Here is a 49,148-nt window from a genome sequence, read left to right as displayed (position 1 = left end):
CCGGCAACGTCTGGGACAATGCCGCGATGGAGAGCTTCTTCTCCTCGCTCAAGACCGAACGGATCGCGCGGAAAACATACCGTTCCCGCAATCAGGCACGCGCGGATGTATTCGATTATATCGAGCGCTTCTACAATCCGACACGCAGGCACTCGACCCTGGGCTATCTCAGCCCCATGGACTTCGAGAAGCAGGCTAAGGTAGCCTAACCTGGTGTCCGTGGAACCGGGGGCAGCTCATTTCTCAACATGGCGCTGCTAGCGACCGCGGAAGGTAACCGAAACGAAGCTGCATTCGTTCTGCATCAAGCGGCCGAGCGGCTCTACCACTGCACGCTCTTGGTACTCACCCTTTACAGCCCCAAATCCCACCGACTTAAGTTCCTTCGCTCCCAATGTGAACAAATCGCGCCAAGCCTGGTCAGCGCTTGGCCACGTGACGATAAATTCAGCCGACGATGCTTTGAGCTGCTGCGCGAAGCCTACGTTAATGCCCGTTACTCACCACACTACGAGATTCGTCCAGAGGAGCTGTCCTGGCTCGGCGAGCACGTCGCCGAGTTGCGTTTGTTGGTTGAGAGGGTCTGCATCGAACGGCTTGCCGCGACATAACTTTCCCCGCCTGACATCATCTCCGTCAGCTGTTTGTGATTTCGCTTCGAGCTAAGCCCTCAATGAGGTGGGCGGGCCGTGACTTCGACTCGATCAAGGGCACTCAGCGCTCCCCTCGCACTTCCCAACTCCGGACACTCATTCATACGGGTGAACCGTCCTTACCTGGCACGTCGCACTGGGCRCCGCCTAGGGGCTTAGGTCGATTCGGCAGCCGGGCATCCGATAGCGCCGCCAATAGCTGTCCCACCTCGTAGCAGCGCCGGCTGCGAGGATGGCGCACGACAAGTCGCGACCATCGGCAAACCGGCAGCGCGCGACCACACGCGAATAGCTTTGCCCAACCGGCTGGCAGGTTAGCGCCTGGCGCAGCACCATGCGGCTGACGATCGCGCGCGAGCGATCAGCGAGCCGATCACTGCAGACGTAGCCGACGCGTCGAGTGCGGCAGGGCTCGGCGTTCTCGTAATCTGGCGCCTGGATGCCGGCGACACGGATCTTCGTACCATCGGCGCAGTGGATCGGCCCGTCACCATCGTGAACCGCGACGACCTGGCAGACGAACATGATTGGTGCGGCGATCATATTGCCGGGCTCAGTAGGCCAGCCAATCCACTTCGGCATCATCTACGGCAGCGAACACGTCACCGTCGGCCTGCCGTTGGCGCAGGTGCGAGCGCACGGTCTCCGGATCGCCGTCCTTCGGGAAATTTCGATCAGCGCGAGCGGCAGCGGCCAGGTCATCGACCCAATCGCCTCTATCGCGTTGAGCGAGCAGCCACCGCCCAAGGGCCTCGCGCTTGGCTTCGTAACGCTCTGCTTGGTCAACCACGTTCGCTTCCTCCGAGTCGAACCCCGGGTATCGCACCTCACATTTGTTCACGCAATGTTCTTGCCGAATCGGCATGGCTCAGTCCAAACCCCTGCAATGACCGACGCACAGCGAAACTGGATAGAAGGGAACAACTGGCTCGCGCATCGCTGGTCGATCGAGCTAAAGGCCTCGCCCTATGGACAGTGGGTGATCCATGCCGGCACGGTCGAAGGCCATCGCATCGGGCAAGCGGCGAGCCGGGAAGACTACGACCTCTGGCACGCGCGTCAGCGTCCGACGTGCCTAGCTCGGTTCATCGCCGGTCGCCCCTCAGTCCACCCCGCTGCCGTCCTCGTCGTTGCTGGCGAATATCGGCTGGGCAAGATACCTGCCGAATTGTGGTGCGGATACGACGTCACGCATCTCTTGGACCTGCCGCCGCTGACGCTGATTTCAGCGAAGGCCCGGGCGGTTTTTCCGGATTGGCCCATGGCGATGCTTCGCGTCGTGCGTCAGGATGACGTAAAGGGGTTGAGGCTTAAGCCGGCGCCGGCCGCCCGCGGCCCGAGGCTTCGCGCCGTCGCATAGGATGGCGCGCTACGACAGCGACGGCGAGAAGATCGCAACCTGCCTATTCGAGGTGGCCGCCTATCAGCGCACGCTCAAGGCAAGTTGCCCGAGCTGCGGTCATGAAGGCGTCTTCAGCGGGCACGCCCTGTGGTGGCTATTCCAACGCAAGCGGTGGGCGGACCACCTCAGCTATGTTCGCGAACGACTCAAATGCACGATGTGCGCTCAACGCGGCGTCAGGATCACAATCGGGCGGGAGCCGCCGACGATCACATCGCTTCCCATGCCGGACGAGGGCGCGTGGAAGCGCGCGGTGCAGAAGTATCGAAGCTAGATGGTCCGTCGCTCAAAGGAGCGTGGGCGCTTCCGCCGGCGGCGTCTTCTTCTTTATCCAGGGGTCTCTGGTGCGCTCCATCACGATAAGGCTGTCAGGGAAACATCGCTCCTGAAAAGCTATAAGGTCGTCGAACCCGCCGCGTAGCCATTGCTCGTATTCGTCCCGGTGAAGAAGCACCGGCATGCGGTCGTGAACCGGCCTGATCGCTTCGTTGCAGTCGGTCATGACGCCCGAATAGACCGGACCCCACTCACCGCTGTCGCGCCACAGTCCTGCCCAGGCGAAAATCGGCTCATCCTTCACGGAGAACCAGGTCCGCGTCTTTGAACCCTTCTCGCCTTCAGCTTCGGCAAAACCGGTAAGCGGTATCAGGCACCGCCATTCCGGCTTGCGCGCCAAGCCGACCCACATTCCCTTGCGAAGGTCGGCGATATTGTTGACTGGCTTCGGCTTTGCCGTCGGGCTCATGGTCTTCAGTCGCAGGGGAAAGCCCCACGTCATCGACTGCATCACGCGCTGGCCGTCCGCCTCGCGTACGACCAAGCCCGGCGCTCCGGGATAGACCTCCTCGCCCGCATTCGAAAACACCGGGGTATCGACCCGGAAATGCGCGGCCACTTCAGCCGCCGATTTGCGGTTCGCGTAGAGATTGCACATCCCGACAGCTTAGTCCGACGATGCCAGTTCGCAATAGCGCCGAGGCCGCATCACAAAAGGTCGATCTGAACGCCGGACCGCGGCGGTACGCCACTTCTCCATGGATCTTCCGTTCGATCGACAAGCATCCGGTCAGCGGCGATTGGTGCCCGATACTGCAATCGGATCACATCTTGGATCGATCCCCGCAGCCACAGTTCGTGCTCACCGGGCTCGAGCAACACAGGCATGCGGTCATTCGTCGGAGGGATGGCTTCGTTCGCTTCCATGGTCATGCCAGCATACACCGGCCCGACGTCGGGTATATTCCGGCAGAAGCCGGCCCAGGCCATGATCGGCTGGCCTGCGAGCGAGAACCAAGTACGGGTCTTCTCCCCGGGCTCGCCATCAGGATTGGCGAAATGCGTAATCGGAATAATACACCGGTAGCGTGGATCGACGACCAGGTGTTCCCACATCGGGTTTGTCAGGTCGGCGACTAGGCCAATGATGCCCGGCTCGTCCCCATTCAGCAGCATCTCGCGCGTTAGGCGCGGGAAGCCCCATCGCATCAGGCGGAGCCGCCGCCGCCCGCCAGCTGAAAACATAACAACGCCATCATGCCCCTCAGTCGTTTCGGACGGGATAGGCAATCCCTCCGCAGCTTCGGCGCCGAGGAAAGCAGCGACATCGTCCAGCGGCGCCCTCAGGCTGTGGAGCCGAGACATGTCATGCCGCCACTGCCCGGCCGATAGGGTAGGTCGAGAGCAGAATGTCTAGCGTACTGACGCCGGTCGCGTCGTTGAGCGCGCGGAAGTCCTTGGCTCGCTGCTCGATCACCTTTGCTGCAGCCTCCGACGCTTTCCGTAGATCGCGAGGCGATTTGAAATTCGTGTCGTTGTCGATCACGGCCGCAATGCCCATCGCGAAAAACTCCACGAGGTCATCGGCAGTCAGGTCATTGCCGTCTGCCATCGTACCGAGCTGCTCCATGATCTGTCCGACATGGGCCTGTAAGACACTCAGTTTATCTTCGGTGCTGACATTCTGCTGCATGGCTAGTTCCGACTCGATTGAGCGCGGAACATATCAGGAACTTATAGAAGGCGGAAGCCGTAGAGGCGTCAGGTGTCCAACCTGCGTCGCTCGATCTCGTACAAGATCAGATCGGCGTTATCGTCAGCCGGCTCGCCCGTGGTGCGTTGATAAAGTGCAAGCAGCTCGCGGTCGGTCAGAAGCAAAATCCGCATCCGGTCGCATTGCTGGTCGAGCTCGGCTGCCTCGCCGTACTTGCCTTCCGCGCAAAGGGCTTTGGCCACACCGCAGATAGTGTCGATATGGCTCGGGCCATATTCGTCGAGCAACGCTCGGTCCTGATCCCAGAGCTGCGCTTCGGTTGGCTCCTCCACCATCATTCCCCTCCCGCGACATATGGGTGCGCTTCCCTCACTATCGCCGCTGCTCGCTCAATCGTCGCGACATCGGTTCTGTTCCCGGTCGGCGTAATATGCCAGTTCGAGCGGACATTCGTGGCAACGGGTAGCTTCTCGATCTGACTGATGCACTTGCGCCAATGGCCTGCTGGTTTCTTCGTCGCACCCGCGAGAATCTCGACGAGGATCTCAACCAACCTTTGTGGCGTGGGGACGCTGTCGCTCACCCCAGTAAGAGCCGACGCGGATTCCGAAGTTGGTCCAGCTTTGAAGCGATCTGCTTCAAACGCTCGACCCCGGCATCGTCGCCTGTCAGGGCCAGAGCCCCGAGACGCTCAGCCAGGAACACTGGCGCCTGGTCACCGTGCTGGCGCTCAATGGCGAGAGCTTCGGCCCATCGTTCATGATCCGGCGACATACTGCATCCCAAACGGCGCGACCTGCACTCCGCGCAAAGTCATGTTCTGATACCATCCGCTAGCGAGTCAACATCCGGTAATTGACGATGACGGATGCAACCGAAGGCGCTGGTGGCTTGCTTTCGGTGAAAGGGCCTCCCCACAACCTCGCTCTGCGACGCCGATTGAGCGCCAAGCCGCCAAACTTGGATTTGCGGCGGTGTCGACCATCCAGTCGCTTTTCGATAAGAGTGCATGATGTTGAGGCGCATGATGGGGTCCGTCGCATTGCTCGGCGCGACCGTTATGCCGCCGCTTGCGCTCCCGGTTGTTCCACCAACCTCGCGCAGCGCGCAGACTGTCGCGCACAACAGGGTGCTGGAGGTTCTCGATCGATTTGCCGATGCCTATCTTCGTGACTCCTGCCGCGCCGGCATCTCGATCGTTGCGCGTATTGATGGAGCTACGTACTTCTCCAACCGGGGCTTTGCCGACCGGTCGCTCCGAACTGCACCTACACCCGACAGCGTCTACGAACTGGCTTCTGTATCCAAGACCTTCGCTGGAGCGATAGCGGCGCGAGCGCTGGTGGAGCGTCGTGTGACCCTCGATGCGGATTTTCGCCTCTATCTGCCCGGAGACTATTCCAATTTGGTGGCGTCGGGGGTGCCGATCACCCTGCGCACTCTGGCTACGCATACAGCGGGGCTTCAGCGCGACCTGCCTGACAGCGACCCATTGCTGGCGAAGATCGATTATGATCGCATCGGTTACCAACTCACGGAATTGAATCGCGGCTACACGCGCAAGCAGTCACTTGCCGACCTTGGCAGGGTGAGACTTCGGACCGTGCCGGGCGCTAGCTTCGCTTACTCGAACCTTGGCATTCGTGTGCTCGGTTACGGGCTCGAGACAGTTTACGGCACGTCATTCGAACGATTGCTGCGGAGGTCGATCCTGAACCCGCTTCGGATGACCTCCACCAGCCTAAAGGTCAGCCCGGCGATGCGCGCTCGGCTTGTCGTACCTTATGGCCGATCCGGCAAAGTCCAGCCGCTCCATGATTCCAGTGCCGGCGCGGCATACGGCCTCTATTCAACCCCGCGCGATATGGGTCGCTATCTTGCCTGGCAACTGAACGAACGCGACCCCTCTATCGCGCGCGCCCACGAGCGCATCCGAGGCACAGTCGACGACGCACAAGGTCTGATCTGGAACATCGGGCGTGCAGATGGTCAGCGGATGCTTTGGCACGGCGGCGGTTCTTTTGGCGAGACCAGCCAGATGGTGATGTTCCCAGACCGCCGCTTGGGCTTCGTACTGCTTGCCAACGATAGCTGCGAAGGAAGCGAGGCAGCGATGAAGGCGTTGGCAATCTCGGTCGGAGGAGGTCTATCTACGAGAAGACCTCGGCCTCTGATCTCCCAGCGGTGATCCAGTTATGAGCTTGGAGGCGATGCTTCGCTCACGATCAAGCAACGCCAATTAGCGCCACTCCGGCGATTTGGTGGCATCGTCTATTTGGCGGACAACTGCAGCTCGCTCGCGAGGCCGAGGTTGGGCCGAGTAGATTAACGGCTTGGGCAGGAACAGGATCAGAGGAGACTTTGGACGCGTCGTTCAGCCTCGAAATGCGCGATTATTCCTGCGGCAGCGAGTTCCTCAGCTGCCCAGACGTTGTAGCCCTATGCGAGTTGAATCCGGGAACGATGACCAGCACGGCACGCGCGCCTTCCGCTGGAGACCAGGAGCGAAGAAACAATGCGGGCGCATTCGCGCGCTCGATCCGCTCTTCGGTGTTCAAGGTCACGATTGCGCCCGTTGCACCGCACCGCCAGCCGGAGCGTCGCGCCAGTAATCATTGGCGGCGGCGATGGTAGCAAATTCGACCGCGATGACATGGCTCGCAGCGATCAGCCCGAAGGGGTCGTGCGCATATTGCGATCGGCCGTTCTGCAAGACCTCCAGTTCGTGCTGCATCGCGTGGACCGAGTGCCTGGCGAGCATCATTGCCAAGGCGCGTCCCTCTTCTGGAGACGGCGTCAGCAAACTGTTGCCGGGGACGAGTGGCGTCGTGGGAACCTCGGTCATCGTGTTTCCTTTGCTGCGAGAGGCGTTCAGGGTACGAGCACCAGCTTTCCCGGCGGGGCGGTGCCCGTCTCGATCATGGCGTGGGCGCGACGCGCGTCGGAAAGTGCAAGCACCTCTCCGATGCGTGCCTGCAGGTCCTCAGTGGAGAACAGGTCGGCGAGCTGGACCAGCTTGTTGGTTGTAACGGCGACGAGCATGAACTGCGCACGCACCTTGTGGCGCCTGGCGAGCTCTTGATCCGGTTCCGCGGCCGAAGAGACGAGCACCCCGCCGGTGCGCAGCCATGCGAACGCTTCCACCAGCGCGACGCCGCCGACCGTGTCGATCACGGCGTCCGCGGCGCCAAGGAAGCGTGCCGGTACCGCCGCGCCTGCATGCACGGCGACGGCACCCATGGCCGCTATGCGATCCAGTTCGTGAGTGCGGCCGGTCGCCACGACCTGCGCGCCGGCAAGAAGCGCAAGCTGGACCGCATAGGCACCCACGTTGCCGGCGCCGCCGATCACCACCACCGTCTGACCAGCGTCGACGCCGGCATGTTCGAACACCATTTGAAGCGCCGTGCACCCGATGACCGGCACCGACGCTGCCTCCACGTCGCTGAGGCCCATAGGGCGCCCGGCGAGCATGCTGGCTTCGGCCACTGCATATTCTGCATAGGCGCCCGTGAAGCGCGCGTTGGTGGCACCATAGACCGGGGAGCCGGCCGCGAAGTCCGTGACGCCGGCTCCGATGGCCTCGACGACACCGGACAGGTCCGCGCCCAGCGTCAGCGGCAATGGCTGGGGCAGCACGCTGCGTCCCGAGCGGACCCACAGGTCCCAAGGCCCTACGCCTGCTGCGGCAACCTTGACGAGAACCTGACCTGCCTCGGGAATGGGCTGCGGCACCTCCTCGTAGATCATGGCATCGAGCCCGCCGAATGCGTTTACCCGGACGGCCTTCACCGCGGTCGTTCCCCGGTGCCGTTCGGGCCGATGTGCGCGTGTCGCGAGATCGTAGTCATTCCAATCTCCTCATGAAGATCGGTTCTAGTCGTTCCCGGTGCACCCTTCTGGGGTCTGAGTGCGGTCCTTTATTCCCAAATTGCGGTAATTTCGCTGGCGATCCAAAGAGCGGGTGCGCGGATCTTGCTTTGGTGTCACGATAACACCGCGATGGATCTCTATGATCATGGTCGGCGCAAATACGGCGCGGGGGTGCTCGACACCGCCCTGGGGTGCGCCTGGTCTGGAGTGGCAGCCGAATTGCGGCATCACCCTGCCGGAGACATTCCTGCGTTCGACTTGGTGCAGACCGAAATCGGCATTGCGATCGACAGCCATCCGGATGCAGTCGTCGCGCGTTGCGGTAACGGACTTAGGCAGAGGACCGAAGTGGTTCGCGGCACCATCTGGACCTGTCCGGCGGGCGTGCGCGAGGAGGAGATCTCGCTGCTGAAATGGCACGACTGCCTGCACGTCTACCTGCCGTCGGCATGCTTCAACGATCTGTCCGATCTGCTCGGCGGCGCGGCGGTCCGCGCCGACAACATCCGTTACCTTGCCGATGTCGACGATAGTCTGATCCGCGAGATCGGGACCGCCCTTCTCGCTGAATTGCGAGCCCCCACGGCGGCGGGGCGGGTGCTGGCAGAGTCGCTCGCGTTGGCGCTAACGGCGAGGCTGGTACAATCTCATTCCGAAAACGGGATTCAACAGCTCGCCAGGCTGGAAACCCGGCACGGCCTCGATGATCGGCGTCTGGGCCGCGTGCTCGAATATATGGCTGCAAATCTGGATGCCGAGCTTGGTATCGAGGACCTCGCCGGTGTTGCTTGCCTCAGTCCGTTTCACTTCATTCGCATGTTCCGAAATCGGGTCGGTGCGACGCCCGGCAGACATCTTGCCCGAATGCGCCTCGAGCACGCCAAGGCGCTGCTCGCGTCCGGTGACGCCACGCTCTATGAAGTTGCGCTGTCCTGCTGCTTCTCCTCGCAGGCCAACTTCACTCGGGCATTTCGACGAGCCACGGGTACGACGCCTCAGAAATACAGGCGATCTTGTTCCTGAAGGCCGAGAGCAGCTCACAGGCCCTAGATAGCCGCCAAAAGTTGGCCGTTACCTTATCCGGCCACCAGCCGAAACGATGTCCGCTTTCAGGCACCGCCGTGAATGGGTGGAACGGCGGCAAGCGGGCGCGAAGCTGCCGACGAGATGAGCCTGAACGAACGGCCGCTTATGCCGTCTGAGTCCCGAAAGGCGGACGGGCCGCTTTCACCAATCTTCACTTTGATAGGTGAAGGCGCAATTCGGCACCGATCTGAACGGTGGCTTTAGTATGAACTCTCCCCGCCATACGAAGAGTGGGCGCTTTCCGGCCGAAATCCTGGTCTCCCATACCCATTTCTTGGAATGGCGGCCGCAGCAGCGTCGATCCATCTGGAGCGAACCGCGACGGCTCATCGACTAGCGAGTGGGGCTCCCGCGGCGAGGGCGCAAATGATCGAAACCAACCTCCTGCGATACGCGGTGGCGGCCGCCGACACCGGCAGCTTCAGCCGCGCCGCCGAGCAGTTCAACATCAAGCAATCCACGCTCAGCAAGCGCGTGCACTATCTCGAGCTCCGCCTCGGCCTGCCGATCTTCAGGCGCTCGACCCGCGGCGTCGTCCCGACCGACCCAGGTGAGCGGTTCCTCGCAAAGGCCAGGCGTATCGTCCAGGACATCGAGGCGCTCGGCCAGGAGTCCCGCGCGTTGGCAAAAGGCGAGACCGGCGTCCTCCGGATCGGCTTTCATTCATCGCTCGCCGGCGGCGACCTCAGCGCTGCCATCAAAGCGTACCGGACCGCGTTTCCGGACGTCGAGATCGCAGCCCGTGAATGCGGCCGCAGCGATCTCGTCAATTTCCTCGATCGCGGCGCGCTCGACGTCGGGGTCACGGCGGGCTGCCCCGGCCGCGCGGGGATTCGGTCGCTGCGCCTGTGGAGCGAGCCGCTCCTGATCGCGATGGGTAACGATCACCCGATGGTCCAACGCGAGCCGCTCTACTGGACGGACCTGAGGCACGCTGCGTTTCTCGTCACCGCCGCCGACCCTGGACCGGATATCGAGTCCCTGATCGCTGCGCGTCTCTCAGCACCAGGTTACCGGCCCGGCATCATCCTTCAGGACGTCGGCCGGGAAAACCTCTTGACGTTCGTAGCAGGCGAGAAGATCGCGGCGATCGCCGGCATTCTCGGTCGCGTTTCGGGACCTCCCGACGGCCTCGTCTACCGTGAGGTGCACGACGCCTTCGGCCCGACCTGCCTCGACCAGAGCGTCCATTGGCGGCCGGACAACGACAATCCCGCTCTGAGGCGATTCCTCGAGCTTCTCTCTCAGCGCTACGGTCGCCCGATCCCGGGGGAATGATTTCGTGGCAAAGGCGCATTGAAGGGCCGTCACGACAGGGGGGGTGCGTGACGGCCCTTCCCGCAGACCGGGCGACCCTGGGGGCTGCGGGCTACCCGGCGCGGATCCGATTCAGCGCGGCAGACCGATCATGTTCCTAGCCTGATTCCCGGTCGCGATCGCGCTGAGCTGGTTTCCTGCGACGGCGAAGCTGCTGCCGGTCATCGGCCCAGCGACCCGATAGGCCGAGCCGGTCGCCTGGGCATTCACCGTGGCGTAATTGGCCTGGTAGCTGACGAGCGATGCGCTCGGTGCGCTGCCCGGCGCAGTGGCGACCGTGGTCGTGACAGCATTGCCATAGGCGCTCGCGAGGACAGTGTTGCCGCTCTGGGAGATGCTTGAGCTTCGAACCGCATCCTGGCCGTTCAGCGGCGTCATAAACGCCGCGGTCGCAAGCACCGCTCCATAGTTTACCTGGGTGTTGAGCAGCGCCGCCGTTCCCGTCGCGGACAGGGTGGGCGGCGTCGTACCGGCGCTCGCCGGCATCGGCGAGGATCCACCCGCAAGGGTCAACTCGTTCACCACCGAATTCCCGCGGGCGAGGGCAGAAACGGTGTTGCCAGCAAAGGACATGTCCGAGCCGATCGATGCCGACCCGGCACGTGAACTCATCATCTCCGTCGTCGCCGTGGCCGAAACCGTCGCGAAGTAATTCGCCTGCTTGTTGGCAAGGCCAATGCTGGTGGCGCCGGTGCCCGTTGTGGCAGTGGCGCTGTTCAAGGCGCGGTTACCCGCGGCCTCGGCGCTGGTCACATTATCTGCCGCGCTGAGCCGCGTGCCGTCGAACGCGCCGCCCGCCGCGATGTGCGTTGTCGCGACGGCGTCGGCACTGCCCCAGGCGACCTGCTGGTTGGTGACCGCGACGTCGCCGGTCGCCCGGGGCACGGACGTCTCGTCGGTCCCGACCGTGCCGCGGCTGTCTACCTCACGGGCAAGGCCAGTGACCGACACGCCATTGTCGACATCGTTGACGACTGCCAGCGCGACATTGGCGTTGCGCGACAACGAGGCGCTGGACGACATCTGCTCGTCCGGCAGCGCGAGGAGGACGTCCGAGGAGGCGCTTATCTGAGCCTGACCGAACTGCGACGCGTACAGTGCCGTGCCCGGTGACGACCCTTCGCCGTGGGTGCTCGCCGCCGAGACGGCCATCCGGTTGACCGCGCTGTTCCCGAGCGCGTTGGCGCGCTGCTTGTTGTCGTCGACCGAGATCGACGACGCCGACAGCGGTGCCGTGCCGGTCACGCCAAAGGCACCCAAGAGGGTGCTCGATATCGTCGGAGTCATGGTCGCACCGAAGCTCGGCTGGCCGAGCTTCTGATTGCTGGCGAGGGCGAAGGTCCCCGCGGCGCCCTGGGTCGACCCGGGAAACGCACCGGATGAGCCCCCCGCGCCATCGGTCGCATCCGCGACGGTGCCGGCAGAGACTGTCAGACTGTTGGTGGCATTCTGGCCGATCGCGGTGCCGGTCATGTCATTGCCCGAGACCGACAGGTGCGAGCCCTGGATCGGCCCCGCGGCGGCGATGAGAGCTCCCCCTCGCCTGTCGGCAGCGCCGAGCGTGGCCGTGACGTTTCCTTCACCCGACTGCAGGCTGTTGATCGCGACGGTGGCCTGAACGGACGCCGCCTCGACCTTGGCCTTGTTCGCCGCGTCGTTTCCGGTCGCGCCGACCAGCTCGGTATTGCCGTCGGCACGAACCGCCGAGCCGCTGACGGACCCGTCGGTCGTCAGGGCAGCGGCGGTCCCGGTCCGAGTGGCGGTGATCGCTGCGTCCCCATAATCCTGGACATTCTGGATGCCGAAGGATGCGTTGACGCGCGCGCCGCCACTCCCGACCACGACGCTTCCCAGGCGATCGACACCGCCGCTGCCGGCCTGGGCCATGATCGTCGCGGCCGATACGGACAGCGTGTTCCCGGAGGCGACGTTTCCGGCAGCGATGGTTCGACCAACGTTGCGCGAGACCGACAGCGTCGAATCCGTGACGTCCCCGGTCACGTCGGTCGCCGCCCCGCCGGCAGTGGCAGCAGCGATCGTCGTGCCATCGGCGATGCGTTGAAGGCCGGTCACGGTCGCGACGGCGCCCGACGATGCGCCCTCCCCGCCTGGTGCCCTGCCGATCGAGGTCGCCTCCATATCGAGCGCGTTGGCGGACATATTGCCATAGCCGGCGGCGACCAGCATGTTGCCGTCCGTGGAGACGGTGCTTCCCGCGACGGACCCGTCGAGGACACTCTGGTACGCGGGCGCTCCATTTCCCGTTGCAGCCCGCACGCTGCCGCCTGCGACCTGGTCGCTGAGGATGCCAAGCGCTCCGGTCAACGCTGCACTGCCCGCATCGTCGAAGATGATGACCGAGGCATAGCCCGGTGTCGTCGGCACCTCGGTGCCGGTCGTCGCGGTGGAGAGGCTGTTGCTCATGCTGTTGCTGGTGGCGACCGCGCGCACCAGGTTGCCGCCGATGGCCAGAGCGCTGCCGGTAACCGGACCAGTCGCGAGACCGAGCCGATCATGAGCGCTGGCCAGGACGTTGCTGCCGGAGGTGGTCTGCATTGTGGCGATGCCACCGCCGTTACCGGCCGACCCGTCGACAAGCGCGATATCGGCCGACGCGTCGTTACCCGTTGCCGTCACGTCGGCGGTGTTGCCGGAAATCGCGATCGTGCTGTCCGACGCGGCGCCCGCGTCCAGACCGATGGATGCGCCCGTGCTTGTCGCGCGGGACGTCGCGCCGCCCATGTCCTGCCGGCTGGCGATCACGCTGCCGCCAGCGGCGGAGACGCCGGAAGCGCTCACCGTCAGTTTCGTGCTGCCGCTAAAAGTGCCACCGGATCCGGTGTCCGGGCCGATCTTGAGCGCGGCCTGGTTACTCGTGGCACCCGCCGTCCTGACGTTGTCGCGCGATGCAAAGGTGGTGCGGTCGATCGGGCCGGCGATGACGGTCGCGGCGCCGCCGTCACTGGCGGCCTGGGTGACGCCAACCGGCGTCGCCTGCTGGTGGGCAACGGCGCGGCCGCCGGTCGCCTGGACGGTCGCGACCTGGCCCGGTGCGGCCGTGGCGGCCAGCATGACAGCGAGGGCGGTACCGGTGCTGCCGAGCAGATGGCGGCGGGAGCGAGACAATGTGTTGAGCGTCAGGGTCATCAGAATTCTCCGGTTGAAAAAGGGCAGGGGCAATTGGGGGACTGGGTGACGAGGCGCCTCCATCACTGCGGCATCGGCTGCCGCGACCAGGTCAGCCGATACTAAGCCGGGCGATGCGCTGGAGGCCTGCGCCGTCGCGCCGGACGGTCCCGTCCGCGCGATCGGGACGCCAGAGCGAGCCGATCGACTGCGCGGAGACGCCACGGGACAGAAGGGCGGCGACCAGGGCGGCGATGCGGCGGTCGGTGAGCGCATCGCGCTTCAGCGGGTCCGGCGATTCGCTGTCCGGCGCGAGCAATATGATCTCCACCGGGCCTGTGCCTGCGGCCGCGGCGATCCTGTCGATCGCCGCGATCACCGCGCCGGGCAGATCCGCGCTGTCCGGGTCGAACGCCAGCCGGAACGCCCCACCGGGCAATGGGGTCGCGGCGCCTGGCCCGGCCGTCGTCGCGCCGGACCGGGCCAGGGTAGCGCCGGCCGGCACGACGGACGTCGCCGCCGTGCCGATCACAGGCGAACGAGCCCGCGGACCCGTCTCGCCGGGCAGGGCGAACGCCCGCCCTTGGCCCTTCCCGGCGATGCAGGACTCCGGATCGGTCTTTGCGACCGCGGCCACGAGTCGCATCGTGCCTTCCTCGAGAGCGGTGCGGATCCCGAGCTGAAGCGGCTCCTGCCCCTTGGCGCCGACATTGATGTCGAACAGGCTCGATCCGAAAAAGCGGAACAGGTTGAAGCCAACCTCATAGCCGGTGAACTGCTTGGTCAGACTGACCGTCCGAACGACGAGCAGGGAGCGGGTGTCGACGATGCGAAGGTCGATCGCGACCGACTGGGTGAAGGTCCGGACCTTTGGTCCGACCTGCCCGACCTCGCTGTCGATCCCCCCGGAGCGGATGTCATAGTTGAGTTCGGTGATACCGCCGACGATGTAATAGTCGGACGCGGCGATGCTTCCGCCAAAATAGGGAAGCCATGGCACCTTGCTCGTTCCGCTGGCGGCGGCGACCTGATGGGCCTCGCCGTCGCCGAGCTGCCGACGATCGGTATAGCCAAGCTCCCGCTCGCCGATGGTCGGATCGAACCGTTCGGCCAGGCTGACGGCACCGCCCAGCTTCCCGAGCGCGGAATAGACCATGAGTGCACCGCCCTGGGTGATCGCATTGCCCTCGTTGACGGAGTATTTGCCGGTAAAGTCGCGGACGTCGCCGACCCCGACGACAAGGGTCCGGCCGCCATGGGCGGCGATGGCAGACCCGAAACAGGCAAGAGCCGGATCCAGCGGTGTCACATTGTCGCGCACCGCGGGGCCGATTAGCATTGGCACCTCGCCGGGCGCGAGCCGTTGCTGGTGAAGGCCGAGACATCCGGACAAGGCCAGGGCGAGAAGCGAGACTCCCGCCCGCCGCGTCCCCGTTACGGCCGTTCCAACCGTGCCATCGTCAGAGGAAGCCATCAGTTCAGCGCCGCGAAGGAGCAGGCTTTGCTGCCCCGCACGTTGGCCGACTGTTCGCCGCTGTTCGTTTGGGACGCGTTCAAGGCCTGCGAGGCGCTGCCGCGGACATCCGTATGCGTCGATCCGGTAACGCCCGACTGGACAGCCCCGCTATTGGCCTGGTGCCCGTCGACGGTCGTGCCGGTTCCGCCATCGCCAGCGGTCGTGCTGCTCTCATTGCCCGTCGCGGCCGACGTCGCGCCGGTCACCGTGGGCGAATTGGCGATCGCCGACTGGCCGCTGCTGTTCCCGGTCGCGCTGGCGGCGATCGAGCAATTATACTGGCGCGCGATATTGGTGTTGTAGATTGGCGCCGCGTAATAGCCGCCACGCCGTCTTTCGATCATGTCGAGCACGGCCGCCTGGTTCGCACGATCGGCGGTTGTCTTGAACTGCCACGCCAGGCTCTCACCGTAATTGTTGGCAAAGACGGGTGCCGCTTGCGTCACGAACACGGCGACTGTGCCGAGCGAAACAAGCGCGCGCAAGCGCATGCGCCGCAGATTCCATGGAAGGCTGGCGATCATGGGTCACTCCCCTTTTTGCCGGCGGAGCCTGATGCGGGCCGGCGTCGGGGGTGAGTAAAAGAGGCGCCCGAGGTGGCTGCGCAACAAGCTTCGACCGCGATCGCAGTGCGGCGTTGAAAGACAGGGAAACGGCGGCTTCGCCTGCGCCGCCAGGACCGGGGCTCGCGCCGGAAGGAGCGCGGTTCGGCGCACAGCCCCTTCTCTACGGCTGCGCATCGTTCTACTAATGTTCTGGAAGTCGAATCAGCGAAACGAGGATGCTCATGCCCAGTGCACTTGACGATCGATACCAGCAGACGACGCAGCCCTTCGGGCGATGGCTCCTGGCGCAGGTTCAGGAGGAAGGCGCGACCGGCGATCTCGCCCGGGCGGCGAAAGCGGATTCACGCTTTCCGAAAGACGGCGATTTCGAGGCGATCTTCCGCCGCCTGAACGAGCTGCAGGTGGAGGGCGACATGCATGTCGCGCTGGAAGATGCCGAAGCCGCTTGGCTGAAGGTTTAGGGGGCGCCATCCTCATGACATGATCAGGTCGTGCCGGCCGGGTGGCTCAGCTTGAGCCATGCGGGTTTGACGCAGCGACCAATCGCATTCCCGCACCAAAAGCCGGCCGACCCCCGTAGATTCATGCGTTGACGCTGGACGAGACCAGCGTCGAGTCGTCGCCGCAGACAACGTTTTCGGTTGCGAGAGCACTCGACATCAAGGCCCGCCCGGCCCGGGAGATCGCCGCCGAAGTCGGCGCTGGGGTGAACGGCTGGCGCCAGGCAACAGAATGCAACGGACTCACACCGCCGCAGATCGATCGAATGGAGAGCGCGTTCGAGCATATCGATATTGCCAAGGCGGTTGCCGCCTGAAGGTCAGGCACCCGTGTGATATTTGGCGTTCGCCGGCGCGACGGTGTCAACCGGCCGCAGCCCCTACGGCGATAGTATGGGGGCGCCCACTAACCGAGCCTATCAGGTCTCAAGCGCGTTCTTCGCGCCCGCGCGATGATCGCTCCCTGCCGCGGCAAGGTCGTCGGCCCGCAACTTTACACGCGGTTCATCCGTGCTCCGGCAGAGCCCAGGCGATGACTTGATCACCGATCGGCGTCTTCATGAAATGGTGCCCTCCGGTCATCAGCACCACATATTCGCGGCCATTCTGTTCATAGACGATGGGCGTCGCCTGCCCGCCCGCCGGCAGTGCGGTCTGCCACAGGATCTTGCCAGTCTTGAGGTCGATTGCCTTGAACAAATCGTCGGTCGAGGCCGCAATGAAGATCAGCCCACCCGCCGTCACCACCGATCCGCCATTGTTGGGCGTCCCGATCGTGAAGGGCAGGTTGCTCGGGATGCCGAACGGCCCGTTGCGGCGTGCCGAGCCGAACGCACGGTCCCAGATCGTCTTGCCGGTAGCCAGGTCGATCGCGCGGATGCCACCATAAGGCGGCTGCTTGCACAGCATGCCGGTGACCGGCATCTGCCAGCCGGCGTTGACGTCGACCGCATAGGGCGTCTGCGCCTGCGGATCGCCAGCGCCTTCAACGCCAGCATCGACCTTGACCGCCTTGCCCTCCGCTTTCATCTGCGCCTTTTGCTCGCGCGTGAACCAGCCCTTCCTGTCGGCCGTCGCGCGCGGCACCAGCCGGACATAATTGGGCATGTCGTTGTAATTGGCGACGATCACACCGCGTACCGGGTCCACCGCCACGCTGCCCCAATCGGTGCCGCCATTGTAGCCGGGATATTGGATCGAATGGCGATTCACCTCGGGCGGGGTGAAGAACCCCTTGTAGCTCGCGCGCTTGAAGTTGATGCGGCAGATCATCTGGTCGATCGGCGACATGCCCCACATGTCATGCTCGGTCAGCGGGGGCTTGCGCACGGTTTGCCACAGCGAGACGATCTGGGTGGGCGCGCGCTGTTCGGGCTCGACCCCGATGGTCGGGGCGGCGATCGTGCCGATCGGCGTGAGCGGCTTGCCCGTCGCGCGGTCGAGCACATACATGTCGCCTTGCTTCGACGAGACCAGCAACGCAGGCGTGCCCTTATAGTCGATCAGCGTCGGCTGGCTGCCGAAGTCATAATCCCACACGTCCTTCTTCACCGCCTGGAAGGTCCAGCGCGGCTTTCCGGTCGTGACATCCAGCGCGACGATCGAGGTGGCGAACTGGTTCTCCACCGGAGACCGCATCGTGCTCCAGTAATCTACCGTCGAATTGCCCATCGGGAGATAGACGAGCCCGAGCTTCTCGTCGCCACTCGCCATCGTCCACATGTTCGGCGTGCCACGCGCCCATTCCTGGCCGGCGGGCGGGTAAGCGGTCCACTCAGGATGCTTCATGTCCCAAGCGAAGCGCAGCTTGCCGGTGACCGCGTCGAAGCCCTGGATCACGCCCGAAGGCTCCCAGCGCTTTTGCCCGTCGAGCGTCTGATGCCCGGTGACGGCAATGCCGCGGATGATGACCGGGGGCGAGTTGATTGAGACGAGGCCAGGGAACACCTGGCCCATGCCGACCTTTGCATCGACCTGGCCATTGTTGCCGAAGTCCGGGCATGGGTGACCGTCGCGCACATCGACCGCGATCAACCGCGCGTCCAGAGTGCCCTCGATAACGCGCTCGGCGCAGGGCGCATCGGCCGTGGCCCCGGGCATCTTGTAATAGCTCACCCCGCGACACGCGGCCGTGTAGGGGATCCATTTGTCGGGGACCTTGGGATCGTAGCGCCAACGCTCGACGCCGGTGGCGGCATCAAGCGAGATCAGGATGTTCTTCGCTGAACAGAGGTAGAGAGAATCGCCAATCTTGAGCGGCGTGGTTTCAGCGCCATATTGCTGGGCGGCGGCCGCGTCGCTCGGCAAGTCACGGGTATGCGCCAGCCAGACTTGCTTCAGCTTGGCGACATTGCCGGTGTTGATCTGGGCCAGCGGCGAATAGCGCCGGGCCGCGCCGGTGCCGCCATAAGCGGGCCAGTCGGCGCCCGTGGCCATGCCCGAGGGATCGGCCATCCCCTGCGAACTTTGCGGCGGCAACGCCGCCACCGCGACATCGTGCATCCCCAGCGCGGTGAACAGCGCAGCAGTGGCAACCAGCACCGCCAGCACGCTGCCGCCCGCCAGCTTCCAGCGGTTCGCCGCGCCCGTCAGCGTTGGCATTACCAGCAGTGTCGCGATCAGCAGCACGATCGGCGCGAAGACTCGCGGCACAAGCGCCCAGGCGAGGTTGCTGGTCGAATCCGCGAATGCCCACACGACCGTCGCCGCGACGACAGCGATATAGACATAGGCACCCGCCATCCTGCCCCGCACGAGCAACAGGCCCGCCACGAACATCGCGATGCCGGCGATGAGATAATAGAGCGACCCGCCCAGCACCGCGAGCCACACCCCGCCGACGATGAGCACCACAGAAATCGCCACGATGATCGTGCCGAGGACGATCGCCGACCAGCTCCGCTTGTGCTGCATGGCACTTCTCCGCGATGATGCCTGTCTGCCATCGTCGGCGCACGATCGGCGCACGGCGTGCATCCAAAGCTCGCCTGGGCAACCGGCGAGCGGAGCATTGCGTTCCACCACCTCTCGAAAATATCGGGTCGCGCGTCACGTCGACATCGGCGATTCACGCGCCACGCGGGCGATCATCAACGCACCATACCGATGTGTCGCCAGCGCGCGACTGGCGGTCGCACAACCCTCGATCGCCGGACCGAAGGCAACGCGCCCGCACCATCACTATTTGTCCCGTGTTTTCGCGAACGCACGATCAGTGGCCATGAACCGCGTAAGCATGGGGGCGATGAGCCGTTCGGGCGTCACCGGTGCTTGCCCGGTCTGGGCGCCGAGAGCGGCGGCATAGCGGACCAGATCACGGTGGACCGGCCCCGGAAGCTCGAGGGTGATCCGCACCGGCCTGTCTTCGACCAGCGGTCCGAGCTTCAGCGCAGCCATCAGCGTCCTCCCGGCGTGATCGGCGCCAACACAAGGTCCCGCGTGACGACGACACGCAGCGGATAGCCTGGCCGGATGGTGAGTGTAGGCTGGACATTCAACTGCCGCCTGACGATCTGCTGACCGGCCTGGTTGATTGTGTCCGACGCCCCCTCCCGGATCGCACGCGCCAGGTCGTCATTACCGCTCGACCCGGCCTCGGCGCCAATGCCCAGCGCGGTCGACAGGAGTGCCGCTTTCGCGATCCCGCCCCAATGATCGTTGGTCCCGTCCTGCAGGCCGGCAAATCCTGACGCGTCGGCGCCGGGCAGGCGATCGAGGGCGAGCGAGCGTCCATCCGGCAGGATCAGCCGGTCCCAGGCAAGCAGCACCCGGTTCTGCCCGAACGAGATTTGGGAATCATATTCACCGACGAGCTTCGCCCCTTGCGGGATCAGCAGGATCCTGCCGGTCGGGCTATCATAGACATTATCGGTGACCTGGGCCGTGATCTGCCCTGGAAGGTCGGAGCGAATGCCGGTGATCAGGGCCGCGGCAATGATGCTTCCGGCCTGAAGCACATAGGGCGATGCGGGCGCCTCGAGGCGAGCCTCGCTCGTCGTCGGGCGCGCCTGGCCCGGCTTCAGGAACGCCCGCTTGGGCTCCTGCCCATTCCGGTTGCCATCCTCGGCGGCCGAGGCAATCGCTGACGTGCCGCCGACAGGGGGCCTGTTCCCCGCCAGCGCGCCGAACGACTCGGGCGGCTGCCCTGTACCGGCCGCCGTCGTCATGGCCGCGGTGCCCAGGAACAATTTGCTGGTCCGCGCGGCCTCCCGTTCCTGCTGACGGCGCTGGCGGGCCGCCAGTGCCGCATTGGCCGCCGGGCTGGCCGCAGCAGCGGGCGGCAGACCGCCAGCACCCGGGCCGATCGGCGGCGCCGGCACATCGGCACCGCGCTGCTGGGCCGCAACGATCGGACGGCCAAGGTCGCCGGGAAGCGGCGGGCCCAACTTGGGGACCTGGCCATAGTCCTTCGGTGCGCTCGCGACGGTGTCGGCGGTCGCACGGCTGTCCGTGTTGTAGAGTTCGGCGGGTGCCTGCCGGTGCGCCGGCTGCAGCGCGTAGAGCAGCGACCCGCCGATCCCGGCGCTGGCAAACAGGCCCAGCACCACCAGCGCCTTGCGCGACAGCCGCATCACGCGGGGCGGATCTCCGCGCAGGCGAAGATCAGGAACGGCCACCGCCGCCTCCCCCGCCTCGCTCATCGCCGTCCCTTTCCGGCATGGTGGCCTTCGCTCCGGACGATGCGCACCCGGGTCTCGCTCTTCTTCGTCCCGAGACGCAGTTCGGCCGCGACGAACAGCCGATCGACGATCATGTAGCGGTCGCGCACCCGATAATTGACGAGTTCGCCCTGGCCGGACTGCCCGACCACGAACAGGGGCGGCATTTCGCCCTGGGCGATTCCGGCCGGGAACTCGATGAATACCTGTCGTCCGTCGTCGAACGCGCGCAGCGGCCGCCACGGCGTGGCGTCCCCCTCGATCGCATAGCGAAAATTGAGCGATGCGAGATCGACCCCCGCCGCGACCGGCGTCGCGGTGGCCGCAGCAGCATTCTCGCCGCGTAGCGCGATCAGCCGATCCTGCGGATAACTCCAGGATACCGAGGCCATATAGGTTGCAGGCGTTGCCCGCAGTTCGAGATGATAGGTACGCCTGTCGGTGTTGATCACCAGATTGGTGACCAGATCGGCGCGGGTCGGCTTGACCAGGATATGGACGCGTTGCGCCGGACCGCTGCCGCTCACCGTATCGCCGATGATCCACCGCGCGGTGTCGCCTGCCGCCACCGGGCCGGCCCCCACCAGCTGCTCGCCTTCCTGCAGCGCGATGTCGGTCACCTGGCCCGGTGCAGCATAGAGCTGGTAGAGCGCGCCGTCGCTCCATGGATATTGCTGGATCGCGTTCAGGAACCCGTCGCGCGCCGGCTGGATCCGCGCCGCCTCATTGGCCGCACCGACGCGCGATTTCGGGTCGGTCCGGTCGGATCGGGCCGTAGCGCCGGTTATGGGCTTCAACTGACCCGGAAGCGGCAACGGCATCGGGACCGCGACGACCTCAACCGGCGCGGCCGGCGGCGATACCCGCACCGCCGGTAGCGCCTCGTCATAGCGGAGGGCGGGCGGCGGTGCCGACGCGGTGGCGCATCCTGCGAGCGACGCGGAAAACAACAAGGCCGGCATGGCAGATTTACGGAAATGCGGCGCGGTCATTGGCCCAGCTCCTTCGACCAGTTGATAGCGTTGACGAAGACGCCGAGCGGGTTCTTTCGCAGGGCGTCCGGCGTGCGGGGCGGCTGCACGACCACGGTGAGGATGGCGGACCAGCGCTCTGTGCCGGCCAGGCTGCCGTCCTGATAATGACGTTCGGTCCAGGCGACGCGGAAGCTGTCGGCCGAAGCGCGAATCACGCTCGAGACATCGACCGCGACCTGCACCTTGCCGATATTGGCGAACGGATCGTTGGTCCGCGCATAATCATTGAGCGCGACCGCGCCCTTGTCGGTGGTGAAGTCATAGGCCCTGAGCCAGTTCTCCCGGACCACGATCGGATCCGCGGCGATTCCCCGCACCTCCTCGATGAACCGTGCGAGATGGAACGCGACCTGGGGGTCGGTCGGCCGGTAGGCGGCGGTTGCCGGCGACACGGCCTGCGCCGCGCCAAGCTTGTCGACTTCGACGACCCAGGGAACGATCGTCCCGCGCGCACCCTGCCAGATCAGGCCGCCTGCGAGACCGCCCGACAGCGCCAGCATTCCGAAAAAGGCTAGCCGCCAGTTCCTGGCCTGCACGCGCGCAGAGCCGATCCGGTCGTCCCAGGCCTGGGCGGCGCGCTGATAGGGCGTCTCCGGCTCGGACGTTTTGCCGTACCGGATAGTGGGCCGTCGAAACATGGAATCAGTCCTTCTCGCTGACATCGACCGAAGAGCCGGCGCCCCCGCCATCGCCGGAGCGAAGGGTATGGGCAGCAACGGCCGCGCCGTGGGTCATGGCCTCGCGGCGCTTCATCGCGGCAGCCCAGGCAGGTTGACCATCCTTCCCGGAATTGCCGTTATTGGCGGGTGAGCCGGCGCCGGTCTGCGAGCCTGGCTTCATCGCCGCGGCAGCACGACGCAGGGGCGACATGGCCGCGCCGGCCGCGGCCTTGCCGACCCCGCCGAGACCACCGGCGACACCGGCCGCGCCCGTCTTGCCGGCGGCACCGAGGCTGTAGGCGCTGGCGGCGCCGCTCGCGGCGCGCGCGCCTGCGGCGGCAAGGCCGCCCACAGCACCGCCGGCTGCGCTAGCGACCATCCCGGCAGCCGCCGCACCGCCCGCGACAATACCGCCGGCCGCCAAAGCCGTACCGGCCGCGGCGCCCGCGCCAAGCTGGGGCCCGCCGGAGACGATGCCGTTGGCGATGCCAGGCCCGAAGATGCCGAGCCCTAGCAGGGTCAGCGACGCCAGCACGATGGTCATGGCATCCTCGATCGTCGGCTGCGCGGTGCCGATCGCCGAGGTGAACTGGCTGAACAGGGTCGAGCCGATGCCGATGATGACCGCCAGTACCAGCACCTTGATGCCGGACGAGACGACGTTGCCGAGCACGCGCTCGGCCATGAACGCGGTCTTGCCGAACAGGCCGAACGGAATCAGCACGAACCCGCAGAGCGTCGCGAGCTTGAACTCGATCAGCGTGATGAACAGCTGGATCGCCAGCACGAAGAACGCGAGCAGCACGACCACCCAGGCAAACAGCAGCACGACGATCTGGATGAAGTTCTCGAAGAAGCTGACATAGCCCATCAGCCCGGAGATCGATTCGAGGATGGGCCTGCCGGCATCGAGCCCGACCTGCGCAACGCGACCGGGCTGAAGCAGCTCGGCCGCGGTGAAGCTGGTACCGCTTGCCTTCAGCCCCAGTCCGGCAAAGCTGTTGAAGACGATCTTCGCCAGCGCGTTCCAATTGCCGATGATGTAAGCGAAAATACCCACGAACAGCGTCTTCTTGATCAGCCGGGCAACGATGTCGTCACCCTCGCCCATCGTCCAGAACAGGGCCGCCAGCGTCACGTCGATCACGATCAGCGTCGTCGCAATGAACGCGACCTCGCCGTGCAACAGTCCGAATCCGGAATCGATATAACTTGTGAAGACCTCGAGGAAGCGGTCGATGACGCCGGTCCCGCCCATCTCAACGCTCCTCGCCGGCTGCGACATCGAACCTGTTCACGGATCGCGCGCTCGAGCCCGTTCCTGGATCGGCTTCGCCGGTCGCCGCATTCATCGTCGGAAGGGCTTGCTCGGGACGCGCACCGGGCGCGAGGAAGCGCCGCCGGTTTTCAGCCCAGGCGCGAAGACATTCATGGTCATCCGCGCCAGCCGCGCCGAGCGACTGGCACCGCTCCAGTTCTGCCCGGAGCGGATCCGCTTTTGCGGACATCGACGCAACGGTCAGATCCTGTTCGACCCGTCCCGGCGACATCCGGACCTGCATCGCGCTCGCGGTGATGGCGACGGCGACGAACGCGACGGCACCGATGCGAACGACTGTCTTGGTCTGCATGACGGTGCCTCAGTTGTGGAACATCGAGACCGAGCCCGGCTGATAGCCGGTGCCGGGCGTGAGAAAGCGGCGAAGCTGTTCGCGCGCCTGGTCCTGCGCCGCGGCCCGCTGCGCAGCGTCGAGCGCCTGGGCGCGGCCCTGGGCCGCCATCAACGCTGTCAGGTCCGAAAGCTGCTGGGACTGGAGCGCGAGCAGCTGGTTGCCGGCCTGGGCCGCCTGCAGCGCGCCCGACGCGGACTGGCTCGACGCCACCAACGAATTCATGGTCGTGCGGGCGCCATCGATATTGCCGACCACCCCGGCCTGGACCTTGAGCGCATCCTCAAACGCGCCGACCGAAGTCTGCCAGCGATCCTTGGCGCCATCGACCAGTGCCTGGTCCGAGGACGACATGCTGGCGCCCTGATATTTGGTGCTGAACGCCTGGTCGATCGACTGCACGTCATAGGCGATACGCTGGGCGCTGCTCAGCAGTTGCTGAGTGCGCTGCACCTGCGCCTGAAGCTGCGCCACTGTCGAGAAGGGCATTGAGGCGAGGTTCTTCGCCTCGTTGATCAGCGAAGTCGCCTGGTTCTGAATCATCTCGATCTGGTGGTTGATCTGTTCGAGCGACCGCGCCGCGGTCAGCACGTTCTGGGCGTAGTTGGTAGGGTCATAGACGATGCCGCCGAACTGCGCGTCTGCGGGAACGCTGGTGACGACGAGCGCGAACGCGGCGACGCCGGACATGACGACCCGTCGAACGAAGAACTTCTTCATGATGACACCTCCGTGATCATGGTGGGCAAGAGATCGGCGGCCCAATCGACGCCGCGCACGCGGAGCCAGTCTGCCGCAAAATCATCGGTGCCGTTGGCATCGATCAGTTGGGCGAGACGGAGCTGGTCGGCCTTGGAAGATGCAGCGACATAGGCGAGGGCAATGTCGCCAAGGCCGAGCTCGAACAGGCGGTTGCCGCGCCGCGACTGGCAATAATAATCGCGCTTCGGTGTCGCCCGGGCGAGGATCTCGATCTGGCGATCGTTCAGCCCGAAGCGCCGGTAGATCGCCATGATCTGCGGCTCGACCGCGCGTTCGTTCGGCAGAAAGATGCGGGTCGGGCAGCTCTCGACGATCGCCGGCGCGATGGTCGAGGTCTCGATATCGGCGAGGCTCTGGGTCGCGAACACGACGCTCGCATTCTTCTTGCGCAACGTCTTCAGCCATTCCCGCAGCTGCTGGGCGAAGGCAGGACTGTCGAGCACCAGCCAGCCTTCATCGATGATGATCAGCGTCGGCGAGCCGTCGAGCCGGCCCTCGATCCGGTGGAACAGATAGGACAGGACCGCGGCGGCCGCCCCCGTACCGACAAGGCCCTCGGTTTCGAACGCCTGGACCTTGCCGTCGCCGATCCGCTCGGACTCAGCGTCGAGCAGCCGGCCATAAGGTCCGCCGACACAATAGGGTGCGAGCGCCTGCTTCAAATTCTGTGCCTGGAGGAGGACGACGAGGCCGGTCAGCGTGCGCTCGGCAACCGGCGCGGAAGCCAATGATCCAAGGGCGGACCAGAGATGCTCCTTGGCCTGGGGATCTACGCCCAAGCCTTCGGCCGTGAGCATCGCCGCCAACCACTCCGCGGTCCAGTTCCGCTCGGCGGGATCATCGATTCTCGCGAGCGGCTGAAGAAGCACGCCGCCCGGCGAGTCGTTATAAAGGCTGTGGCCGAGATTCTGCCAGTCGCCGCCCATCGCGAGCGCGGCGGCGGTGATCGAGCCGCCAAAGTCGAAGGCGAACACCTGCGCGCCTTCGTACCGGCGAAACTGCATCGCCATCAGCCCCAGAAGCACCGATTTGCCGGCGCCGGTCGGGCCAACGATCAAGGTGTGGCCGACGTCGCCGACATGCAGCGAGAACCGGAACGGCGTCGATCCTTCCGTGCGCGCATAGAATAGAGGTGGCGCATCGAAATGCTCGTCGCGCTCCGGCCCCGCCCAGACCGCCGAGAGCGGGATCATATGGGCGAGATTGAGGGTCGAGACCGGCGACTGGCGAACATTGGCATAGACATGACCCGGCAGGCTGCCGAGCCACGCCTCGATCGCGTTCATACCTTCCGCGATCACGGTGAAATCGCGACCCTGAATCACCTTTTCGACCAGCCGCAGCTTTTCCGCCGCGATCGCCGGGTCCTCGTCCCGCACGGTGACCGTGGCGGTCACATAGGCCTGGCCGATCATGTCAGACCCCAGCTCCTGCAGCGCCATGTCGGCGTCGGCGGCCTTGTTCGACGCGTCGCTGTCGAGCAGCGTTGACGCCTCGTTGGTCATCACCTCCTTGAGGATCGCGGCGACCGACTTGCGCTTCGCAAACCATTGCCGCCTGATCCTGGTGAGAATCCGGGTGGCGTCGGTCTTGTCGAGCATCACCGCGCGCGTCGACCAGCGATAGGGAAAGGCGAGCCGATTCAGGTCGTCGAGCAGGCCCGGAAAGGTAACGGTCGGAAAGCCGGTGATCGTGAGGGTACGAAGATGATGGCGTCCGAGACGCGGCTCAAGCCCACCGGTCAGCGGTTCGTCGGCCAGCAAGGCATCGAGATGCATCGGCGTTTCGGGGACGCGAACCCGCTGGACCTTGGTCGAGATCGTGCTGTGCAGATAGGTCAGCGTCTCGCCGTCATCGAGCCAGGCGACCTCGGGCACGAACCCTTCGACCAGCTGCAACACGCGGCCGCTCCGGTCGATGAAGCTCGCCAGCACCTCCCTTGGATCGACGGCGGATTGCGCCCGGCCTTCGAACAGCCAGCCTTCGGCGCGTGCGGCATCCTCCGCCGGCGGCATCCAGAGCAGGGTCAGGAAATAGCTGCTTTCGAAATGCGCGCCCTCCTCGGCGAACTGCTCGGCCCGCTCGCGATCGACCAAGGCCGAGGCGGGATCGGGAAACCGGCTCTGCGGATAATGCTGCGCAGGCTGACGCTGCGCCTCCACGAAGATCGCCCAGCCGGACCCCAGGCGCCGCAGGGCGTTGTTGAGGCGCCCGGCGGTCGCGACCAGCTCCGACGGCGTTGCCGAATCCAGGTCCGGCCCGCGAAAGCGCGCGGTACGCTGGAAGCTGCCATCCTTGTTGAGGACCACGCCTTCCGCGACCAGGGCGGCCCAGGGCAGGAAGTCGGCGAGGCTTACCGAACTGTTGCGATATTCACGGAGCGACATCATCGGCCGGGCCTCACACGCGCAGGAAATTGGGGTAACGGAGGTGCCGGCGGGCGACATCGACGAACTGGGCGTCGCGCTTCGCCGCCCACACCGCGGCCATGTGGCCGATCGCCCAGATCACGATTCCGGCAAGCCATAGCCGCAGCCCAAGGCCGACCGCGCCGGCCAACGTGCCGTTGGCGATGGCCACGGCCCGCGGCGCGCCCCCCAGCAATATCTGCTCGGTCAGCGATCGGTGGACGGACGCGTAATATCCCGCGATCGGCTCGCCGGTATCCATCAGACCAATGCCCCGCCGCCGAAGCTGAAAAAGCTCAGGAAGAAGGAGCTCGCGGCGAACGCGATCGACAGGCCAAACACGATCTGGATGAGACGGCGACCGCCGCCGGAGGTGTCGCCGAACGCCAGAGTCAGGCCGGTGACGATGATGATGATCACGGCGACGATCTTGGCCACCGGTCCCTCGATCGATTCGAGGATCGATTGCAACGGCGCTTCCCACGGCATGGACGAGCCGGCGGCATAGGCCGGCCTGGCGACCAGGACGGCAAAGGCCGAGCAGGCAGCGAGTGCGGCCACCTGCCGGCGGGCGCGGACGAAAGGAAGCGTCATGCGATATCTCCATCATTGGCAATGGGAAGGTGGGTAAAGCGGTAGTCGCCATCGGCTCCGAGGCCGTCGACGCGGGCAAGCTCGGAGAGCCGCCTGCCATGTCCGTCACGGACGAGGACCGCGATCAAGTTGATGGTCTCGGCGACGAGCGCCCGCGGCACGGTGACCACCGCTTCCTGGATGAGTTGCTCCATCCGCCGCAGCGCGCCCATCGCCGTGCCGGCATGGATGGTGCCGATACCGCCGGGGTGGCCCGTGCCCCACGCCTTCAGCAGATCGAGTGCCTCGGCACCGCGGACCTCGCCAATGGGGATGCGGTCGGGCCGCAGGCGCAGGCTGGATCGGACCAGGTCCGATAGCGTCGCCACGCCGTCCTTGGTGCGCATCGCGACCAGATTGGGGGCCGCGCATTGCAGTTCGCGCGTGTCCTCGATCAGGACCACACGGTCGCTGGTTTTCGCGACCTCGGCGAGCAGCGCGTTCGTAAGGGTCGTCTTGCCGGTGGACGTACCACCTGCGACCAGGATGTTGCGCCGGGCCAAAACGCCATGACGGAGCACATCCGCCTGCGATGGCGACATGATGCCGGCCCGGACATAGTCGCCGAGCGTGAAGATCGCCACCGCCGGCTTGCGGATCGCGAACGCCGGCGCCGCGACGACGGGCGGGAGCAGGCCCTCGAACCGTTCGCCCGTTTCAGGAAGCTCGGCCGATACCCGCGGTGACCCCGTATGAACCTCGACACCGACGTGATGCGCGACGAGGCGAACGATGCGTTCCCCGTCCGCGGCGGACAATATTTCGCCCGTTTCGGAGAGACCGTCGCCGAGCCGGTCGATCCAGAGACGTCCGTCCGGATTGAGCATGATTTCGATGATGGCGTCGTCGTCCAGCCACGCTGCAATAGACGGCCCGAGGGCCGTTCGGAGCATTCGGGCGCCGCGCAACGACGTTTCGGATCGGATCTGATGAACGGCCACACCGGTTCCCAAGTCTTGCCGGAATCCGAGCGGACCGGCTGCTGGGGACGATCAAGAGGAGCACAAATGCTCGCAGCTCAACACCTTTCGGCAGGCGTCGTATCCTGGCGTGGAAAAACAAGAAATCGGCGTGATGGCACCGTGAGGTGCGCTCGTTCTCCCCGAGGCGACTGTTAGATTGAAATCACCAATATCTTGGTTTGGCCGATTCCAGACGGGCCGGCCGCTAGCCGTGATAAGCGGTCACGGTGGCTGCTTCCTCGTCGGCACCGGCCGCGTACTCTGCGGGTACGTCGTCTCCGTTTTCGCGCGCATGTGCGCGCACTTCGGCTGCTCGCTCGGTCATCTCCTTGACGAAGATATCGAGCATCACGCCGGCGCCCGCCGGCATGGCCGCCACTGCCTCAGCCGCTGCGGGCAATTCGCGCAATATGCGCGCAGTGACCTGTTCGACCCGCTGGACCGTTCCCCTGCCGCCCAGTCCAGCGGCCTCGGCCATACGGCGCCAATGGCGTTCATAGATGTACCGGCCCCGGCGCTGGCCGCCGACTTCCTGCGCATGATTTTGCGTGATCCCGTCCCATGCGAGACCGGACATCAGGTCGTAGAGCGGCGCGAGCCTGGCGCCGGCGGGCTCAAGCAGCACGGAATAGTTCTTGGCATGCGAATCCACATTCCCGATTGCGATATTGAAGATCGCGGCATCGAGCAGACGGGTGATGTCGCGCCCGGTCATGTGCTGGCGCACCACCGCGAACATCTCGGCGAGCGAGGGCCCGTGTGTACCGGTCCTGTTGAACTCGTACTTCGCGCCCGGCGGGCGCCCGAGCGCCTGGCAGAAATCCTCCTGGTGCAGGCGGTGGACCACATTGCCCTCTTCGCGGCGATCGTAGCGCGTTACCAGCAGATAGCTGCGCGCCCCCGCTCTGCCGGTGATGACGGGGGCAACGTCGAGTCCGACCCGGTGCGCGAGCACCATGCACAGGGCTTCGTTCTGGACGCTGTCGATCAGGCGCGGATTGTCGGGCTTGAGGATAAGGGTCGAGGCGGCACCGTTGACCGGAATGGCGAGCTCGTCGCCCCGAAGCGCGACGGGAAGCTTGTCCTGGGCGCCCGCGAGGCTCATCGACACCCCTTCCTCATCGACCAGGAATGGCCGCGCCGGCAGGTCGGTCAGAATCCGCTCGAGCGTTTCGCCATCCGGGATTTCCCGATAACCAGGCGGAGCGGGGAAAGACTGGGGCGCAATGGTGAGCGCGCCGGCAAGGTCGTTGCCGGTCGCGATGATCAGGCCCAGCACGTCCTCAGATGCCGTACCGAGCACGCGCATCATGGCGCGGAGTGGCTCGCCCTCGGGCAGCAGGTTCATGAGCCAGGGAAGCACCAGCCCGGCGGAATAAGGCTGCTCGCGGATCGGCATGGCGAGCGAGATGGCGAACCGGTCTCCCGCATCGCGCCAGGCTTGCGAATAGACCAGCTCCGTGCGCGTCGCATCGGCCGTGATGGTGGCAACCAGGCGCTCGTCAAACAGGATCGGCAGGTCCATCGTCATCTCGGTGCCGTGGCGGATGCCGAGAGCCGAAGTCCGACCGCCTTGGCGGCGGCGAGCGCCTTGCCGAGCTGGGCAGTCGCCTTGCCGGCCTCGAGGTCGACGATAAAACGCTCACCGCTGTTGATCACCAGGGCGAGCTCGCGCTGCGTCAGCCCGAGCGCCTTGCGCGCTCTCGCTACCGCTTCACCGAATTGCTGTGCGTTCTCGATCATGTTATCTTCCCGAGCGGGAAGATTTCACATCACAAGCTCAAGATCAAGGCTTTTCTTACCGATCGGGAAGAATACATTCTCAGACGTCTCATTTATGCAAAAATCTTACCGGTCGGGAAGATCTCAGGATAGGAAGTGCTAGCAAGTGAGGGAGCCGGGTCTGGCGCCGGGTGTCGGACAGACGCCCGGACGCAACGAGCCTCAGTTCGGGGGAAAGTATCCATGCCGCCCTCTTCAAGCCGCTCCCTGATCCGGCCAGCGTCCCCGGTGGAAAATAGGCCGCGTCCGGGTACGGCGCGCGCGACACGAGGTTTAAAGTCGTCGCGTCGGGCCACCGCATAAACCACAGACGTGTGAAGCTGCCCAAACAAGGGACTATGCTCCGCTCGGTGCGATATCCTGCGAAACCTCATTCTTCAGGCGCGGCCCAAATTCCATACGCCTGCTCAGCGATTCCACGAACCGCTCCCAGCGCTCCTTGCCCATCGCCTGCGCGGCAGCGCGCGCGGTGTCGGGCAGTGGCGCATTGCTGGTCAGCCAGAAGCGGATGAACAAGGCGAGCGTCTCGTTCGAAAGCTCGACATGCCATTCCAGCCGGTCGGCCTGACGCGTCAGCCGGTCGAGCCTGCGGCTCACCGCCGCCTCGAGCCGGTCCGCGCCATCGGGCGAGAGAAACGACGTGAGCGCGGCCTCGACGATGGCGACCTGCGACACGCGCCGCGACCGGGCATGGTCGGCGAGCTGCCGCACGAGATCCGCCTGAACCCGATAGGTCTGCTTGATCCTCGGCCGCGCGGTCACAACGCGATCCCGTCATCGGGGTCGAGCGACGCCTGGCGTGCGGCGCCCGACAGGCGCTCCTGCAGTCGGCGATTGCCGGCATTGTCCATCTCTTCGTCTCCTTCGTTGAACTCGAACTCGCTTCGCGGCACCGCCGGCTTCGCGACGATCTCCTCATGGTCGGGGAGATCCGGCTCCTTGCGGATCCCGGCATTGGCCGGATCGCTCTTGGCCGCCGCACCATCCTCACGCTTACCGGCCTGCGGAGATTTCCGGCCGGGCTTGGTGGCGACCTTCCGGGTTCGCGCCGGCCTGGCGTTGGGGACGGGCTTGGGCGCCCCGATCGGCGACAACGCCGACCAATCGTCGTCGGGTCGCTCCTCCTCCCCCAGCGGTCGGGGTGTCGGCGGAGCGATCAGTCGGGCGCTGAACCGAGAGTCTTCATAATATCGCGCCTTTCGCCCGTGGATCGGTGCAAGGCCTGCCGCCATGACGATCTCCTCGTCAGGCGGGAGCTGCAACACCTCGCCGGGCGTCAACAAGGGCCGTGCGGTCTCTGTCCGCGAAACCATCAGATGCCCGAGCCACGGCGACAGCCGGTGCCCGGCATAATTTTTCATCGCCCGCATCTCGGTCGCCGTTCCCAGAGCGTCGGATATCCGTTTGGCGGTGCGCTCATCGTTCGTCGCGAACGAGACGCGGACATGGCAGTTATCGAGGATCGCGTTGTTGGGGCCGTAGGCCTTTTCGATCTGGTTGAGCGACTGCGCGATCAGGAACCCCTTGATCCCGTAACCGGCCATGAAGGCCAGTGCGCTTTCGAAGAAGTCGAGGCGGCCGAGCGCCGGGAATTCGTCGAGCATCAGGAGGACGCGGTGACGCCGCGCCTTTGGCGTGAGCTCCTCTGTCAGCCGGCGCCCGATCTGATTGAGGATCAGCCGGACCAGCGGCTTGGTCCGGGAGATGTCGGAAGGCGGCACCACCAGATAGAGGCTGGTTGGCCGATCGGCGTCGACCAGGTCGGCGATCCGCCAGTCACAGGCGCCAGTGACCTGCGCCACGATTGGATCCCGGTAGAGCCCGAGAAACGACATCGCGGTCGAGAGCACGCCCGATCGCTCATTCTCGCTCTTGTTGAGCAGTTCACGCGCGGCCGAGGCGACCACCGGATGCACGCCCGCCGCCCCGAGATGTGGGGTGGTCATCATCGCGCGGAGCGTGGTCTCGATCGGCCGACGCGGATCCGAGAGGAAGGCAGCGACCCCGGCCAGCGTCTTGTCGCTTTCCGCATAAAGGACGTGGAGGATCGCACCAACCAGCAGCGCGTGGCTGGTCTTCTCCCAGTGATTGCGCTTTTCGAGACTGCCTTCGGGATCGACCAGCACATCGGCGACATTCTGGACATCGCGCACTTCCCATTCGCCTTTGCGGACCTCGAGCAGCGGATTGTAGGGCGACGATGCAGGGTTGGTCGGATCGAACAGCAGGACCCGGCCGACCGTCGCGCGAAACCCCGCGGTCAGCGACCAGTTCTCGCCCTTGATGTCATGGACGATGCAGCTGCCCGGCCAGGTCAGCAGCGACGGCACGACCAGGCCGACACCTTTGCCCGACCGGGTCGGTGCGAAGCACAACACGTGCTCGGGGCCGTCATGGCGAAGATAGCGCGTCCCGAGCCTGCCGAGCAGAACCCCGTGCTCGCCGAGCATGCCGCCGGCCTCGACCTCGCGCTCAGTCGCCCAGCGCGCCGAGCCATAGGTTTGCGCCCGCTTCGCTTCCCGCGCCCGCCACACCGACATCCCGATCGCGACAGCAGCAGAGGTGATGCCGCCCGACGCAGCGATATACGCGCCCTTCAGGAAGATCGCCGGGGCATAGGCATCGTAGCTGAACCACCACCAGAACAAGGCCGGCGGCGGATAGATCGGCGTGCGGCCAAGCATGAACCAGACCGGCTGCAGCTCGGGCTGGTAGGCAAGCGCGGCGGCGGTCCACTGCGTCGCACCCCAGACGCTCGCGAGGACGATTGCGAGGACGACGATAATCTGGCCCCACAATATCTTGGTGGCGGACATCAGGCGGGCTCCATTGAAAACATGATCACAAGCCGAGCCCCCGAGTTCTCCCGAGGCTCCAGTCGACGCCGCCGCCGGGCGACATCGTGCCGGTGATGTGGCGGCCGAGATGCTGGTCGAGTGCCGGTCGCCACGGCACGAGCTGGAAGCCGAGCCCATCGTCGATCATCGCGAAGCGGCCCGACGCCAGCGTGACCCGTTCGCGGAACACGCCGCTGACATGCTCGCCGACAGCAGACGGACGATGCGGCAGGCCCGTGCGCTCGGCGATCTTCGCGACAGTGTCGTCCAGGTCACGGGTCTTGAGCGTCTCGATCATGCTGTTTGCGAAGATGATCCGCTCGCCCTGGCGGCGCGCGAGACCCTCCCTGACAAGGTGGTCGGCGCGCGCTTCCATGGCCTCGCGGATGTCCCGTCCGAACCCGCCGCCGGTCGCTACCGGCTCCCGTGCGACGAGCTGGCGGTCGAGCCACGTGGCGCCGGGCGCCGTCACCTGCTGATCGAGCGGGATGTCAGACCGGGTTGCGAGCGACAGCCGCGCACTGCCCTTCGCGTCGGGCCAGCTGCGCAGCTCGACAATCGCACCGGGCCTTGCGTCGCCGGTCATGTCGATGTCGCCGAAGCGCACATGGTGCGCGCGGCCGTCCGCGCCATCGATCACGGCATAAGCGCTGCCGATCAGTTCGTCATGCAGGCCGCGCTCGATAAGCCGGCCGACGATCGGCTCGGCGGGAACGTCGCCGTGGAGCGCGAAGCTGGCCAGATCCGGCGCCCGATCTCCGCCCGCCATCGCGCCGTGCATCGTCTTGATGATGTCGGTGCGGATGGAGAGATCGCGAAGTGTCTGCTCGATAGCCGGCTTCAGGGTCCAGCAGGCCGGGTCAACCCGGTCCGCCAGACCAAGCCGTTCGAGCTTCGCCGCGCGACCGAGCATCAGCCGCCGCGTGTCTGGATCGGGGTCACGCCCGCCGGGCCGTAGATCAACAATACCGGCCTCATCGTCCGCCATGCGCTGCAGCCGGCGATCGAGGCCGGTCCAGCGATCAGCCTCGACCTCGCGTTCCAGCGACGCCCGGATATCGCGCTCGCTGCGCGGACCGAGTTCGATCGTGACGCGCTCCTCGGCCCGGGCGCGCATCCCTTCGCGGATATAGTCCCGGTCGATGACGAGGTCGGTACCGTCCGATGCACGGCCACGCACCAGCACATGGATATGAGGATTGTCGGTGTTCCAGTGATCGACCGCCACCCAGTCCAGTTCGGTGTCGAGGTCCTTCGCCATGTCGGCCATCAGTTCGCGGGTGAAGGCGCGCAGGTCGGCCATCTCGCCGGCCTCCTCGGGCGAGACGATGAACCGGAAATGATGCCGGTCATCCTCGCACCGCCCGGCAAGGGCATCGCCGTCCGCCTGGTCGGAACGCGCGTCGAAGAGATTGGCGTCGCGCCCGTCACGGGTCACGCCGTCACGCTCGAGATAAGCAACATGACGCGCGAGCGGCGCGGCACGGAATCGCGCGCCCTTATGGCGCACCACACGCGCCTTGATGACGACGCGACGCCCGTTCGCCCGGAAGCGGGCGCGCAGCGCCGCGCTGCGGCCTCGGCCACGATGGCCGGTACCAACAGCTCTGCCCGACCCGGGCGCGCGGCGGGCATAGCCTGCCGTGGCCGCTGCCCGACGAACCTGAGCCGCAAGCGTGCGGGCCTTGCGGCCCGAGGCCGAACCCCCATCCCGCACCTTTCCCGGCCTGACCCGGAAATCCTCGCCGTCGCTGCTCATGGGAGCGACACCGGGGCAGGAAGTTGACGTGCCAGCCCCCAATCAGCTGAAAAGACATCGGAATGTGAAAAATGTGCCAGCCGCTTCAAAAAGGCGCCAGCCGAAATTCCCCTGCCTATCCAACCACATGCGGCCAGTCTGACGGCGCCGCTTTTATCTCGCCATCGATTTTCCTCAGCACTTCCGAAAAACTGCGATCCCACCGACGCACCGAAACACTGCACCAGTCCACGCCAGAGACCGCCATGCCACATCACCGCGCGACCTTGCCGGAAAGAGGGATGAAGAGGCCGATCGAGACCGGCCTGGTTGCTGCCCTGTCGACCGAATAAGGGGGCACGGACGGCGGTTCGGATGCCGCTTCAACCGCATCGGTATCGTGAACGACAGGCGTGTCGGACCGCCCCGCGAACAGCGCGGCGCGTGTCCATGCTCGAGGATCGGGAACGGCAAATGCGGCGCGATCAGGCGATGTTCCGCCAATGATCGGCGCGAGCCTGTCCACATAGGCGATGGTCTCAGCGGGCAAGGGACGGCCCGTCGCCAGGTGATTTTCGTAGCGGCCGGGACCGGCATTATAGGCAGCGAGAAAGCCCGGGGCGCCGTAGCGGTCATACATTTCACGCAGGAAGGCAGCACCCGCCATGATGTTGTCGCGCGGGTCGTAGATATCGTCTCCAAGGCCGTAACGTGCGCGCAGATCGGCCCAGGTAGCGGGCATGATCTGCATGAGCCCGGTCGCGCCCTTTGGCGACACGACACGCGGATCTCCCGCGCTTTCGACGCGCATCACCGCATAGATCCAGCTTCCCGGAATTGAGAAACGGCGCGCGGCCTCCGCAACATAAGAGGCGACGCTATCAGCAGCGGGTGCGCCACGGAGGACCGGCGCGGCGGCAGCCATTGACGCCGGCGCCAACCCAACACCGATGAGCAGGAGCGCAGCCGGAAGACGCAATGGGCGCACCGGATCAACTCCGGGAGCCGCGCCGTGACGGGCGATTCCACACCGGATGATGCTGCTCCCCTTCGCGGTTTGACTGAAACAGGTTAGCGCTGATCGAACGGGCGAGCGCCGGATCTTCGATCAGCAGCGACACATAGGCGCCGGCGCGCTCCCCGATCCGCTTCCAACCAGCGCCGACCTCCAATCCCCCGCCGTCAGCGCCGAGATGAATGCGGTAGTCCGGCGCATTTTCCCCATCGGCGTCAGCCGGAACGAGGCAGAGTTCGACGTTCAGGCTGAGCGTTTCGATATGCCCGTGGAAGCCGTCAGCGGTTCGGGTAAAGCGACCAATTTGCGTCATTACATGCTCCTCTTGCTCGGGATCGAGGTGTTTCAGTGCGTGGATTTCGGCGGGGGCGCGGCGCGATCATGCTCTCGCGTGATCCAGAGCGGCGTCAGGCGGCCGGTGATCGTGGTCGCTGGAAGTGGCCCGAAATAGCGGCCGTCGAAGCTGTCCAGGGCGTCGGGATTCATCAGGAAGATGTCGCCACGCGCGAGCGCGTGGCACCCCTTCCAGACGGGCAATTCGCGCCCGAGATGGTCTCGATCGCGAGCGTCGCCGAGATGCTTTCCGTCGACGGTGATGCGGTATCCATGGCGGCAAACGCGCTGCCCGGAAACGCCGATAACATGCTTCAGCATCGGCACGCCGCGCGGCAGATAATGGCGCTCGGCAAGGAAGCCGGCGAGCTGATCGGGCGGCAAGACGGCGACCAGGTCGCCGACCTTCGGCGCCGGCGCCGAGCTCATCCGGTACAAGCCTACGGGCACGCTCGCACTGGCGTTCCAGATCAGTCTCGGCGACGGATGGATGAAGGCGGTAACGATCGTCGCCATGGTGGCGAAATACGCCACCATCACATAGCCGAACCGGGTCATGCCTGCAGCTCCCGGCGCTGGAGCCAGGCGCGGTGGCGGTCGACCGAATAGACCCTCGGTTCGATCCCGGCCGTCAGCCGATTATGGACATGGTACCAGTGGTCGGGCGCCGCGTCGCACGGATCGACGCTCGCGACCTCGATGGCGTCTATCGCCTGGACGACGCGTTCGACCTTCGGCCAGCCATGGATCGACAGCAGCAACTCGCCACCCGGCCGCACGAACGGCAGCGTCGAATAGACCTCACCGATTGCGACCGGCTGGACGATCTTGATACGCGACAGGATCGTCCCGAACAGGTTTGACGCCCAGCGGACGAACGCAAATACCTCGCCTGGCCTGAAGCTGACGGTGCGGTGCCGACGATCGACGATCCGGTCATGGGCGATGCGGCCAAAGCGGATCCAATGCTCGGTCCGCTTCTCGATCCATGTCAGTTCGACATGGGTAAGGCCGTCTCCTGCGAGGGAGGCGGGTGCCAATCTCCCGCTCGCGTTTGAGCGCGCACCATCGATCATCAGTTCTCTCCTCGGCTTTCGGGAAATTCGCGCGCGAACAGAGTCCGCTGGATGTCAGCGACGGTCGTGCCGCGCTGGACAGCGACGAGCTTCATCCGCTGCCGGAGCGCCGGCGCGACATAGATGGTGAGCCGGGCGGTGAAGCCACCTGCGGCAATCGGTCTGGCGTCGGCTGGACCGTTGGCGGCCTTGATCCAGCGGGCAGCGTCACCCGGACGCGACACGAACCCGGCATTGGCGGGTCGATCGCTCACGGGACGATCCCCTCGATTTCGGCGGCGAGCTGCGCGACCTCGCGCGCGGCGGGGCCGTCCTCTTCGATCTCGAACGCGAGCCGGCCATGCTGCGCGGCGTGCGCGAAAATGACACGCTGACCGACGCGCGTGCCGAGCAGCGGCGGATCGTGATCCGCCAGCGCAACGGCGGTCGCTCGCGCGATCACGGTGCGCCCAATGCACCGGTTGAGAACGAACCTTGCGGCGAGTTCGGGGCGATAAATGCGCGCCTCGGCCAGCAGCGCCAGCATCTCGGCCGATGCCCATCCGTCGAACGGCGATGGCTGAACGCGGATCAGGACAAGGTCGGCGGCGGGCAAGGCCGATCGCATCAGGCTGGCGACGCGCGGCGGTCCGTCGATCACCACATGATCGGTGTGACGTGCGAGCTCCGGTGCTTCGCGGTGGAGCGTATCGCGGGCGAGGCTGAGCACGGCGAACAGCCGCGGAAGGGCAGCTGCCCCGCGTGCTTGCGACCAGTCGAGCGCAGATCCCTGCGGGTCAGCATCGACCAGAACAACGCGTTTGCCCTCACGGGCCCATTGGCCGGCGAGGTGAAGCGCCAGCGTCGACTTGCCGACACCACCCTTCTGGTTGAGCAGCGCGACGATCATCGCCGTGCTCCGGCACGTGCGATGTCCACAGGCCAATGCCGTGCGTCTAGCGTTAGAAAGAATCCGAAGGATTCTATGTTAGCTAAGTTAAGGGGAGGATTCTGGCAATGATTTCTGTGCCTTAGGGCCGATCTCGGTTCCTGATAGGACGACTCATCGGTTCCCGATAGGACGACTCTGGCGGTTCCTGATAGGACGACTCCCATCACCTGTTATCCACAGGCGCGAGACCGACCCGACGCATGGCGACGTCGAAGGAATCCTCAGGGATCGAGACGAACCGCAGGCGTTCCCGACCGAGCTCGGTCTCGAGCGCGAGACGGTAGCCGGGAAACGGTTGACGGCGGACGATGCCGCGCAACTCGAAGTTGAAACGCTTCAGGGGCGACAGCACGCCGGACTTGAAATGGAGATGGGCGAGATCGAAGCTCCACCCGCCGGTCTGGCGCCCGCCATGTTTGCGCACGATCCTGTAGAGCCACCGCTCGATACCGCCGGTCAGATCAAAATAAGCCCGGTCGATCGTCAGCACGAGTGCCTGATCCATGACGCCGGCGAAAAACCAGTCGGGCACGATCATCTCGATGCCGAGCGGACGTCCGTCGCCGTCGAGCCGCTCCTTCCATTCGTTGATCCAGGAGAAGCGGTGCCGGCGCCGCTGAAGCGGCTGGCGGATCGATGTCGCGATGGTGGTCGACTGGAGCCGGTCGAGCGCGGCTTTCAGGCGGTCGTAATTGTCGCGCCCGGTGCCGCGGCCGATAAAGGTCAGGATCTCATGCGGCGTGGTCGCCATCAGCCGCGAGGTCGGGCGGCCGACATCGCGCGCCTCGACGATCTGGCTCGCCGCCCAGATCAGCACATCGGCATCCCAGATGGTCGCCATACCGTGCTCGGGCGTCGCCTCGACCACAATCCAGGTGTCGCCCATATGGAAGTCAATCGGCGTCACACGCTTCGACTTGGCGAGGCTGAAGAACGGCCAGGCCATCAGGTCCTGGGCATCCCGTGGTGCGATATCGCCGGGGATCGAACGGAACAGGTCGAGCTGAGAACGCTCGATGGATCGCTGCACGGCCATCGTCAGCGCCGTATCGGGCCGGCCGCACCGAGAACGGCCGGGTCGAGGCGCTTGGCGGGGTGTACCACGCCAGTGCCCGGATCGGAGGTCGAGCGCCGGGCACCTTGCTCGGCCCAGGATTGCAGGTCATCCAGCGCATAGACTACCCGGCCACCGAGTTTGTGGAAGACGGGACCCGTGCCGTAGCAACGATGCTTCTCGAGCGTACGTGCCGAGAGGCCGAGAATGAGCGCGGCATCGGGCGTGCGCAGATAGCGTTGAGTCGCACGGGTTTCCGGCATCGTCATTGGTGACCTCCAGCGGACGACGGGCGGTGATCGCCAGCTCCATCCAGTTGCAGGCATGGATGTGCGCGTGCCGGAATGGCCGGAAGGTCCGGATTCTGCGCATCATCCGACCGTGACGGGGAGAACCGGTCGCCTGTTTCTGCCGCGGATTGGCGGGAGTTCGCCGGTCGGCGACGACGTTGGGCGGTCCCGACGGAAACCGCCGGGATCGGGCTATTCGCCCGGGCGGGGAAGCCTCTCCCGTGATGGGTGGAACGGCGAGCGCCGCCGATACGAAAAGCGGCCGATCAGGATTTCTGCCTTTGCGGATGGACGTCGCAAAGCCCCGCCCGGCACTGCCGGGCGGGGCGACCTTTCGGTCAGTCGTTGTTGGCGGCGCCTGCTGGCGCGACCAGATCAGGCTGTAGGTTTCACCGTCTCGTCCTCGCACAGGGTCGCGAGCGCGGTCGCGACCCCGAATTCCTCGAACAGGATCTGCACGACACGTTGGTGCTCGCGCTGCTTGGCAGGCGGGAGATGATCGAGGTCGGTACGCATTGGCATCACTCTGGCCGGATCGATCCGGCGATGCCCAGCCGGAAAGCCGGGCACCGCGCGAATCGCGTTCATTTCAGAGTTTTCTCGAGTCCGTCCCCATCGTACAGTTCACGGTGCAATGCTCGCATTGCGCCTGCCATATGCCGTTCGACATCGTCGACCGTGAGGCCAAGCCGAAACCCGATCTGGGGATAGTCGAGACCATCGACCGCGCTGAGCAGATAGACCGCGCGCTCGGCCATCGGGAGCGTAATGATCGCGGCCGCAAGGCGGATGAGGCGTTCGGCCTCGCGTTCCGCGGCGATCATGCCGCTTCCTCCTGCGCATATTGGCGACACGCGTCAGCATGCCGCTCAAGCAGCCAGTCGGCCGCCTTGCTCGCGGCACCCGCCGCACGGAAGATGGCGCGATTGTCGTTGCGCAGAACCTCGAGCCATGCACTGATATAATCGGCGTGCCGGACGGTCGGCACAATTCCGAGCGACGCGCACAGGAACGCAGATCCCATCTCCGCGATCAGTTCCTCGCGCGCATAGCCCGCCGACCCGAACGGGTTGGTAAGATCCCGCCCGAGCCGCGAAACATGACCGGTCGCATGGACAAGCTCATGCAGCCATGTCCGATACGCGTTGATCTCGTCGAAATAGGCCCGCCGCGGCGGCACCATCACGAAATCTTCCAGCGACACATAAAAGGCCCGCAATCCACCGACCCGGAAGTCCACGCCGCTCGCGGCGATCAGGTCATCGGCCACCGGCACGATCTGCTCATCCGGCAACGCCACCGGCGCAGGGACAAGATCAGGCCCGAGGCCTTCGCACTGATCGACGTTGAACACCGTGAAGCGCTTGAGGAACGCGACCTGCCGTGCCACCTCACCGTCCCGCTCGCTGTCGCCCCGATCCTTCGGCGTGAACCGGTCAGCGTAGCAGATGGTGGTGCCGGCCTCCCCTTTCCTGATATTGCCGCCCAATGCCTGCGCCTGCCGATAGGTGAGCCAGCGCTGCGACGAAAACCCGCGCTTCGTTACGGTCGCCCACAGGATCAGTACATTGATCCCGGAATAGCGCCGCCCGGTCCCGGCGTTGCAGGGCATGCCCACATTCGCCCCCGTATCTCCCCATGGCTGGACCCAGGGCAGCCGTCCCGCCGCCAACTCGGCAATGATCCGATCGGTCACCTCGGCATAAAGACTGGTGGCCGGATGCCGCGCCTGAACTTGCTTCCTCACTGCCTCGCTCCTTCTCAACCACCGCAACCGGCGCCGGAATGGCGGGGTCGGCGGCAGGAGCGGACCGGCAGTCCCGCAAGAGCGGCGGGTTGCACCCGAAGGGGCCAACGCAGTGCCGCACCCGAGGCTCGCCTCGGGTTGCTGGCCGCCGCTGCGGGACTAGTGGGAAGCGACGCCGACCCCGCCAGTTCGAGTGCCGGAGGCCAACGCCATCGCACAGCGATGCCCGCATGCCGGACGGCACGTCCGGCGCGGATTGATCCCCGGGATCAATCCGCCGTCAGCGATCGTCACGGCCGTGCCGACGAGACGCGTAGCGGCTCGGTGGAGCGAAGCGGCATAGAGCGCGGTCGCGCCACGGGCGCGAGACGGACTATGACTTACTGCTCCGGAGCAGCCCTTACGCCAGTGCATCTATTTGAACGCCATATAACGACCGCGGCTGCAATACGGGTCTTCCCCCTTGCGTCTGTATCCACGATCCCGATCCTGTCTGCGGGGAGCAATGCAGACAGGATCACCATGACAGAGAACCCCGACCGAATTCTCCGGCTGAAAACCGTGCTGGAGCGCACCGGGCTCAGCCGATCGACGCTGTATCGGAAGATCGAGAGCGGCACATTTCCGAAGAACGTCCAGATAAGCATCCGTGGCGTTGGCTGGCGTGAGTCGGCTGTCGACGCCTGGCTAAGGAAGCCGATGTTCTATGGAGAGGCGAGTCGGGAAGAACATGTTGGAGGCTTGCTCTACACCGCACGATACCGAACGAAGCCCCCGGTGATCGCAGACGATGCGCAGGCCTTGCGTCTCAAGGACGTGTGAGCCGCGCACGGCATCCGACAGCGAGGTTAAAATAACAAAGCAGAAGCGCCGCCCCCTCGCGACAGCCCGTGCAGGGCCGCACCGGGGATATGCCGCTTTAGCTCAGTTGGTAGAGCATCGCATTCGTAATGCGGGGGTCACAGGTTCGAGTCCTGTAAGCGGCACCAGTTCATAAGGAGAACACCCCCAGAAAATCGGAGAAATCTGCAGTAAACTGACCCTCAGCGGTCCCATTGAATCTCTTTATGTCCCGCTGCAGCCCGCTCAGAAAGGGGCCACAAATCGCGGGGCTATGAATAGTTCAAGGAGGCGTGGCCCCATGCTTACGGTTGTGGAGATTCGGGCGCTTAAACCAGCCAAGCGCCCATACAAGGTTGCCGATTCAGACGGCCTCTATCTGCTCGTTCAACCTTCCGGAGCACTGCTATGGCGTTTTCGCTACCGGATTTTCGGTACCGACCGAAAATTGTCGCTGGGCAGATTCCCGGACGTCACCTTGCAGGAGGCGCGCAAGCAGCGCGATGTCGCGCGAGCCGAGCTGGTCGACGGGATCGATCCCGTCGAAGCGCAGCGTCAGCGTAAAGACAAGGCCGACCTCGCGGCGCAAACCACCTTCAAGCTTGTGGCCGAGGAATTCATCCAGAAGATGGAGTGCGAGGGAAAGTCTCCCGCCACCATCAAGAAGGCGCGGTGGTTCCTCGAGTTGCTCAAGGGGATTGCAGACCGCCCGATCGCCTCGCTCACACCCCATGAGTTGCTTGATGCATTGAAGCGAATTGAGCGCCGCGGACACCATGAAACCGCGCGTCGATTGCAGTCGTTCGCCGGGCGTGTGTTTCGCTATGGCTTTGCAACGTTGCGCGCCGAACACAATCCCGCTGACATTCTCCGCGGGGCACTGATCGTTCCCAAGACAAAGCACCATGCCGCGATCGTTGAGCCGGCCAAGGTCGGTGCGCTCTTGTGCGCGATCAACGAATATGAAGGGCGCCCCGAAACGGTCATTGCACTGAAACTGGCGCCGCACGTATTTCTACGGCCAGGCGAGCTGCGCCAGGCCAAATGGAGCGAGATCGATTTCACGGACAATATCTGGCGCATCCCGGCCGAACGGATGAAGATGAAACGGCCGCACACGGTGCCTTTGTCTCGGCAGTCACTGTGCTTGTTACGCGATTTGCGCGCTGTTGCTCGCGACGGCGAGTTCGTCTTTCCGGCGCTTCACACGACGAAACGATCGATTTGCGAGAATACCTTGAACGTAGCGTTGCGACGCTTGGGATACGGCTCCGATGAAATGACCAGCCAGGGGTTTCGCGCGATGGCTAGCACGCTGCTGAACGAGTCTGGCTTGTGGCATTCTGATGCGATCGAACGCGCTCTCGCTCATGGTGAAAGGGACAGGGTCAGGGCTGCTTATCATCGAGGTGCCCACTGGGCCGAACGGGTCCGGATGGCGCAGTGGTGGTCCGATTATCTCGACGACCTTCGATCGGGGGCAAGGTGATGAAAGGCAAGTCTCGGAAACGAACCTGAGGTAAGGAGTGGCCGAAAACAGATGGCGGGTTAGGGTAATCGCAGCGTTCCCGCATCAGCGAGGAAAAACCGGCCTGGCTAGAGGCTGTTATGGACTTGAGATTCGGTATGATTCATTCGTTTATGGATGAGCATTAACCGCAAGCCGTATCAGTCTGATGTAAGCGATGAGGAATGGTCGCTGGTCGCGCCGTACCTGTTGTTGCAGCGGGAGAATGCTGGGCAACGAGAGCACACCCTGCGGGAGGTTTTTAACGGCCTGCGCTATATCGTGAAAACGGGGGCGCCGTGGCGGTGGATGCCGAACGACCTGCCGCCTTGGGCCGCGGTGTACCAACAAACGCAGCGGCTGGCAGCGGGCTGCTTCGAGGCGCTGGTGGATGATTTGCGCGCGGTGCTGCGGCTGGCGGCGGGTCGCAAGCCCGAGCCGTCCGCGGCGATCATCGACAGCCGGACGTTGCGCTCCACGCCCGAGAGCGGCGGGCGCGCGGGCTATGACGGTGGCAAACGCAAGAAGGGCTCGAAGATCCACATGGCGATCGACACGCTGGGCCACCTGCTCGCGCTGCATGTGACGCCTGCCAGCGCCGAGGATCGGGGTGAAGTGGAACGGCTCTCGCGCACCGTGCAGGCCGTCACCGACGACCATGTCGAGATCGCCTTGGTCGACCAGGGCTATACCGGTGAGCGCGCCGCTGATGCCGCAGCCAATCATGGCATCGCCCTTGAAGTAGTCAAACTGCCAGAGGCCAAGCGCGGCTTTGTCCTGCTGCCGCACCACTGGGTCGTCGAACGGTCATTTGCCTGGGCGACACGCTTCCGGCGCCTCGTCAAAGACTATGAGCGCTATGCCCAAACACTCGCTGGACTTCATGTCGTCGCTTTCGCATGCCTCATGATGAAGCAGGCCGTCGCCATCGCCGCAGGTTCATAGCAGCCTCTAGGGAAGGTGCTCTGACACCGTCATTTCCTCTGCAATGCGATTATGACTTATCCATAGCGCATGCCGTTTGGGCCGGTCGATGACCGGCCCATTTGGCTTAAGGGGCGATTGAGCCGAATGTCTTCCAGGTGCCCGGCGAACCTCCAGCAACGCAGACCCAGCCGACAAAACCGCTCGCTGCTGGCGAACTGTTGAAGACGAGGTCGCCTAGCGCCCAATTTCCTGCAGCAGGCACGGCCGACCGTGTAAATTTGTTTGGCGCCTCGTAATATTGCACGGCAGCGTTGAGCGAGATCGGCGTGCCTTGAACGACTCCCCCCACCGAATTTTGTTTGACGACCGTGTCACCCGATGTGGCGGGGAGATAGATACCGTAGCCGCTCACTCCGAACGATCCCAGAACTGTGTTGTCCATCACGGTGACGCCCGGGAAGGCTAGAGTGCCAGCGACCATGTTTCCGACGCCGCATATGTTGCTTCCCGTCACGGTTCCCAGGTTCTCGCAGCTATTTCCCGTCACGATGCAACTCGAGCCCGCCGCCTGATTGCTGACGGAAATCATGGCTCCCGCACTATTACCCTGATAGTGAGTCGAGCCGTCGATGTCGGCGGTCCTGCGAATCACGTTATTCTTAATTAGCACTGCAAAGCCGCTGATATTAAGGCCAACTTGCGGAGATTTTGCGTCATTCAGCACGACATTGTTGCTGCTGAATTCAACACTGCATCGCTTGTCGGTATCATTGATCCTTATGTCCGCAACAAACCGCGTGAACTCAGCCTTTTTGATCAAATTATTCCTGATAACCAGATCGTAGAATAAGTTTGACGCCCCGGCTCCGGACGATTTGAAAATAGATGCTGGATTACCGGAATTGTAGGACGTGGCCCCGGTCCCGTCGAACACGTTCCCGTCAATGACATAGTTTGACAGGCTACCAGCTGCCGTCCAAGCTATCCCCATATTGCAATCTTTTACGTAGTTATTGGCTACGACAATATCCTGACAGGGCACCCCGGCCTCTGCAAAATATGCGGTCTGATTTCGGACGATATTTCCGCTGATCGTTCCATTTTTCATGTACGCACCAGCGGTCATTCCACGCGTACCACCGTCAATTATGTTTCCGCTCGCGACATAATTTGTACATCCCCAATGTTCGAACGGGATTGGTCCATTGGAATATGTGATCAGATCGAAAATCGGATCGGTCATCACGTTATCGGACACCCTTACGTCGACATAGGTGTCGTAAGCATTGGTGCCATTGTTGTTCATCTGAAAGCCATTGTTGCCCCAGTTCGTCCAGAGGCAATTTTCAACGACGATATTGCGCACGCCAATACCATTATTGGCAGAAATCAGGATGCCGCCGGCAGGCACCGTATCAAACACGCACGAATCGATGGTGAGGTTGCGTCCAGCGGAGGCGTAAAACAACGACAGCGCCCACCTCTTCATTCCCTGGTAAAACCGTACACGGGCGACAGCGATATTACTTCCAGCCATGATCGACATCAGCGGCCGATTGTCCGCGTTGGAAAGCCCGTTCACCGTCAGGTCGGTGAGTTCGATGTTGGAGACGACCACCAGCGTGTTGAGCGGAGCAGCGCCCGCGCCTGCGCGACCGTTGATGCTGGTCAGATTTGTGCCTGCGCCATGAATCCGCGCGTTCGACGAGACGGCAACCGTCGAGATGGAATAGGAGGCCGCCGCGAGTTGCAGCGGCAAAAGGCGAGCCGCAGCGTAGGTGATTGCGGCCTGCAGAGCGCTGGTGTCGTCTGACACTCCGTCACCAATTGCTCCGAACATTTCGGGAGACGGAGCAGGCTCCGATAGTTCGAACCATCGACCGTCTGCCGACTGGAAGCGGTAACCATTTGCACCGGTATTCGACGTAACCGCATATCTCGCGGCACCTTTGCCAGCCACGCTGTAGCCTGACGTCTGAACGATGTTGGTGCTCGCCGGCACGACAAAGGTCGCCCCCTGTGAAAAAAGGCCAATCTCGGGGCAATTCATTGATCATACTCCTGTCCGGATCGCGGCAAATGCTATTACCGCGATGGCTGGAGTACGCCGACTCCAAGTCTGTTTGAATCAAGCGCGAATAGAATCGGGATGACGGCGAAGGTTCACTCTTAGACTAGAAGGAGCCTGTTGGCCGAGCGCAAGGCAATGCAATGACCCAGTGTGCTCTTTGGTCGGGCCATCCATCCACAGCCTGATCGCTTACTTGCGGAGCCGCACAGGCGATGGGCCAACGTCTTAAAGCGAGGCGACAGGGGCGTGCCCGCGTCAGACCCGGAGAGCCTGACGATTAGGCTTGACTGCGCAACGCGTGGACCGCCGTTGCTTTGGACTAAGGGGCTTGCCCTTAGAGCGGGATGGGATGAGGTTGAATCGGAGAGGGATTCCCTTGGCGAAGGAAATCTGATTCAAGTTTCATGCTGGGACTGGAGGCCAGCGTGAATGGCAAAGCCCTACTCGAATGACCTGCGCGAGCGTGTGGTTGCGGCGGTGGAGAGCGGCGGCATGTCGCGCAACCGTGCGGCGGCGCATTTTGGCGTTGCGGTGAGCACGGCGATCAACTGGGTCGCGCGATCACGCCGGACGGGCAGCGTGGCTCCGGGTAAGATGGGCGGCCACAAGCTGAAGACGATCAGGGGGGAACATCGCGCCTGGCTGATCGGGCGGTGCAAGGAAAAGGCCTTCACGCTTCGCGGGCTGGTGGTGGAACTGGCCGAGGTGCGCGGGCTCAAGGTCGACTATCGCTCGGTGTGGGCCTTTGTGCACGACGAGGAACTGAGCTTCAAAAAAAAGCGTTCTTCCCGCTGAGCAGGACCGGCCGGCGATTGCGCGGCGGCGCGAGCAATGGCGAAAATATCAGAAGAACGTCGATCCGCGCCGCCTCGTTTTCATCGACGAGACTTGGGCCAAGACGAACATGGCGCCTTTGCGCGGGTGGGCGCCGAAGGGGCAACGGCTGCGCGCCAAGGTGCCCTATGGCCACTGGAAGACGATGACGTTCCTGGCGGCGTTACGTTGCGATCGGATCGATGCGCCATGCGTGCTGGACCAGCCGATCAACGGCCAGAGCTTCATCGAATATGTCGAGCAGTTCCTGGTCCCAACCCTGTCCAAAGTGAGCTGCCCCCGGTTCCACGGACACCAGGTTAGGCTACCTTAGCCTGCTTCTCGAAGTCCATGGGGCTGAGATAGCCCAGGGTCGAGTGCCTGCGTGTCGGATTGTAGAAGCGCTCGATATAATCGAATACATCCGCGCGTGCCTGATTGCGGGAACGGTATGTTTTCCGCGCGATCCGTTCGGTCTTGAGCGAGGAGAAGAAGCTCTCCATCGCGGCATTGTCCCAGACGTTGCCGGACCGGCTCATCGAGCAAGTGACGCCGTTGTCGGCCATCAGGCGCTGGAACTGCTCGCTGGTATATTGGCTGCCCTGGTCCGAGTGATGCAGCAGGGCGTCGGGCCTGCCACGTCGCCAGATCGCCATGACCAATGCGTCGGTAACGAGCTGCGCCGTCATCGCATCGCTCATCGACCAGCCGACGACACGGCGTGAGAACAGGTCGATGACGGCCGCAACGTACAGCCACCCTTCGGCCGTCCAGATGTAGGTGAAGTCTGCCACCCACTTCTGGTTCGGCGCATCGGCGGTGAACTGACGATCGAGCACATTGCCGGCGATCACCGATCGCTGGCCTTCGTCCTTGGGCAGGCCGCGACGCCGGGGGCGAGCCTTGAGACCATGCGCCCGCATCAATCGTTCGACCCGGTGCAGCCCGCATGACAGGCCTTCGGCCAGAAGATCATGCCAGACGCGGCGTGCGCCATAGGTGCGATAGCTGTAGAGGAAACTTGCCCGGACCTTGGCGCCGAACTCCTCGTCGCTGCGCGAACGCGCGCTCGGCGCACGCACCAGCCAGGCGTGGAAGCCACTGCGCGAGACCCCGAGCGCCTCGCATATCCACGATACCGGCCAGATCCCCCGGTGCTTCGCGATGAAGGCGAACCTCATATCGAGTCCTTCGCGAAGTAGGCCGCCGCTTTTTTTAGGATGTCGCGCTCCGCCTTCATCCGAGCCAACTCGCGGCGCAGCCGCTCAATCTCAAGCTGCTCTGGCCTCATGTTGCCGTGGCCGGGAAACGCCGATCCAGGGTCGCCTTCCGCTTCGCGGATCCACTTGCGCAGCACGTTCGAGCACGTTCG

General features: G+C 64.5%; 50 protein-coding genes, 1 tRNA gene and 4 pseudogenes. 14 read left to right on the top strand and 41 right to left on the bottom strand.

Annotated elements, in window-relative coordinates; genetic code table 11:
• The coding region (locus AC1DT7_RS21380) for an IS3 family transposase (protein WP_478038199.1) at positions 1 to 209 on the top strand (209 nt) is incomplete at its 5' end.
• Positions 210 to 245: 36 nt separating this feature from the next.
• Positions 246 to 611 (top strand): annotated as a pseudogene (locus AC1DT7_RS21375) (HEPN domain-containing protein); the annotation flags it as partial.
• Between the two features lie 189 nt (positions 612 to 800).
• On the opposite strand, the gene AC1DT7_RS21370 reads toward AC1DT7_RS21375, so the two are convergent.
• Entirely contained in the window at positions 801 to 1,196 is a 396-nt protein-coding gene (locus tag AC1DT7_RS21370) for a thermonuclease family protein (protein WP_478038198.1), read from the bottom strand.
• Here AC1DT7_RS21370 and AC1DT7_RS21365 point away from each other — a divergent pair.
• Both AC1DT7_RS21365 and AC1DT7_RS21360 read left to right on the top strand, forming a co-directional pair.
• Entirely contained in the window at positions 1,177 to 2,013 is an 837-nt protein-coding gene (locus AC1DT7_RS21365; protein WP_478038197.1) for a hypothetical protein, read from the top strand. The two genes, AC1DT7_RS21370 and AC1DT7_RS21365, sit on opposite strands and share 20 nt — an antisense overlap.
• Position 2,014: 1 nt before the next feature.
• A complete protein-coding gene (locus AC1DT7_RS21360; protein ID WP_478038196.1) occupies positions 2,015 to 2,329 on the top strand; it encodes a hypothetical protein in 315 nt (104 codons plus the stop codon).
• Positions 2,330 to 2,341: 12 nt separating this feature from the next.
• Here AC1DT7_RS21360 and AC1DT7_RS21355 read toward each other — a convergent pair whose 3' ends face one another.
• The 5 genes from AC1DT7_RS21355 to AC1DT7_RS21335 form a co-directional block, all read right to left on the bottom strand.
• Entirely contained in the window at positions 2,342 to 2,989 is a 648-nt protein-coding gene (locus AC1DT7_RS21355) for an SOS response-associated peptidase (RefSeq protein WP_478038195.1), read from the bottom strand.
• A gap of 50 nt (positions 2,990 to 3,039) precedes the next feature.
• Entirely contained in the window at positions 3,040 to 3,696 is a 657-nt protein-coding gene (locus tag AC1DT7_RS21350; RefSeq protein ID WP_478038194.1) for an SOS response-associated peptidase family protein, read from the bottom strand.
• A 1-nt stretch (position 3,697) separates the two neighbouring features.
• Entirely contained in the window at positions 3,698 to 4,024 is a 327-nt protein-coding gene (locus tag AC1DT7_RS21345; protein WP_478038193.1) for a hypothetical protein, read from the bottom strand.
• Between the two features lie 68 nt (positions 4,025 to 4,092).
• Positions 4,093 to 4,383 (bottom strand): hypothetical protein, encoded by a 291-nt coding sequence (locus tag AC1DT7_RS21340; protein ID WP_478038192.1) that lies wholly within the window; start codon positions 4,381 to 4,383, stop codon positions 4,093 to 4,095.
• 241 nt (positions 4,384 to 4,624) lie between these two features.
• Entirely contained in the window at positions 4,625 to 4,819 is a 195-nt protein-coding gene (locus AC1DT7_RS21335; RefSeq protein ID WP_478038191.1) for a DUF6961 family protein, read from the bottom strand.
• A gap of 250 nt (positions 4,820 to 5,069) precedes the next feature.
• Between AC1DT7_RS21335 and AC1DT7_RS21330 the strand changes: the two genes are divergently transcribed.
• On the top strand, positions 5,070 to 6,233 hold the full coding sequence (locus tag AC1DT7_RS21330; RefSeq protein WP_478038190.1) for a serine hydrolase domain-containing protein: 1,164 nt from the start codon (positions 5,070 to 5,072) through the stop codon (positions 6,231 to 6,233).
• Positions 6,234 to 6,605: 372 nt separating this feature from the next.
• Here AC1DT7_RS21330 and AC1DT7_RS21325 read toward each other — a convergent pair whose 3' ends face one another.
• Together AC1DT7_RS21325 and AC1DT7_RS21320 are read right to left on the bottom strand one after the other, a co-directional pair.
• Entirely contained in the window at positions 6,606 to 6,890 is a 285-nt protein-coding gene (locus AC1DT7_RS21325) for a hexameric tyrosine-coordinated heme protein (RefSeq protein ID WP_478038189.1), read from the bottom strand.
• A 26-nt stretch (positions 6,891 to 6,916) separates the two neighbouring features.
• Positions 6,917 to 7,837 carry an NADP-dependent oxidoreductase gene (locus tag AC1DT7_RS21320; protein WP_478038188.1) on the bottom strand — a complete coding sequence of 307 codons (921 nt, stop codon included), beginning with the start codon at positions 7,835 to 7,837 and terminating at the stop codon, positions 6,917 to 6,919.
• Positions 7,838 to 8,047: 210 nt separating this feature from the next.
• Here AC1DT7_RS21320 and AC1DT7_RS21315 point away from each other — a divergent pair, with 210 nt between their 5' ends.
• Both AC1DT7_RS21315 and AC1DT7_RS21310 read left to right on the top strand, forming a co-directional pair.
• Positions 8,048 to 8,941 carry a helix-turn-helix domain-containing protein gene (locus AC1DT7_RS21315; protein WP_478038187.1) on the top strand — a complete coding sequence of 298 codons (894 nt, stop codon included), beginning with the start codon at positions 8,048 to 8,050 and terminating at the stop codon, positions 8,939 to 8,941.
• Positions 8,942 to 9,370: 429 nt separating this feature from the next.
• Complete coding sequence (locus AC1DT7_RS21310) at positions 9,371 to 10,282, top strand: LysR family transcriptional regulator (RefSeq protein WP_478038186.1); 912 nt, start codon at positions 9,371 to 9,373, stop codon at positions 10,280 to 10,282.
• 111 nt (positions 10,283 to 10,393) lie between these two features.
• On the opposite strand, the gene AC1DT7_RS21305 is transcribed toward AC1DT7_RS21310, so the two are convergent.
• From AC1DT7_RS21305 to AC1DT7_RS21295, 3 genes are all read right to left on the bottom strand, one after another.
• On the bottom strand, positions 10,394 to 13,468 hold the full coding sequence (locus AC1DT7_RS21305; RefSeq protein WP_478038185.1) for a beta strand repeat-containing protein: 3,075 nt from the start codon (positions 13,466 to 13,468) through the stop codon (positions 10,394 to 10,396).
• 91 nt (positions 13,469 to 13,559) lie between these two features.
• Positions 13,560 to 14,786, bottom strand: coding sequence for a CsgG/HfaB family protein (locus AC1DT7_RS21300; protein ID WP_478038184.1), 1,227 nt, complete (start codon positions 14,784 to 14,786; stop codon positions 13,560 to 13,562).
• Positions 14,787 to 14,920: 134 nt separating this feature from the next.
• The gene (locus tag AC1DT7_RS21295) at positions 14,921 to 15,487 is read right to left on the bottom strand and encodes a hypothetical protein (RefSeq protein WP_478038183.1); all 567 of its coding nucleotides are present in this window, start codon (positions 15,485 to 15,487) and stop codon (positions 14,921 to 14,923) included.
• 263 nt (positions 15,488 to 15,750) lie between these two features.
• Between AC1DT7_RS21295 and AC1DT7_RS21290 the strand changes: the two genes are divergently transcribed.
• A complete protein-coding gene (locus AC1DT7_RS21290; RefSeq protein WP_478038182.1) occupies positions 15,751 to 15,990 on the top strand; it encodes a hypothetical protein in 240 nt (79 codons plus the stop codon).
• 128 nt (positions 15,991 to 16,118) lie between these two features.
• Entirely contained in the window at positions 16,119 to 16,346 is a 228-nt protein-coding gene (locus AC1DT7_RS21285; RefSeq protein ID WP_478038181.1) for a hypothetical protein, read from the top strand.
• A gap of 187 nt (positions 16,347 to 16,533) precedes the next feature.
• On the opposite strand, the gene AC1DT7_RS21280 is transcribed toward AC1DT7_RS21285, so the two are convergent.
• The 28 genes and pseudogenes from AC1DT7_RS21280 to AC1DT7_RS21145 form a co-directional block, all read right to left on the bottom strand.
• Positions 16,534 to 18,942, bottom strand: coding sequence for a membrane-bound PQQ-dependent dehydrogenase, glucose/quinate/shikimate family (locus AC1DT7_RS21280; protein ID WP_478038180.1), 2,409 nt, complete (start codon positions 18,940 to 18,942; stop codon positions 16,534 to 16,536).
• Positions 18,943 to 19,209: 267 nt separating this feature from the next.
• Positions 19,210 to 19,425: a DUF2274 domain-containing protein gene (locus tag AC1DT7_RS21275; RefSeq protein WP_478038179.1), complete on the bottom strand. Its 216-nt coding sequence runs from the start codon at positions 19,423 to 19,425 to the stop codon at positions 19,210 to 19,212.
• Entirely contained in the window at positions 19,425 to 20,669 is a 1,245-nt protein-coding gene (locus AC1DT7_RS21270) for a TraB/TrbI/VirB10 family type IV secretion system protein (RefSeq protein WP_478038178.1), read from the bottom strand. The genes AC1DT7_RS21275 and AC1DT7_RS21270 overlap by 1 nt, the downstream gene beginning before the upstream one ends.
• The gene (trbG, locus tag AC1DT7_RS21265) at positions 20,666 to 21,679 is read right to left on the bottom strand and encodes a P-type conjugative transfer protein TrbG (RefSeq protein WP_478038177.1); all 1,014 of its coding nucleotides are present in this window, start codon (positions 21,677 to 21,679) and stop codon (positions 20,666 to 20,668) included. Before trbG ends, AC1DT7_RS21270 begins: the two co-directional genes overlap by 4 nt.
• A complete protein-coding gene (gene trbF, locus AC1DT7_RS21260; protein WP_478038176.1) occupies positions 21,676 to 22,359 on the bottom strand; it encodes a conjugal transfer protein TrbF in 684 nt (227 codons plus the stop codon). Before trbF ends, trbG begins: the two co-directional genes overlap by 4 nt.
• Positions 22,360 to 22,363: 4 nt before the next feature.
• Positions 22,364 to 23,638, bottom strand: coding sequence for a P-type conjugative transfer protein TrbL (trbL, locus tag AC1DT7_RS21255; protein ID WP_478038175.1), 1,275 nt, complete (start codon positions 23,636 to 23,638; stop codon positions 22,364 to 22,366).
• A 1-nt stretch (position 23,639) separates the two neighbouring features.
• Positions 23,640 to 24,011 carry a putative entry exclusion protein TrbK-alt gene (gene trbK-alt / locus AC1DT7_RS21250; protein ID WP_478038174.1) on the bottom strand — a complete coding sequence of 124 codons (372 nt, stop codon included), beginning with the start codon at positions 24,009 to 24,011 and terminating at the stop codon, positions 23,640 to 23,642.
• A 9-nt stretch (positions 24,012 to 24,020) separates the two neighbouring features.
• The gene (gene trbJ / locus AC1DT7_RS21245; RefSeq protein WP_478038173.1) at positions 24,021 to 24,770 is read right to left on the bottom strand and encodes a P-type conjugative transfer protein TrbJ; all 750 of its coding nucleotides are present in this window, start codon (positions 24,768 to 24,770) and stop codon (positions 24,021 to 24,023) included.
• Positions 24,767 to 27,202: a conjugal transfer protein TrbE gene (trbE, locus tag AC1DT7_RS21240; RefSeq protein ID WP_478038172.1), complete on the bottom strand. Its 2,436-nt coding sequence runs from the start codon at positions 27,200 to 27,202 to the stop codon at positions 24,767 to 24,769. The genes trbJ and trbE overlap by 4 nt, the downstream gene beginning before the upstream one ends.
• Before the next feature lie 10 nt (positions 27,203 to 27,212).
• A complete protein-coding gene (locus tag AC1DT7_RS21235; RefSeq protein WP_478038171.1) occupies positions 27,213 to 27,482 on the bottom strand; it encodes a VirB3 family type IV secretion system protein in 270 nt (89 codons plus the stop codon).
• Positions 27,482 to 27,814, bottom strand: a complete 333-nt coding sequence (locus AC1DT7_RS21230) for a TrbC/VirB2 family type IV secretion system protein (protein ID WP_478038170.1) — start codon at positions 27,812 to 27,814, stop codon at positions 27,482 to 27,484. Before AC1DT7_RS21230 ends, AC1DT7_RS21235 begins: the two co-directional genes overlap by 1 nt.
• Complete coding sequence (gene trbB / locus AC1DT7_RS21225) at positions 27,811 to 28,794, bottom strand: P-type conjugative transfer ATPase TrbB (protein ID WP_478038169.1); 984 nt, start codon at positions 28,792 to 28,794, stop codon at positions 27,811 to 27,813. The genes AC1DT7_RS21230 and trbB overlap by 4 nt, the downstream gene beginning before the upstream one ends.
• Before the next feature lie 226 nt (positions 28,795 to 29,020).
• Positions 29,021 to 30,346, bottom strand: a complete 1,326-nt coding sequence (locus AC1DT7_RS21220) for a HipA domain-containing protein (RefSeq protein WP_478038168.1) — start codon at positions 30,344 to 30,346, stop codon at positions 29,021 to 29,023.
• On the bottom strand, positions 30,343 to 30,558 hold the full coding sequence (locus AC1DT7_RS21215) for a helix-turn-helix domain-containing protein (RefSeq protein ID WP_478038167.1): 216 nt from the start codon (positions 30,556 to 30,558) through the stop codon (positions 30,343 to 30,345). The genes AC1DT7_RS21220 and AC1DT7_RS21215 overlap by 4 nt, the downstream gene beginning before the upstream one ends.
• 375 nt (positions 30,559 to 30,933) lie before the next feature.
• Positions 30,934 to 31,359: a CopG family transcriptional regulator gene (locus AC1DT7_RS21210; protein ID WP_478038166.1), complete on the bottom strand. Its 426-nt coding sequence runs from the start codon at positions 31,357 to 31,359 to the stop codon at positions 30,934 to 30,936.
• Complete coding sequence (locus AC1DT7_RS21205) at positions 31,356 to 33,413, bottom strand: conjugal transfer protein TraG (RefSeq protein WP_478038165.1); 2,058 nt, start codon at positions 33,411 to 33,413, stop codon at positions 31,356 to 31,358. Before AC1DT7_RS21205 ends, AC1DT7_RS21210 begins: the two co-directional genes overlap by 4 nt.
• Positions 33,414 to 33,438: 25 nt before the next feature.
• On the bottom strand, positions 33,439 to 35,193 hold the full coding sequence (locus AC1DT7_RS21200; protein WP_478038164.1) for a relaxase/mobilization nuclease domain-containing protein: 1,755 nt from the start codon (positions 35,191 to 35,193) through the stop codon (positions 33,439 to 33,441).
• A gap of 253 nt (positions 35,194 to 35,446) precedes the next feature.
• The gene (locus tag AC1DT7_RS21195; RefSeq protein WP_478038200.1) at positions 35,447 to 35,983 is read right to left on the bottom strand and encodes a lytic transglycosylase domain-containing protein; all 537 of its coding nucleotides are present in this window, start codon (positions 35,981 to 35,983) and stop codon (positions 35,447 to 35,449) included.
• Between the two features lie 181 nt (positions 35,984 to 36,164).
• Positions 36,165 to 36,500, bottom strand: a complete 336-nt coding sequence (locus AC1DT7_RS21190) for a DUF736 domain-containing protein (RefSeq protein ID WP_478038163.1) — start codon at positions 36,498 to 36,500, stop codon at positions 36,165 to 36,167.
• A gap of 32 nt (positions 36,501 to 36,532) precedes the next feature.
• Positions 36,533 to 37,078 (bottom strand): S26 family signal peptidase, encoded by a 546-nt coding sequence (locus tag AC1DT7_RS21185; RefSeq protein ID WP_478038162.1) that lies wholly within the window; start codon positions 37,076 to 37,078, stop codon positions 36,533 to 36,535.
• A complete protein-coding gene (locus AC1DT7_RS21180) occupies positions 37,075 to 37,596 on the bottom strand; it encodes a DUF2840 domain-containing protein (RefSeq protein WP_478038161.1) in 522 nt (173 codons plus the stop codon). The genes AC1DT7_RS21185 and AC1DT7_RS21180 overlap by 4 nt, the downstream gene beginning before the upstream one ends.
• Positions 37,596 to 37,850, bottom strand: coding sequence for a hypothetical protein (locus AC1DT7_RS21175; protein ID WP_478038160.1), 255 nt, complete (start codon positions 37,848 to 37,850; stop codon positions 37,596 to 37,598). Before AC1DT7_RS21175 ends, AC1DT7_RS21180 begins: the two co-directional genes overlap by 1 nt.
• Complete coding sequence (gene parA / locus AC1DT7_RS21170) at positions 37,847 to 38,485, bottom strand: ParA family partition ATPase (RefSeq protein WP_478038159.1); 639 nt, start codon at positions 38,483 to 38,485, stop codon at positions 37,847 to 37,849. The genes AC1DT7_RS21175 and parA overlap by 4 nt, the downstream gene beginning before the upstream one ends.
• A gap of 205 nt (positions 38,486 to 38,690) precedes the next feature.
• Positions 38,691 to 39,563 (bottom strand): replication initiator protein A, encoded by an 873-nt coding sequence (locus AC1DT7_RS21165; protein ID WP_478038158.1) that lies wholly within the window; start codon positions 39,561 to 39,563, stop codon positions 38,691 to 38,693.
• 2 nt (positions 39,564 to 39,565) lie between these two features.
• The gene (locus AC1DT7_RS21160) at positions 39,566 to 39,850 is read right to left on the bottom strand and encodes a helix-turn-helix transcriptional regulator (RefSeq protein ID WP_478038157.1); all 285 of its coding nucleotides are present in this window, start codon (positions 39,848 to 39,850) and stop codon (positions 39,566 to 39,568) included.
• A 432-nt stretch (positions 39,851 to 40,282) separates the two neighbouring features.
• Positions 40,283 to 40,387: pseudogene (locus AC1DT7_RS21155) on the bottom strand (nucleotidyltransferase); the annotation flags it as partial.
• A gap of 68 nt (positions 40,388 to 40,455) precedes the next feature.
• A complete protein-coding gene (locus AC1DT7_RS21150; RefSeq protein ID WP_478038156.1) occupies positions 40,456 to 40,695 on the bottom strand; it encodes a sigma factor-like helix-turn-helix DNA-binding protein in 240 nt (79 codons plus the stop codon).
• Complete coding sequence (locus AC1DT7_RS21145; protein ID WP_478038155.1) at positions 40,692 to 41,618, bottom strand: ArdC family protein; 927 nt, start codon at positions 41,616 to 41,618, stop codon at positions 40,692 to 40,694. The genes AC1DT7_RS21150 and AC1DT7_RS21145 overlap by 4 nt, the downstream gene beginning before the upstream one ends.
• 522 nt (positions 41,619 to 42,140) lie before the next feature.
• Between AC1DT7_RS21145 and AC1DT7_RS21140 the strand changes: the two are divergent.
• The 4 genes and pseudogenes from AC1DT7_RS21140 to AC1DT7_RS21125 form a co-directional block, all read left to right on the top strand.
• A pseudogene (locus tag AC1DT7_RS21140) lies at positions 42,141 to 42,326 on the top strand (helix-turn-helix transcriptional regulator); the annotation flags it as partial.
• A 205-nt stretch (positions 42,327 to 42,531) separates the two neighbouring features.
• Positions 42,532 to 42,607 (top strand) — tRNA-Thr (locus AC1DT7_RS21135).
• A 152-nt stretch (positions 42,608 to 42,759) separates the two neighbouring features.
• A complete protein-coding gene (locus AC1DT7_RS21130) occupies positions 42,760 to 43,947 on the top strand; it encodes a tyrosine-type recombinase/integrase (RefSeq protein WP_478038154.1) in 1,188 nt (395 codons plus the stop codon).
• 156 nt (positions 43,948 to 44,103) lie between these two features.
• Positions 44,104 to 44,910, top strand: a complete 807-nt coding sequence (locus tag AC1DT7_RS21125) for an IS5 family transposase (RefSeq protein ID WP_478038153.1) — start codon at positions 44,104 to 44,106, stop codon at positions 44,908 to 44,910.
• A 106-nt stretch (positions 44,911 to 45,016) separates the two neighbouring features.
• Here the strand turns inward: AC1DT7_RS21125 and AC1DT7_RS21120 are convergent, their stop codons facing one another.
• Positions 45,017 to 46,942, bottom strand: a complete 1,926-nt coding sequence (locus AC1DT7_RS21120) for a glycosyl hydrolase family 28-related protein (protein ID WP_478038152.1) — start codon at positions 46,940 to 46,942, stop codon at positions 45,017 to 45,019.
• A 450-nt stretch (positions 46,943 to 47,392) separates the two neighbouring features.
• On the opposite strand from AC1DT7_RS21120, the pseudogene AC1DT7_RS21115 reads away from it, so the two are divergent.
• Positions 47,393 to 48,059: pseudogene (locus AC1DT7_RS21115) on the top strand (IS630 family transposase); the annotation flags it as partial.
• A 37-nt stretch (positions 48,060 to 48,096) separates the two neighbouring features.
• On the opposite strand, the gene AC1DT7_RS21110 reads toward AC1DT7_RS21115, so the two are convergent.
• Positions 48,097 to 49,148 (bottom strand): IS3 family transposase gene (locus AC1DT7_RS21110; protein ID WP_478038151.1). Its coding sequence is split into 2 segments (ribosomal slippage), with 1,053 coding nucleotides annotated over them: positions 48,097 to 48,983 and positions 48,983 to 49,148; the frame shifts between segments, so codons are not numbered across the junction. This gene is flagged as partial in the annotation.

Source organism: Sphingomonas sp. P3_C6 (assembly GCF_056402595.1).
The sequence above is the reverse complement of the archived record's forward strand: the minus strand, read 5'-3'. Positions and strand labels throughout refer to the sequence as shown.

What these genes read in the sequence shown, in the direction of transcription:
- AC1DT7_RS21365 (WP_478038197.1), top strand. Translation starts at nt 1,177, where the DNA reads ATGATTGGTGCGGCGATCATATTGCCGGGCTCAGTAGGCCAGCCAATC.
- AC1DT7_RS21370 (WP_478038198.1), bottom strand. Translation starts at nt 1,196, where the DNA reads ATGATCGCCGCACCAATCATGTTCGTCTGCCAGGTCGTCGCGGTTCAC.
- AC1DT7_RS21360 (WP_478038196.1), top strand. Translation starts at nt 2,015, where the DNA reads ATGGCGCGCTACGACAGCGACGGCGAGAAGATCGCAACCTGCCTATTC.
- AC1DT7_RS21355 (WP_478038195.1), bottom strand. Translation starts at nt 2,989, where the DNA reads ATGTGCAATCTCTACGCGAACCGCAAATCGGCGGCTGAAGTGGCCGCG.
- AC1DT7_RS21350 (WP_478038194.1), bottom strand. Translation starts at nt 3,696, where the DNA reads ATGTCTCGGCTCCACAGCCTGAGGGCGCCGCTGGACGATGTCGCTGCT.
- AC1DT7_RS21345 (WP_478038193.1), bottom strand. Translation starts at nt 4,024, where the DNA reads ATGCAGCAGAATGTCAGCACCGAAGATAAACTGAGTGTCTTACAGGCC.
- AC1DT7_RS21340 (WP_478038192.1), bottom strand. Translation starts at nt 4,383, where the DNA reads ATGATGGTGGAGGAGCCAACCGAAGCGCAGCTCTGGGATCAGGACCGA.
- AC1DT7_RS21335 (WP_478038191.1), bottom strand. Translation starts at nt 4,819, where the DNA reads ATGTCGCCGGATCATGAACGATGGGCCGAAGCTCTCGCCATTGAGCGC.
- AC1DT7_RS21330 (WP_478038190.1), top strand. Translation starts at nt 5,070, where the DNA reads ATGATGGGGTCCGTCGCATTGCTCGGCGCGACCGTTATGCCGCCGCTT.
- AC1DT7_RS21325 (WP_478038189.1), bottom strand. Translation starts at nt 6,890, where the DNA reads ATGACCGAGGTTCCCACGACGCCACTCGTCCCCGGCAACAGTTTGCTG.
- AC1DT7_RS21315 (WP_478038187.1), top strand. Translation starts at nt 8,048, where the DNA reads ATGGATCTCTATGATCATGGTCGGCGCAAATACGGCGCGGGGGTGCTC.
- AC1DT7_RS21310 (WP_478038186.1), top strand. Translation starts at nt 9,371, where the DNA reads ATGATCGAAACCAACCTCCTGCGATACGCGGTGGCGGCCGCCGACACC.
- AC1DT7_RS21305 (WP_478038185.1), bottom strand. Translation starts at nt 13,468, where the DNA reads ATGACCCTGACGCTCAACACATTGTCTCGCTCCCGCCGCCATCTGCTC.
- AC1DT7_RS21300 (WP_478038184.1), bottom strand. Translation starts at nt 14,786, where the DNA reads ATGCTAATCGGCCCCGCGGTGCGCGACAATGTGACACCGCTGGATCCG.
- AC1DT7_RS21295 (WP_478038183.1), bottom strand. Translation starts at nt 15,487, where the DNA reads ATGATCGCCAGCCTTCCATGGAATCTGCGGCGCATGCGCTTGCGCGCG.
- AC1DT7_RS21290 (WP_478038182.1), top strand. Translation starts at nt 15,751, where the DNA reads ATGCCCAGTGCACTTGACGATCGATACCAGCAGACGACGCAGCCCTTC.
- AC1DT7_RS21280 (WP_478038180.1), bottom strand. Translation starts at nt 18,942, where the DNA reads ATGCAGCACAAGCGGAGCTGGTCGGCGATCGTCCTCGGCACGATCATC.
- AC1DT7_RS21275 (WP_478038179.1), bottom strand. Translation starts at nt 19,425, where the DNA reads ATGGCTGCGCTGAAGCTCGGACCGCTGGTCGAAGACAGGCCGGTGCGG.
- AC1DT7_RS21270 (WP_478038178.1), bottom strand. Translation starts at nt 20,669, where the DNA reads ATGAGCGAGGCGGGGGAGGCGGCGGTGGCCGTTCCTGATCTTCGCCTG.
- trbG (WP_478038177.1), bottom strand. Translation starts at nt 21,679, where the DNA reads ATGACCGCGCCGCATTTCCGTAAATCTGCCATGCCGGCCTTGTTGTTT.
- trbF (WP_478038176.1), bottom strand. Translation starts at nt 22,359, where the DNA reads ATGTTTCGACGGCCCACTATCCGGTACGGCAAAACGTCCGAGCCGGAG.
- trbL (WP_478038175.1), bottom strand. Translation starts at nt 23,638, where the DNA reads ATGGGCGGGACCGGCGTCATCGACCGCTTCCTCGAGGTCTTCACAAGT.
- trbK-alt (WP_478038174.1), bottom strand. Translation starts at nt 24,011, where the DNA reads ATGCAGACCAAGACAGTCGTTCGCATCGGTGCCGTCGCGTTCGTCGCC.
- trbJ (WP_478038173.1), bottom strand. Translation starts at nt 24,770, where the DNA reads ATGAAGAAGTTCTTCGTTCGACGGGTCGTCATGTCCGGCGTCGCCGCG.
- trbE (WP_478038172.1), bottom strand. Translation starts at nt 27,202, where the DNA reads ATGATGTCGCTCCGTGAATATCGCAACAGTTCGGTAAGCCTCGCCGAC.
- AC1DT7_RS21235 (WP_478038171.1), bottom strand. Translation starts at nt 27,482, where the DNA reads ATGGATACCGGCGAGCCGATCGCGGGATATTACGCGTCCGTCCACCGA.
- AC1DT7_RS21230 (WP_478038170.1), bottom strand. Translation starts at nt 27,814, where the DNA reads ATGACGCTTCCTTTCGTCCGCGCCCGCCGGCAGGTGGCCGCACTCGCT.
- AC1DT7_RS21220 (WP_478038168.1), bottom strand. Translation starts at nt 30,346, where the DNA reads ATGACGATGGACCTGCCGATCCTGTTTGACGAGCGCCTGGTTGCCACC.
- AC1DT7_RS21215 (WP_478038167.1), bottom strand. Translation starts at nt 30,558, where the DNA reads ATGATCGAGAACGCACAGCAATTCGGTGAAGCGGTAGCGAGAGCGCGC.
- AC1DT7_RS21205 (WP_478038165.1), bottom strand. Translation starts at nt 33,413, where the DNA reads ATGTCCGCCACCAAGATATTGTGGGGCCAGATTATCGTCGTCCTCGCA.
- AC1DT7_RS21200 (WP_478038164.1), bottom strand. Translation starts at nt 35,193, where the DNA reads ATGAGCAGCGACGGCGAGGATTTCCGGGTCAGGCCGGGAAAGGTGCGG.
- AC1DT7_RS21195 (WP_478038200.1), bottom strand. Translation starts at nt 35,983, where the DNA reads ATGCGCGTCGAAAGCGCGGGAGATCCGCGTGTCGTGTCGCCAAAGGGC.
- AC1DT7_RS21190 (WP_478038163.1), bottom strand. Translation starts at nt 36,500, where the DNA reads ATGACGCAAATTGGTCGCTTTACCCGAACCGCTGACGGCTTCCACGGG.
- AC1DT7_RS21185 (WP_478038162.1), bottom strand. Translation starts at nt 37,078, where the DNA reads ATGACCCGGTTCGGCTATGTGATGGTGGCGTATTTCGCCACCATGGCG.
- AC1DT7_RS21180 (WP_478038161.1), bottom strand. Translation starts at nt 37,596, where the DNA reads ATGATCGATGGTGCGCGCTCAAACGCGAGCGGGAGATTGGCACCCGCC.
- parA (WP_478038159.1), bottom strand. Translation starts at nt 38,485, where the DNA reads ATGATCGTCGCGCTGCTCAACCAGAAGGGTGGTGTCGGCAAGTCGACG.
- AC1DT7_RS21165 (WP_478038158.1), bottom strand. Translation starts at nt 39,563, where the DNA reads ATGGCCGTGCAGCGATCCATCGAGCGTTCTCAGCTCGACCTGTTCCGT.
- AC1DT7_RS21160 (WP_478038157.1), bottom strand. Translation starts at nt 39,850, where the DNA reads ATGACGATGCCGGAAACCCGTGCGACTCAACGCTATCTGCGCACGCCC.
- AC1DT7_RS21150 (WP_478038156.1), bottom strand. Translation starts at nt 40,695, where the DNA reads ATGATCGCCGCGGAACGCGAGGCCGAACGCCTCATCCGCCTTGCGGCC.
- AC1DT7_RS21130 (WP_478038154.1), top strand. Translation starts at nt 42,760, where the DNA reads ATGCTTACGGTTGTGGAGATTCGGGCGCTTAAACCAGCCAAGCGCCCA.
- AC1DT7_RS21125 (WP_478038153.1), top strand. Translation starts at nt 44,104, where the DNA reads ATGAGCATTAACCGCAAGCCGTATCAGTCTGATGTAAGCGATGAGGAA.
- AC1DT7_RS21120 (WP_478038152.1), bottom strand. Translation starts at nt 46,942, where the DNA reads ATGAATTGCCCCGAGATTGGCCTTTTTTCACAGGGGGCGACCTTTGTC.